The 55606-nt window shown below is 66.0% G+C and carries 54 protein-coding genes and 1 other RNA gene (2 of these 55 cut by a window edge); 23 read left to right on the forward strand and 32 right to left on the reverse strand.

All coding sequences use genetic code 11. The annotated features are described in order from the left end of the window. Together BZF61_RS01335 and BZF61_RS01340 are read left to right on the forward strand one after the other, a co-directional pair. Nucleotides 1-318 carry the final stretch of a proteasome-type protease gene (locus BZF61_RS01335; protein WP_086616815.1) on the forward strand. The gene continues 429 nt to the left of window position 1, outside the view, so only the last 318 of its 747 coding nucleotides appear in the window; its start codon lies beyond the left edge, outside the window; the stop codon is at nucleotides 316-318. A 142-nt stretch (nucleotides 319-460) separates the two neighbouring features. After that, the gene (locus tag BZF61_RS01340; protein WP_086616816.1) at nucleotides 461-1081 is read left to right on the forward strand and encodes a response regulator transcription factor; all 621 of its coding nucleotides are present in this window, start codon (nucleotides 461-463) and stop codon (nucleotides 1079-1081) included. A 217-nt stretch (nucleotides 1082-1298) separates the two neighbouring features. Here the strand turns inward: BZF61_RS01340 and BZF61_RS01345 are convergent, their stop codons facing one another. Beyond that, a complete protein-coding gene (locus BZF61_RS01345) occupies nucleotides 1299-2027 on the reverse strand; it encodes an extensin-like domain-containing protein (protein ID WP_086616817.1) in 729 nt (242 codons plus the stop codon). Here BZF61_RS01345 and BZF61_RS15510 point away from each other — a divergent pair. Then, nucleotides 2026-2421 (forward strand): hypothetical protein, encoded by a 396-nt coding sequence (locus BZF61_RS15510; RefSeq protein WP_143736855.1) that lies wholly within the window; start codon nucleotides 2026-2028, stop codon nucleotides 2419-2421. The genes BZF61_RS01345 and BZF61_RS15510 overlap by 2 nt on opposite strands. Here BZF61_RS15510 and putP read toward each other — a convergent pair. After that, nucleotides 2401-3879, reverse strand: a complete 1479-nt coding sequence (gene putP, locus BZF61_RS01355) for a sodium/proline symporter PutP (protein WP_086616819.1) — start codon at nucleotides 3877-3879, stop codon at nucleotides 2401-2403. The two genes, BZF61_RS15510 and putP, sit on opposite strands and share 21 nt — an antisense overlap. A 70-nt stretch (nucleotides 3880-3949) precedes the next feature. Beyond that, nucleotides 3950-5788, reverse strand: coding sequence for a translational GTPase TypA (gene typA / locus BZF61_RS01360; RefSeq protein ID WP_086616820.1), 1839 nt, complete (start codon nucleotides 5786-5788; stop codon nucleotides 3950-3952). Between the two features lie 416 nt (nucleotides 5789-6204). On the opposite strand from typA, the gene BZF61_RS01365 reads away from it, so the two are divergent. Both BZF61_RS01365 and BZF61_RS01370 read left to right on the forward strand, forming a co-directional pair. Continuing rightward, nucleotides 6205-8775 carry a TonB-dependent receptor gene (locus BZF61_RS01365; RefSeq protein WP_086616821.1) on the forward strand — a complete coding sequence of 857 codons (2571 nt, stop codon included), beginning with the start codon at nucleotides 6205-6207 and terminating at the stop codon, nucleotides 8773-8775. A 123-nt stretch (nucleotides 8776-8898) separates the two neighbouring features. Next, entirely contained in the window at nucleotides 8899-9306 is a 408-nt protein-coding gene (locus BZF61_RS01370) for a DUF805 domain-containing protein (RefSeq protein ID WP_086616822.1), read from the forward strand. Between the two features lie 31 nt (nucleotides 9307-9337). Here BZF61_RS01370 and BZF61_RS01375 read toward each other — a convergent pair whose 3' ends face one another. Continuing rightward, the gene (locus BZF61_RS01375) at nucleotides 9338-11863 is read right to left on the reverse strand and encodes an ABC transporter permease (protein WP_086616823.1); all 2526 of its coding nucleotides are present in this window, start codon (nucleotides 11861-11863) and stop codon (nucleotides 9338-9340) included. Continuing rightward, nucleotides 11860-12558, reverse strand: a complete 699-nt coding sequence (locus tag BZF61_RS01380) for an ABC transporter ATP-binding protein (protein ID WP_086616824.1) — start codon at nucleotides 12556-12558, stop codon at nucleotides 11860-11862. Before BZF61_RS01380 ends, BZF61_RS01375 begins: the two co-directional genes overlap by 4 nt. 59 nt (nucleotides 12559-12617) lie before the next feature. On the opposite strand from BZF61_RS01380, the gene BZF61_RS01385 reads away from it, so the two are divergent. After that, entirely contained in the window at nucleotides 12618-13349 is a 732-nt protein-coding gene (locus BZF61_RS01385; protein WP_245804449.1) for an arylesterase, read from the forward strand. Here the strand turns inward: BZF61_RS01385 and recF are convergent. Continuing rightward, complete coding sequence (gene recF, locus BZF61_RS01390) at nucleotides 13346-14434, reverse strand: DNA replication/repair protein RecF (protein WP_086616826.1); 1089 nt, start codon at nucleotides 14432-14434, stop codon at nucleotides 13346-13348. The genes BZF61_RS01385 and recF overlap by 4 nt on opposite strands. Nucleotides 14435-14675: 241 nt before the next feature. Between recF and BZF61_RS15865 the strand changes: the two genes are divergently transcribed. Both BZF61_RS15865 and BZF61_RS01395 read left to right on the forward strand, forming a co-directional pair. Continuing rightward, nucleotides 14676-14789, forward strand: a complete 114-nt coding sequence (locus BZF61_RS15865; protein WP_211276691.1) for an enoyl-CoA hydratase — start codon at nucleotides 14676-14678, stop codon at nucleotides 14787-14789. Nucleotides 14790-14989: 200 nt separating this feature from the next. Further along, on the forward strand, nucleotides 14990-15205 hold the full coding sequence (locus BZF61_RS01395; RefSeq protein ID WP_086616827.1) for a PspC domain-containing protein: 216 nt from the start codon (nucleotides 14990-14992) through the stop codon (nucleotides 15203-15205). Between the two features lie 94 nt (nucleotides 15206-15299). Here the strand turns inward: BZF61_RS01395 and BZF61_RS01400 are convergent, their stop codons facing one another. The 5 genes from BZF61_RS01400 to BZF61_RS01420 all read right to left on the reverse strand — a co-directional run bounded on the left by BZF61_RS01400 (nucleotide 15300) and on the right by BZF61_RS01420 (nucleotide 18918). Beyond that, nucleotides 15300-16082, reverse strand: coding sequence for an SDR family oxidoreductase (locus tag BZF61_RS01400; RefSeq protein ID WP_086616828.1), 783 nt, complete (start codon nucleotides 16080-16082; stop codon nucleotides 15300-15302). 3 nt (nucleotides 16083-16085) lie between these two features. Continuing rightward, entirely contained in the window at nucleotides 16086-16646 is a 561-nt protein-coding gene (locus BZF61_RS01405) for an NUDIX hydrolase (protein WP_245804450.1), read from the reverse strand. A gap of 72 nt (nucleotides 16647-16718) precedes the next feature. Next, a complete protein-coding gene (locus BZF61_RS01410; protein ID WP_086616829.1) occupies nucleotides 16719-17393 on the reverse strand; it encodes a TPM domain-containing protein in 675 nt (224 codons plus the stop codon). 3 nt (nucleotides 17394-17396) lie between these two features. After that, nucleotides 17397-18287 carry a TPM domain-containing protein gene (locus BZF61_RS01415; protein ID WP_245804451.1) on the reverse strand — a complete coding sequence of 297 codons (891 nt, stop codon included), beginning with the start codon at nucleotides 18285-18287 and terminating at the stop codon, nucleotides 17397-17399. 1 nt (nucleotide 18288) lies between these two features. Further along, nucleotides 18289-18918 carry a LemA family protein gene (locus BZF61_RS01420; RefSeq protein ID WP_086616830.1) on the reverse strand — a complete coding sequence of 210 codons (630 nt, stop codon included), beginning with the start codon at nucleotides 18916-18918 and terminating at the stop codon, nucleotides 18289-18291. A gap of 173 nt (nucleotides 18919-19091) precedes the next feature. On the opposite strand from BZF61_RS01420, the gene mscL reads away from it, so the two are divergent. Next, nucleotides 19092-19502, forward strand: coding sequence for a large conductance mechanosensitive channel protein MscL (gene mscL, locus BZF61_RS01425; protein ID WP_086616925.1), 411 nt, complete (start codon nucleotides 19092-19094; stop codon nucleotides 19500-19502). Between the two features lie 114 nt (nucleotides 19503-19616). After that, nucleotides 19617-19995: a transfer-messenger RNA gene (gene ssrA / locus BZF61_RS01430) on the forward strand. Nucleotides 19996-20069: 74 nt separating this feature from the next. On the opposite strand, the gene BZF61_RS01435 is transcribed toward ssrA, so the two are convergent. The 4 genes from BZF61_RS01435 to BZF61_RS01450 all read right to left on the reverse strand — a co-directional run bounded on the left by BZF61_RS01435 (nucleotide 20070) and on the right by BZF61_RS01450 (nucleotide 23996). After that, nucleotides 20070-20324, reverse strand: coding sequence for a hypothetical protein (locus tag BZF61_RS01435; protein ID WP_086616831.1), 255 nt, complete (start codon nucleotides 20322-20324; stop codon nucleotides 20070-20072). Between the two features lie 93 nt (nucleotides 20325-20417). Further along, the gene (locus BZF61_RS01440) at nucleotides 20418-21665 is read right to left on the reverse strand and encodes an N-succinylarginine dihydrolase (protein ID WP_086616926.1); all 1248 of its coding nucleotides are present in this window, start codon (nucleotides 21663-21665) and stop codon (nucleotides 20418-20420) included. Nucleotides 21666-21795: 130 nt separating this feature from the next. Then, complete coding sequence (locus tag BZF61_RS01445) at nucleotides 21796-22812, reverse strand: arginine N-succinyltransferase (RefSeq protein ID WP_086616832.1); 1017 nt, start codon at nucleotides 22810-22812, stop codon at nucleotides 21796-21798. Beyond that, nucleotides 22809-23996: a hydrolase gene (locus BZF61_RS01450; RefSeq protein ID WP_245804452.1), complete on the reverse strand. Its 1188-nt coding sequence runs from the start codon at nucleotides 23994-23996 to the stop codon at nucleotides 22809-22811. Before BZF61_RS01450 ends, BZF61_RS01445 begins: the two co-directional genes overlap by 4 nt. Nucleotides 23997-24112: 116 nt before the next feature. Between BZF61_RS01450 and BZF61_RS01455 the strand changes: the two genes are divergently transcribed. Then, nucleotides 24113-26209 carry a malate synthase G gene (locus tag BZF61_RS01455; protein WP_086616833.1) on the forward strand — a complete coding sequence of 699 codons (2097 nt, stop codon included), beginning with the start codon at nucleotides 24113-24115 and terminating at the stop codon, nucleotides 26207-26209. Between the two features lie 169 nt (nucleotides 26210-26378). Here the strand turns inward: BZF61_RS01455 and rsmA are convergent, their stop codons facing one another. The 4 genes from rsmA to BZF61_RS01475 all read right to left on the reverse strand — a co-directional run bounded on the left by rsmA (nucleotide 26379) and on the right by BZF61_RS01475 (nucleotide 32046). Then, nucleotides 26379-27203, reverse strand: coding sequence for a 16S rRNA (adenine(1518)-N(6)/adenine(1519)-N(6))-dimethyltransferase RsmA (rsmA, locus tag BZF61_RS01460; RefSeq protein WP_086616834.1), 825 nt, complete (start codon nucleotides 27201-27203; stop codon nucleotides 26379-26381). Further along, nucleotides 27200-28213, reverse strand: a complete 1014-nt coding sequence (gene pdxA, locus BZF61_RS01465) for a 4-hydroxythreonine-4-phosphate dehydrogenase PdxA (protein WP_086616835.1) — start codon at nucleotides 28211-28213, stop codon at nucleotides 27200-27202. Before pdxA ends, rsmA begins: the two co-directional genes overlap by 4 nt. After that, a complete protein-coding gene (locus BZF61_RS01470) occupies nucleotides 28210-29577 on the reverse strand; it encodes a peptidylprolyl isomerase (protein WP_086616928.1) in 1368 nt (455 codons plus the stop codon). Before BZF61_RS01470 ends, pdxA begins: the two co-directional genes overlap by 4 nt. A 180-nt stretch (nucleotides 29578-29757) precedes the next feature. Next, on the reverse strand, nucleotides 29758-32046 hold the full coding sequence (locus BZF61_RS01475; protein ID WP_086616836.1) for an LPS-assembly protein LptD: 2289 nt from the start codon (nucleotides 32044-32046) through the stop codon (nucleotides 29758-29760). A 137-nt stretch (nucleotides 32047-32183) separates the two neighbouring features. On the opposite strand from BZF61_RS01475, the gene BZF61_RS01480 reads away from it, so the two are divergent. The 5 genes from BZF61_RS01480 (at nucleotide 32184) to ndk (ending at nucleotide 35583) form a co-directional block, all read left to right on the forward strand. Then, on the forward strand, nucleotides 32184-33644 hold the full coding sequence (locus BZF61_RS01480) for a leucyl aminopeptidase (RefSeq protein ID WP_086616837.1): 1461 nt from the start codon (nucleotides 32184-32186) through the stop codon (nucleotides 33642-33644). A 181-nt stretch (nucleotides 33645-33825) separates the two neighbouring features. Next, nucleotides 33826-33981, forward strand: a complete 156-nt coding sequence (locus BZF61_RS01485; protein WP_086616838.1) for a DUF2256 domain-containing protein — start codon at nucleotides 33826-33828, stop codon at nucleotides 33979-33981. A 25-nt stretch (nucleotides 33982-34006) separates the two neighbouring features. Then, nucleotides 34007-34441 carry a DNA polymerase III subunit chi gene (locus tag BZF61_RS01490; RefSeq protein WP_086616839.1) on the forward strand — a complete coding sequence of 145 codons (435 nt, stop codon included), beginning with the start codon at nucleotides 34007-34009 and terminating at the stop codon, nucleotides 34439-34441. Nucleotides 34442-34506: 65 nt separating this feature from the next. Beyond that, the gene (locus BZF61_RS01495) at nucleotides 34507-35016 is read left to right on the forward strand and encodes a hypothetical protein (protein ID WP_143736857.1); all 510 of its coding nucleotides are present in this window, start codon (nucleotides 34507-34509) and stop codon (nucleotides 35014-35016) included. Between the two features lie 144 nt (nucleotides 35017-35160). Then, nucleotides 35161-35583 (forward strand): nucleoside-diphosphate kinase, encoded by a 423-nt coding sequence (ndk, locus tag BZF61_RS01500; RefSeq protein WP_086616841.1) that lies wholly within the window; start codon nucleotides 35161-35163, stop codon nucleotides 35581-35583. A 54-nt stretch (nucleotides 35584-35637) separates the two neighbouring features. Here the strand turns inward: ndk and BZF61_RS01505 are convergent, their stop codons facing one another. The 3 genes from BZF61_RS01505 to purM are packed head-to-tail and all read right to left on the reverse strand — an operon-like array spanning nucleotide 35638 to nucleotide 38943. Then, the gene (locus BZF61_RS01505; protein ID WP_245804454.1) at nucleotides 35638-36867 is read right to left on the reverse strand and encodes a sulfotransferase family protein; all 1230 of its coding nucleotides are present in this window, start codon (nucleotides 36865-36867) and stop codon (nucleotides 35638-35640) included. Beyond that, entirely contained in the window at nucleotides 36867-37832 is a 966-nt protein-coding gene (gene purN / locus BZF61_RS01510) for a phosphoribosylglycinamide formyltransferase (RefSeq protein WP_086616842.1), read from the reverse strand. The genes BZF61_RS01505 and purN overlap by 1 nt, the downstream gene beginning before the upstream one ends. Continuing rightward, nucleotides 37825-38943, reverse strand: a complete 1119-nt coding sequence (gene purM / locus BZF61_RS01515) for a phosphoribosylformylglycinamidine cyclo-ligase (protein ID WP_086616843.1) — start codon at nucleotides 38941-38943, stop codon at nucleotides 37825-37827. The genes purN and purM overlap by 8 nt, the downstream gene beginning before the upstream one ends. A gap of 68 nt (nucleotides 38944-39011) precedes the next feature. Between purM and BZF61_RS01520 the strand changes: the two genes are divergently transcribed. Genes BZF61_RS01520 through BZF61_RS01535 form a run of 4 tightly spaced genes read left to right on the forward strand, consistent with a single transcriptional unit; the run spans nucleotide 39012 to nucleotide 42123 of the window. Beyond that, nucleotides 39012-40310 (forward strand): hypothetical protein, encoded by a 1299-nt coding sequence (locus tag BZF61_RS01520; protein WP_086616844.1) that lies wholly within the window; start codon nucleotides 39012-39014, stop codon nucleotides 40308-40310. A gap of 11 nt (nucleotides 40311-40321) precedes the next feature. Beyond that, on the forward strand, nucleotides 40322-40981 hold the full coding sequence (locus BZF61_RS01525) for an HdaA/DnaA family protein (RefSeq protein ID WP_086616845.1): 660 nt from the start codon (nucleotides 40322-40324) through the stop codon (nucleotides 40979-40981). Between the two features lie 45 nt (nucleotides 40982-41026). Continuing rightward, a complete protein-coding gene (gene epsC, locus BZF61_RS01530; RefSeq protein WP_086616846.1) occupies nucleotides 41027-41758 on the forward strand; it encodes a serine O-acetyltransferase EpsC in 732 nt (243 codons plus the stop codon). A gap of 35 nt (nucleotides 41759-41793) precedes the next feature. After that, the gene (locus BZF61_RS01535; RefSeq protein ID WP_086616847.1) at nucleotides 41794-42123 is read left to right on the forward strand and encodes a DUF2794 domain-containing protein; all 330 of its coding nucleotides are present in this window, start codon (nucleotides 41794-41796) and stop codon (nucleotides 42121-42123) included. Nucleotides 42124-42194: 71 nt separating this feature from the next. On the opposite strand, the gene BZF61_RS01540 is transcribed toward BZF61_RS01535, so the two are convergent. Beyond that, the gene (locus BZF61_RS01540) at nucleotides 42195-43124 is read right to left on the reverse strand and encodes an SDR family NAD(P)-dependent oxidoreductase (protein WP_086616848.1); all 930 of its coding nucleotides are present in this window, start codon (nucleotides 43122-43124) and stop codon (nucleotides 42195-42197) included. Nucleotides 43125-43249: 125 nt separating this feature from the next. Continuing rightward, nucleotides 43250-43945 carry an HAD-IA family hydrolase gene (locus BZF61_RS01545; protein WP_086616849.1) on the reverse strand — a complete coding sequence of 232 codons (696 nt, stop codon included), beginning with the start codon at nucleotides 43943-43945 and terminating at the stop codon, nucleotides 43250-43252. Between the two features lie 75 nt (nucleotides 43946-44020). Here BZF61_RS01545 and glmU point away from each other — a divergent pair, with 75 nt between their 5' ends. Both glmU and BZF61_RS01555 read left to right on the forward strand, forming a co-directional pair. Continuing rightward, nucleotides 44021-45391, forward strand: coding sequence for a bifunctional UDP-N-acetylglucosamine diphosphorylase/glucosamine-1-phosphate N-acetyltransferase GlmU (glmU, locus tag BZF61_RS01550; protein WP_086616850.1), 1371 nt, complete (start codon nucleotides 44021-44023; stop codon nucleotides 45389-45391). Next, nucleotides 45388-45663, forward strand: a complete 276-nt coding sequence (locus BZF61_RS01555) for an HNH endonuclease (RefSeq protein ID WP_086616851.1) — start codon at nucleotides 45388-45390, stop codon at nucleotides 45661-45663. Before glmU ends, BZF61_RS01555 begins: the two co-directional genes overlap by 4 nt. A gap of 66 nt (nucleotides 45664-45729) precedes the next feature. On the opposite strand, the gene BZF61_RS01560 is transcribed toward BZF61_RS01555, so the two are convergent. The 8 genes from BZF61_RS01560 to BZF61_RS01595 all read right to left on the reverse strand — a co-directional run bounded on the left by BZF61_RS01560 (nucleotide 45730) and on the right by BZF61_RS01595 (nucleotide 55309). Beyond that, on the reverse strand, nucleotides 45730-45969 hold the full coding sequence (locus BZF61_RS01560; protein WP_086616852.1) for a DUF1153 domain-containing protein: 240 nt from the start codon (nucleotides 45967-45969) through the stop codon (nucleotides 45730-45732). A gap of 243 nt (nucleotides 45970-46212) precedes the next feature. Continuing rightward, on the reverse strand, nucleotides 46213-48321 hold the full coding sequence (locus BZF61_RS01565) for a prolyl oligopeptidase family serine peptidase (protein ID WP_342742770.1): 2109 nt from the start codon (nucleotides 48319-48321) through the stop codon (nucleotides 46213-46215). Between the two features lie 166 nt (nucleotides 48322-48487). Next, nucleotides 48488-48745, reverse strand: a complete 258-nt coding sequence (locus BZF61_RS01570; RefSeq protein WP_086616853.1) for an ATP synthase F1 subunit epsilon — start codon at nucleotides 48743-48745, stop codon at nucleotides 48488-48490. Between the two features lie 6 nt (nucleotides 48746-48751). Next, a complete protein-coding gene (atpD, locus tag BZF61_RS01575) occupies nucleotides 48752-50206 on the reverse strand; it encodes a F0F1 ATP synthase subunit beta (protein WP_086616854.1) in 1455 nt (484 codons plus the stop codon). 54 nt (nucleotides 50207-50260) lie between these two features. Continuing rightward, nucleotides 50261-51130 (reverse strand): F0F1 ATP synthase subunit gamma, encoded by an 870-nt coding sequence (locus BZF61_RS01580; RefSeq protein ID WP_086616855.1) that lies wholly within the window; start codon nucleotides 51128-51130, stop codon nucleotides 50261-50263. A gap of 12 nt (nucleotides 51131-51142) precedes the next feature. Continuing rightward, a complete protein-coding gene (atpA, locus tag BZF61_RS01585) occupies nucleotides 51143-52672 on the reverse strand; it encodes a F0F1 ATP synthase subunit alpha (RefSeq protein ID WP_086616856.1) in 1530 nt (509 codons plus the stop codon). A 12-nt stretch (nucleotides 52673-52684) separates the two neighbouring features. After that, complete coding sequence (locus BZF61_RS01590; RefSeq protein ID WP_086616857.1) at nucleotides 52685-53239, reverse strand: F0F1 ATP synthase subunit delta; 555 nt, start codon at nucleotides 53237-53239, stop codon at nucleotides 52685-52687. A gap of 471 nt (nucleotides 53240-53710) precedes the next feature. Further along, the gene (locus tag BZF61_RS01595) at nucleotides 53711-55309 is read right to left on the reverse strand and encodes a S1 family peptidase (RefSeq protein ID WP_086616858.1); all 1599 of its coding nucleotides are present in this window, start codon (nucleotides 55307-55309) and stop codon (nucleotides 53711-53713) included. A 67-nt stretch (nucleotides 55310-55376) separates the two neighbouring features. Between BZF61_RS01595 and BZF61_RS01600 the strand changes: the two genes are divergently transcribed. Continuing rightward, nucleotides 55377-55606 carry the 5' end (the start) of a bifunctional transcriptional activator/DNA repair enzyme AdaA gene (locus tag BZF61_RS01600; protein WP_211276692.1) on the forward strand. The gene runs 829 nt beyond the window's last position, so 230 of the gene's 1059 nt are visible here — the first part of the coding sequence; it begins with the start codon at nucleotides 55377-55379; its stop codon lies beyond the right edge, outside the window.

Raw genomic sequence — 55606 nt, forward strand, 5'->3', positions numbered from 1 at the left:
TGGGATACGCCGTTTTTCCAGATCGGCGAGACCAAGTATGGTCGCCCCATCCTGATCCGCGGCTATGACCGGGCGATGAGCTTCGAGGATGCGGTGAAGCTGCTCATGGTCAGCTTCGATTCCACCCTCAAGGCAAATCTCTCGGTCGGCCTGCCGCTCGATCTGCTGGTGATCGGCAAGGACGGCTTTGCCCCCACCCACGAACATCGCGTGACCGCCGATGATCCCTATTTCGCCAAGATTTCCTCGGGCTGGGGCGATGCGCTGCGTTCGGCTTTCCAGTCGCTGCCACCCTATAGTTTCGATAGCGCGGATTGAGCGACGGGCCACATCTAGGTTCGTTTTGGAGTAAACAAATTACTTAAAATCAATAGGTTAAGTCAATACGGTAATCATGAATCCTCCGGAACGGCGTGGACCTTGCGTGAATTGTGGAAGGGCCTAGCCCAGTCTTTCGCGCATGACACGCAAAGTCGCTCTTCACTTCATCGATTCGTGCAGCCGCGAGCGCGCCGAACTGGCCCGGATCGGATTTGCCCTGGGCCACCATTGCGAGGTCTATGGCGATCTCTCGGAGCTGGCGGTTCACCCGCCGCGGGAAGGCATCATCATCGCCCGTGACACCGCGGAAGAGGGCGGGGTGGCCATGATCCTCGATCGCCTGAGCCGGCTTGGCATCTGGTTGCCGCTGATCGCGGTGGACGTGCAGCCGCGGCCCAACCGCATCGTCGAGGCGATCAAGGCGGGTGCGCTCGATTATCTCGCTCTGCCGCTCGATCCGGAACGGTTGACCCGCTGCCTCACCCGCATCAGCAAGGAGGCCGAGCAGGTCAGCGCCGCGCGCCGTCGCATGATCGAGGCGCGTGATCGCATCTCCACGCTTTCGGCGCGCGAGCGAGAAGTGCTCGACTGGCTGGCCGAGGGCAGCAGCAACAAGGCGATCGCGCGCGAGCTCGACATCAGCCCGCGCACCGTGGAAATTCACCGCGCCAACATGATGAACAAGCTGGGCGCGCGCCACGCCGCCGAAGCCGTGCGGCTGCGGCTCGAAGCCAAGCTTGAACCGAAATTGCGGCTCTGACCACGGTGAGGGCCAATCGGCCCGGAAGCCTCGTGTCTGGCTGCCACTGCGCTGGCAGGCCACGCGATCGCTAACGGGTCGGTGCCCCCGGGCGGCCCCGGCGCTGCTGTCGCAGTTCAAGGACTCGCCGAACCCCTTGTTCGACAGTGTGACTTTCGGTCGGCTGAAGGCGGCCAGGATCGCAAGAGGCGCGATCCGAGTGGCAGCAGGCCAGGCCTCAGCGGCAGAACTTCGGACCGGTGCCTTCGAGATGGAAATGATCTTCGTGCGCGGCGTTGTATTCCGGGCCGAGCACCGTGCCGAAGCGCTTGCAGGCACTCTTGTGCACCACCCGCAGGAATTCCCGGGTTGCCGCATCACCGCCGTTCCAATCGCGTTTGAGCACGATCCGGCGGCCATCGGCCAGCACGAAGCCGGAAACGTCGATGGCCTCGGCGCGGGCATGGGCCGATAGCCGTTCGGTCCCTGCCACCTTGCGGCAGGCATAGGAACCCATCGTCTCGATCCGGGCGATCGGGCTGCCGAGGATCTCGCGCGCCGCGCGATCAACTCCGTAACGTGCCCAGTCGCCGAAAACCTTGGCCACCGCGCAGCGCACCGGTCCGAGATTGCTCACCCCGAAGGTCGTACGATCGCCCGCCAGCGCCGAAAGCTGCACCGTGCCGAGCTTGTTGCACCCGGGTGCGGCATAGGTATCCGGCAGCCGCTCGAACCGTGCGCCGCTTGCGCCGAGATCGGCGAGGCAGCTGCGCTCTTCCATGCTGGCGGGATAGCTCTGCGGGGCCGAGGTAACGCGGGTGGCAGGCCGGGCCTGTCCGCCGACCGGGGCGCTGGCTTTGCCGGGTGCCGCACCGCTGCTGCCCCCGGGTACCAGCGCGCCGCAGCTTGCCAGCCACAGCGTGCCTGCCAGAAGCGCCCAGCAGCGAAGTGATGCTCTTGGTCTCATGGCTAAGGAATATTGCGCAGAATTGGTTAACGAGCCGGAAACAGGTTTGCCCAAGCAATGCTTGCGGCAGGCATCGGGGATCGCCCTAGGGCTGTTGCGTCGCCAGCCGTTCTCCCCGCGCGATCCTCACCCTGTCGGGTTCGCGCGGCTGGGCGCATTTGCCATGGCCTTTGCCGGCCTGCCTGCCGATGTCGCCATCTGTGGGGGTGAGGCCCGCGCCGAGACCGTCGCGCGCATCACCCTGCCGACCGTTCATACGGCGAAGATGTCCCCAGTCCGCTCAGTCTGGCCCAAGGCCGGCCCCTGCGGCGGACTGTCCATGGCCGTGCCTGCCGGCGGCGCATCCTGCGCCTGGACGAAGGCGGCGCAACGTTCAGGCTTGTGCGGCGGCTGATTTTTGCGGCGCGGTCAGCAGACTTACCACCACGATTGCCGCCATCCCGGCGACAAAGCCGGGGACGATCTCGTACAGCCCGGGGCCGCCCAGAAATGCTGCGTTCCAGCCCAGCGCAATCCAAGCGGCGACCACGCCGGCGCCGGTAACCAGCCCGGCCACCGCGCCCGCCCCGGTCATCCGGTCCCAGGTCAGCGCCAGCAGGATCAGCGGACCGAAGGCCGCGCCGAATCCCGCCCAGGCGTTGGCGACCAGGCCGAGCACTTCGCTTTCCGGATCGGCCGCGATCACCAGCGCGGCGGCGGCGACCAGCGCGACGCTGATCCGTCCGATGTTCACCGCTTCGCGCTCGGAGGCGTCGCGGCGCAGGAACAACCGGTAGAAGTCCTCGGTGAGCGAGGAGGAGGACACCAGCAGCTGGGCCGAAATCGTGCTCATGATCGCGGCCAGCAGCGCAGCATAGAGAAAGCCCGTCACCGCCGGGTGGAACAGCAGATCGGACAGCAGGATGAAGATGGTTTCCGGGTCCTCCACCACCAACCCGTTCGCCTCGGCATAGGCGCGGCCCGAGAGGCCCACCGCCACCGCGCCCAGCAGCGAGATCACCATCCAGCTCATGCCGATAATCCCGGCGCGCGGCACGTTTTCGACCCGGTCGATCGCCATGAAGCGCACGATGATATGCGGCTGGCCGAAATAGCCCAAGCCCCAGGTCGCCGCACTGATGACGCCGACGAAGGTCGCACCTTCGGTCAGGCTGAGAAAGCCCTTTTGCGGGACCGAGGACAGGTTGAGCGGGGCGGCGGCGTCATGGCCTGAAAGGATGACCAGCGGCATGATCACCAGCGCGGTCATCATGATCATGCCCTGCACGAAATCGGTGAGGCTGACAGCAAGAAAGCCGCCGATCATGGTGTAGATCAGCACGATCCCGGCCGTTATGAGAATCCCCAGCATATAGTCGGAAAGGCCGGTATCGGGCAGCAGTCCGGCAAAGGCGGTCGCAAACAGCTTGCCCCCGCCGACCATGCCGGACGCGGTGTAGACCGTGAAGAAGCCGACGATGACCACCGCCGACACCACCCGCAGCGTCGTGCGGCTGTCAGGAAAGCGGTTGGCCAGGAATTGCGGGATCGTCAGCGCATTGCCCAGCCGTTCGGTCTGCTCGCGCAGGCGGGGGGCAACGATGATCCAGTTGAGCGCCGCGCCGACGGTAAGGCCGATCGCGATCCACGCCTCCACCAGCCCGGACGCGAACAGCGCGCCCGGCAGCCCCAGCAGCAGCCACCCCGACATGTCCGACGCGCCCGCGCTCAGCGCTGTCACCGCCGGCCCGAGGTTGCGCCCGGCCAGCAGATAGCCCGCAGCATCCGCCCTGGTCCTCATCCAGGCATAGATCCCGATGGCGATCATCAGCGCGAAATAGGCCGCGAGCGCGGCGAGGGTGTAAGGGTTCATGGCGCGGGTGGGTAACAAGCGTTGCGGCGATTGGCCACTGCGCCCCTCGTGTTATCCCGCGCTCGCAGCCTCAATCCTCCTTTCTGCGCCGCGCCTTCTTGCGCTCGTGCGGGCACAGGATCGCCTTGCGCAGGCGGATCGATTGCGGGGTGACTTCGACCATTTCGTCGTCGTCGATATAGGCGATGGCCTGTTCCAGGCTCATCCGGCGCGGCGGGGTGAGGCGGATTGCGTCGTCCTTGCCGCTCGAGCGGATATTGGTGAGCTGCTTCGCCTTGAGCGGGTTCACCTCGAGGTCTTCGGGCTTGGCATTCTCGCCGATGATCATGCCCTCGTAAACCTTCATCTGGGGCGAGATGAACAGCTCGCCGCGTTCTTCAAGCGAATTGAGCGCATAGGCCACGGCCTCGCCGTCGCCGTTGGAGATCAGCACACCGTTGATGCGGCCTTCGATCGGGCCCTTGTAGGGGCCGTACTTTTCGAACAGGCGGTTCATGATGCCGGTGCCGCGCGTGTCGGACAGGAATTCGCCATGATAACCGATCAGCCCGCGCGAGGGGGCGGAAAAGGTGATGCGGGTCTTGCCTTGCCCCGAGGGACGCATTTCGGTGAGATCGGCCTTGCGGCGCTGCATCTTCTCGACCACCGTGCCTGCATATTCGTCATCAACGTCGATAACCACGGTTTCATAAGGCTCCAGGCGCTGGCCGTTTTCTTCGCGGAACAGCACGCGCGGACGGGAAATGCCAAGCTCGAAGCCCTCGCGGCGCATCGTCTCGATCAGCACGCCCAATTGCAGTTCCCCGCGACCGGCAACTTCGAAGCTGTCCTTGTCTTCGGATTCCGTCACCCGGATTGCCACATTGGTTTCCGCCTCGCGCAGCAGGCGGTCGCGGATCATGCGGCTGGTGACCTTGGTGCCCTCGCGTCCGGCGAGCGGGCTGTCGTTGACCGCAAAGCGCATCGCCAGCGTCGGCGGGTCGATCGGCTGGGCGGCGATCGGTTCGGTGATGCTGGGATCACAGATGGTGTTGGCGACGGTCGCCTTTTCAAGGCCGGCAATCGCGATGATGTCCCCCGCCTGCGCGCTCTCCACCGGCACGCGCTCCAGCCCGCGGAAGCTCAACAGCTTGGTCGCCCGGCCCGCTTCAATCACCTTGCCGTCGCGGTCGATGGCGTGGATCGGATCATTGACACGGATGGTGCCAGACTGCACGCGGCCTGTGAGCACGCGGCCCATGAAGTTGTCGCGATCAAGCAGGGTGGCAAGGAAACTGAACTTGGCCGAGGCATCGAGTCCCGGGGGCGGGACATGCGCGACGATCTTGGCGAACAGCGGAGCAAGCGTGCCCGAACGCGCCTCCGGATCCTCGCTGGCATAGCCTTCGCGGCCCGAGGCATAGAGCACGGGGAAATCGAGCTGCTCGTCATTGGCATCGAGGCTGACGAACAGATCGAACACCTCGTCGAGCACTTCCTGCGGGCGGCCATCGGGACGGTCGATCTTGTTGACGACGACGATCGGCCTGAGGCCGAGCGCGAGTGCCTTGCCGGTGACGAACTTGGTCTGCGGCATCGCGCCTTCGGCACTGTCGACCAGCAGGATCACGCCATCGACCATGGTGAGGATGCGTTCCACCTCGGCACCGAAGTCGGCGTGGCCGGGGGTGTCGACGATGTTGATGCGGATGGTCTCGCCGCCGCCCTGCGCAGTCCATTCGACGCTGGTGCACTTGGCGAGAATGGTGATCCCGCGTTCCTTTTCGAGATCGCCCGAATCCATCGCGCGTTCTTCGACGCGCTGGTTTTCGCGGAAGGTGCCGGACTGGCGGAACAGCTGGTCGACCAGGGTGGTCTTGCCATGATCGACGTGGGCGATGATCGCGATATTTCTCAGCGAGGAGGACATTTTTCGTTTTCCACTAGGCAATCCCGACACCAGACGCGCCGGGCAGGTCAGAAGCGTGGCGCACGGCCGGGCGCGCGGGGTTAGGCCGGGATTGTGGCGGGTTGGCGACAGGCCGCGACGCTACGGCATGGTGCCGCGGGCGCGCTGCTTGTTGCGTTGCAGCATCGCCGCGCCGCCTAGCGCAAGAGCGTGCTGCGGGCAAGCGTCGGGGCGCTGACGCGCCATTCCAAGGGCTTGGCCACTGTTGCTGGCGCGCCACACAGGCCTGCTTTGCCCTGAAAATGCGCGGGCTTTGCGCTTGTCGTGCAATCGTCGCTGGCCTATCACTTCGGCCAGGATCACGGGAGAGAGCGCAACGGGGGTTGCGTGCCGTACGCCGGCGCCGTGGTCCGAGGGATTTTAGGAGAGGAGCTTCCATGCGTTCGACCTACACCGGCACGGCCGGCTCATACCGATTCATCCTGCTCGCCGGTGCCGCTGCCGTTGTCGCGGCCATGCCGGGCGTCGCACATGCCCAGGACGAAGAGCCGGAAGCCGGTCAGGGCAGCAATGTCATCATCGTCACCGCGTCCAAGCGTGAGCAGACCCTCCAGGAAACCCCGATTGCCGTGTCGGTGACCAGCGGCGAGGTGATCGAGCAGGCGCAGATCCGTGACGTGCTCGATCTCCAGACCGTCACGCCCTCGCTGCGCGTCAGCCAGCTGCAGAGCGCGTCGAGCACCACCTTCATCATCCGCGGCTTTGGCAACGGCGACAACAACTTCGGGATTGAGCCTTCGGTCGGCGTGTTCATCGACGGCGTGTTCCGTTCGCGTTCGGCTTCCGCCCTGTCCGACCTCAACATGGTCCAGCGCATCGAAGTGCTCAACGGGCCGCAATCGACCCTGTTCGGCAAGAACGCGTCGGCCGGGGTGATCTCGGTTGTCACCAAGGAACCGCAATATGAATTCGGCGGCCTTCTCGAAGCGAGCTACGGCAACTTCGATGCCTTCGTGCTGCGCGGCGAAATCACCGGGCCGATCAGCGAGAACATCGCCTTTTCGCTCGACGGCAGCTACAACCGTCGCGACGGCTATGCCAAGATCGTCAACCTCGACGAGAAAATCTCCGAGCGCAACCGCTGGTCCGCCCGCGGCCAGCTGCTGATCGAGCCGACCCCGGATCTCAAGATCCGCGCGATTGCCGATTATTCCAAGATCGATGAGGCTTGCTGCCAGGTCTCGACCCTCGTTGCAGGCCCGACCGCGGCGGCGATCTTTGCGGTTGGTGGTGCGCTCGACACCGACTTCTTCAGCTACAACACCTTCCTCAATCAGGTTCCCGAGAATGTCGTCGAAAACTACGGCGGCTCGGTCCAGGTCGATTGGAACGTCGGCAAGCTGACGGTGACTTCGATCACGGCCTACCGCGAGCTGAAGAATTTCCAGAACCAGGATGTCGACTTCACCAGCGCGCGGATCGTCAGCGAACTGCGCGATCAGGAGGTCGATACCTTCACCCAGGAACTGCGCATTGCCTCGGACTTCGACGGCCCGCTCAACTTCCTGCTCGGGGGCTTCTATTTCGACGAGTCGATCACCCAGAACAGCAGCCTCACCACCGGTCCGGACGCGCGGCCCTTCTTTGCCCTGCTGGCCGGCAATCCGCTGGTGTTCAACGCCGTCGAACAGGGTCTCGGCCTGCCGCAGGGCTCGATCTTTTCGGCCGGCCCGCTGACCGCCGAACGCTTCGCGATGGACAACCGCGCGATCTCGGTGTTCGGCACCCTCGACTTCGAGCCGGTTGACGGCCTCGTCTTCACCGCCGGGTTCAACTACACCGAAGACAAGAAGGACTTCGCCCTGTCGCAGCAGGCCTTCGACGAGCTGGCCAACATCAACCTCGTCGATGCCTTCATCGTGCAGGCGACCGGCGGAGCGGTGACCAACCGCGCCGCGTTCCAGGCGCTGCCACTGGCCAACCAGCAGGCCCTGATCGCGGCGGCGACCAACCCCGCGATCAACCCGTTGATCGGCCTCGCACCGTTCCAGTTCCAGCCGCCGTTCCTCAACCTGCCCAACGCGGTCGAGCCGGGCCGCACGAGGGACGACAAGTTGACCTACCTGTTGCGGGCGGCCTACCAGATCTCGAACGAAGTCAACATCTATGCGAGCTACGCGACGGGCTTCAAGGCAAGCTCGGTCAACCTCTCGCGCGACAGCCGTCCGGTGTTCGGCGACTACATCCCCGGTCCGGGGCGCTCGTTCTTCGCCGCGCCTGCCTCGCCGATCACCAATGCGGGCCTCGCGGTGCCAAATCTTGCCACAGGCTCACGTTTTGCCGGGCCGGAAGAGGCGGAAGTCTACGAACTGGGGATGAAGGCGCAGTGGCCGGGCTTCGGCTTCAACCTCGCGCTGTTCGATCAGAACATCAAGGGCTTCCAGAGCTTCCTGTTCACCGGCACCGGCTTCCAGCTGAACAATGCGGGCGAGCAGTCGGTGCGCGGTTTTGAGTTCGACAGCACCATCAATCCTGCCGATGGTCTCGTCTTCACCTTCGCGATGACCTATCTCGATGCCAAGTATGACAGTTTCACCGCCAGCCCGGTGGGCGATCTGTCGGGCCTTCGTCCGGGAGGCATCCCCGAATTCAACATCGCCACTTCGGCGACCTACACGCATGAATTCGGTGACAGCGGCAACAAGCTGGTGACCCGCCTCGACTATGCCCACGAAAGCAATGTCGACATCAACAATGGCCTGCCGACCTTCAACGGCCCGGTGAACGCCCGCCGCGATCCGCGGATCTTCCAGCGCGAAGTCAATCTGGTGAACGCCTCGATGATCTTCCAGATGGAGAACGGCCTCGAAATTGGCGCATGGGCGCGCAACCTGCTCGACGACGAATACATCATCACGGTGTTCGACGGTGTGGCGCAGGCCGGCACGGTCTCGGGCTATCCGAGCCAGCCGCGCACCTACGGCGGTCTGGTGCGCTTCCGCTTCTAGGCGGACGCTCCGGCAAACGGGAAAGGGGCCTCGTGCGAGCGCGCGCGGGGCCTTTTTCGTTTGCGCAGATGCAGGGATTGTGTTGGACTGCCCCGGCTGAACCAGCACCAAGGGGGAAAAGCGATGGAATACATGATCATGCCGCTCAAGCGCTACGCCGATTTCTCGGGGCGTTTGCGGCGCAAGGAATACTGGATGTTCGTGCTGTTCCAGATGCTGCTCTTGGTGCCGATCTTGTTGCTGGCCGTCTTGCTTGGCGGTCCGAACGAGGAATCCGGCGATCCTTTCGGCAACACTCTCGTGCTGTTCGTCTTGGGGGCGTATTTTCTCGTTTTCCTGATCCCCGGCATCGCGGTGCAGGTGCGCCGCTTCCACGATCAGGACAAGTCGGGCTGGTTCATCCTGCTCGGCTTCATTCCCTACATCGGCGGGATCATCCTGCTCGTGTTCATGTGCCTCGAAGGCACGCGCGGGCCGAACCGTTTCGGCCCGGATCCGAAGGACCCTTACTCCGAAAACGTCTTCGCCTGATCTGACGCGCGCCGGGCGCTCCGGTGGGGGGTTACAGCTCGCGCAGTGCCCGCGCTGGTTTCGCGCGCAGCAGCGGCAGCGCGCCGGCCAGCGCGACGCCCAGCACCAGCGCGATGCCTAGCCCGAGCACGGCCAGCACCTCGCCCCAGTCGGGTAGCCAGTCGAATGCGAACAGGCGGGTGATCACCACCCATGCGAGGCCTCCGCCCAGCGCCAGCGCGACCAGCGCCAGCACACCCGCCAGCAGGGTGTATTCCGCCAGTTGCAGCAGCAGGATTTGTCGCCGACTCGCGCCCAGGACCCGCAGTATCACCGTGTCATAGGTGCGTGCCGCAAGGGCGGCGGCAATCGCGCCCATCAGCACTGCAAGCCCTGCCAGCACCGTCACCGCCGCCGCGGCGAGCGTGGCTAGGCTAACCTGCCCGAGCAGCTTGCGCGCCTCGACCAGAATGCCGCCGACCTCGATTACCGAGCTTGATGGCAGTTCCTTCACCAACCCGCGCAGCAGCCTGCCGCGTGCGGCGGAATCGGCGTTTTCGGGCAGATCGATGGTGGCAGCGAGGTTGTGTGGCGCATCGCTGATGGCATTGCGGCTGAACACCAGCGCGAAGTTGAAGCCCATGCTCTCCCAGTCGATTTCGCGCAGATTGGCGACGCGCGCGGTGCGCTCCACCCCCAGAATGCCGATGGTGAGATAATCGCCCACTTCCAGCCCAACGGCGCGGGCGAAATCGGCATCGACTGAGACCAGCGGCTCGCCATTGTGGACCGGGCTCCACCACTGTCCCGCAACGATGCGGTTGCCCGGTGGCAGGGTGTCGGCATAGGTCAGCCCACGTTCGCCGCGCAGCGCCCAGGCACCTTCCGGGATTTGCTTGAGATCGGCGACGCGGACCATCTTGTCCCTTGGCCCATAGGCCAGCACCGCGCCGCGCATGGTCGGCACGGTGCGGATGCCTGCCTTGGGGAACTGCTCCTGGATCAGTTCGAAGAATCGCGGCTCCTTATCGCGCGGCACATCGAGCACGAAATAGTCGGGGGCCTCGCGCGGCACGCGGCTCTGGATATTGCCGTCGATCGCGCTCTGCACTGCGGCCAGCAGCACGAAGGCGGCAAGCCCGAAGCCGAGCGCGGTGATCAACGCGCCAGTGGGCGCGCCGGGGCGATGAAGATTGGCAAGCGCACTGCGCAGGAGCGGATTTGCGGGGCGCGGCAGGCGGCGGGCGAGCCGCTGGATAATCCAGCCAAGTCCCGCCAGCAGCACCAGCGCGCCGCCTGCGCCGAGCAGGAATCCGCCCGACAGCATCGGCTGCGCGGTGGTCAACAGCGCCAGCGCGCAGATTGCCGCCAGCCCGATGGCGGTGGCGATCAACGCCCGCCGATCACGCGCCAGCGGCACGATCCCCGATCGCATCAACGCCATCGCCGGGAAGGTGCGCGCGCGCAGCAGCGGCGCGGCGGCGAAGGCGAAGGCCACCAGCAGGCCGTATGCCGCTGCCAGCGCGAGCGGAGCAGGGGCGATGATCAGGCCGCCTTGAACCGGTAGCAGCCCTTGCAGAGCGCCCGCCAGCAGCGGGGTGACGGCAACCCCCGCCGCCAGCCCGGCCAGACTGCCCACCAGCGCCGCCACGCCGATCTGCATCGTATAGATGCGCAAGATGTCGCCCGAGGTCGCACCCAGCACCTTCAGCGTCGCGATGCTGGCGCGGCGCTGATCGAGATAGGAGGACACGCCGCCCGCAATCCCGATCCCGGCGATCACCAGCGCGGCGAGGCCCACCAGCGTGAGGAAATCGCTCATCTGCCGGACGAAACGGTCAGCGCCGGGCGAGGCACGCTCGCGGGTGCGGATGTCGAACCCGGAATCGGGGAAGGCCTTGGTCAGAGCCTCTTTCACCGCCTCGGGATCGCGCGCCGGATCGGCGAAGGCGAGGCGGTGCTTGCTCTGGTAAAGCGCGCCGGGTTGCAGCAATCCGGCCTCGGCGGGCACGGCTTCGGCAACGATCACCGTCGGACCAAGCTGGAAGCCTTCGGACAGGCGATCGGGTTCGTCCTTGATCACGCCTGCGGCCTTGAGCCTCACCGCGCCGACCGTAAAGCTGTCGCCCACCCTGATACCGAGCCGTTCGAGCGCGGTCTCAGCGATCCAGGCATCCTTGCCCGTCGGTGCGCCGACAGCGCGCCCGTCGGCCAGCACCAGCCGTCCGAACATCGGCCACTTGGCGTCCACGGCCTTGAGTTCGATCGGCGCGGCGGCTTCCGGCGTGCTGGCCATGGCCTGCAGGCGGAATCCGCCTGATACTTCACCATATTTCTCCAGCGCCGCCAGTTCATCGGGCCGCAGGTTCCGCTGCCACACCTCGACTTCGAGATCGCCACCGAGCAGCTCCTGCCCGGAGGAGGCAAGTTCGCGCGCGATCGCGGCCGTCAGCGTGCCGATCGCCGCGAGCGCTCCGGTGCCGAGGAAGATGCACAGCAAGAGCAGCCGCAGCCCCTTGAAGCGCGTGTTGAGATCGCGCCGGGCGATGCGCCACGCGGTCTTGAGCGGCAGGCTCATGCCGCCCTGGCCGCCGTATCCGAGACGATCTGGCCATCGGCCATGGTCAGCACTCGCTCGCAGCGCGCGGCCAGCGCAGCGTCATGGGTGATGATCAGCAGCGTCGCACCCGTCTCGGCGCGGCGGGCGAACAGGAGGTTGATGATTTCCTCGCCGGTCGCCGCGTCGAGATTGCCGGTGGGTTCGTCAGCGAAGATCAGCTCCGGGCGCGGCGCGATCGCACGGGCGATGGCGACGCGCTGCTGCTCGCCGCCCGAAAGCTGGGTGGGGTAGTGCCCGGCGCGGTGGCCGAGACCGACCGCTTCCAGCTCCGCCAGCGCGCGCTGCGCGGCCTCGTCGATCCCGGCGAGTTCCATCGGGGTGGCGACATTCTCTGCCGCGGTCATGGTCGGCAAGAGGTGAAAGGCCTGCAGCACGATCCCGATCCGTCCGCGGCGCGCGGCGGCAAGGCCGTCTTCGTCGAGCGCGCTGAAATCGGCCCCCGCAACCGTCAGGCGTCCACCGCTCGCGCGTTCGAGGCCCGAGAGCACCGCCATGAGCGAGCTCTTGCCCGAACCCGAAGGGCCGAGCAAAGCCACGGTTTGGCCGTGGGGGATGTCGAGATCGATGCCGCGCAGGATCCTGACCGGGGCAGCATTGCTACCGAGCGTCAGCGTGAGATTGCGGGCGCTGATGGCGAGAGAGGGGCTTGTCACGAAGTTCCGATGGCATAGGTGAGAGGTTGCAACAAGCTACAGGTATGGAAGGCTGGCGGATGCGCAAGCGCACTTGGTCGAATATCGTCGTGATCGGGGCCAGCCTGCTGGCACTGGCGGCGTGCAGCGATGCCTCGGACGAGGGTGCGAAAGAGGAAGCGCCCGTGCCCGCGACGGCGCAGGCCGGTGGCGAGGTGCTCCCGCGGATCCCGGTGATGGGGCCGGAGCGCCGCATCCTCGCCTTCGGTGACAGCCTGTTTGCCGGCTACGGCCTCGATCCGGCGCAAAGCTATCCGGCGCGGCTTGAAGCGGCGCTGCGAGCCAAGGGCGTGAACGCGAAAATCGCCAATGCCGGCGTTTCGGGCGATACCAGCGCAGCCGGACTGCAGCGGCTTGCCTTCACGCTCGATGCGCAGGAGTCCAAGCCCGATCTGTTCATCCTCGAACTGGGCGGCAATGATCTGCTGCGCGGGATTGCGCCGGCAGAGACCAAGGCCAATCTCGGCAAGATGCTCGCACAGCTCAAGCAGCGCGGCATTCCGGTGCTGCTGATGGGGATGCGTGCGCCGCCCAATTATGGCCCCGAATACCAGAAGCAGTTCGATGCGCTCTATGCCGAGCTGGCCAGAGAATATGGTGCAGCGCTGATCCCGTTCTGGCTGGAGGATATCTACCGCGAGCCGGAGCTGTTCCAGGCCGACAGGATCCACCCCACCGCCGAAGGGATCGAGCGGCTGGTCGCCTCGACGCTTGCCGAGGTCGAAGGCGCGCTGCCGCCGCGCGCCTCCTAGAGCCGCTCAACCTTCCCACCGCTGACCCGCCACACCGCCGCCTCGCCAAGGATCGCGTCGAATGGGGCGAGTTCGGTGCCGGTCATCCACACCTGCGCCCGGCCCTCGCGCAGGCGCCGGAACAGTTCGGTGCGGCGTAGAGGATCGAGATGCGCGGCAACCTCGTCGAGCAGAACCACGCTCGGGCGTCCCGCGGCGGCAAGGATGCCGTGGGCAAGGGTGATGGCGATCAGCATCGCCTTCTGCTCGCCGGTCGAACAGGATGCGGCGGGCTGGCGGGTGGAGGCCATGACGACTTCCAGCTCGTCGCGCTGCGGGCCGGTCAGCGCGCGGCCTGCCGCCCGGTCGCGCGCGCGCCCACGGGCGAGTTCGGCGCGCAGGGCGCCCTCGTCCAGCGGGCCGCCGGGACAATAGGTGAGAGCAGGGCGGGCGAACGGCTCGGGCGGCAGGGCTGACAGCTCGTCCGCCAGCCGGGCCACCAGCGCGGCGCGGGTTGCGCCCACCGCTGCGCCATGCTCGGCCGCCTGCGCTTCGAGCGCATCGATCCAGCGCGGATCGCCGCCCTTTTCCAACAGCCGCCCGCGTTCGCGCAGCGCGGTTTCGAGCGCGCTGACCCGGCGTGCGTGATCGGGCGCGATGGCCAGCGCCATACGGTCCATGAACCGCCGCCGCGCGCCGGCGCTGTCGGTGAACAGCCCGTCCATCGCCGGGGTCAGCCATGACAGCGCCAACCACTCGGCCAGGCTTGCCGCGCTGGCGGGCGCACCATTGACCCGCACCAGCCGCCGCCCCGGCTGTCCGGCCTCGGTATAGGTGCCGAGCCGGGCGGAGACCGTACCCGCCTCGGTCAGGCTCGCACCTATGGCAAAAGGCAGGGGAGCATCGCCGGGCGCCGGCCTACGGGCGAGATCGCCGAGATTGGCGCGCCTGAGGCCGCGTCCCGGTCCGAGCAGCGAGAGCGCTTCGAGCAGATTGGTCTTGCCCGCGCCGTTCTCGCCCACCAGCAGGTTGAAATGCGCGGTTTCGCCGAGGCTGGTCGCCGCGTGGTTGCGGAAGTTTTCGAGGCTGATGCGGCTGAGGCCCATGGCTCAAGCGCGGCTAGCGAAAGGGGCGGGATTTGGCCAGAGCGCAAGGCGTGGGTGCAGATATACCAAACATTGGGAAAAATTACCAAGCTTTCGACGAGGTGAACGTCCCGTTTGCAGGCTGAAAGCTTGGGAATGGCGGAATTCTGCGGTTTTTCGAGTTTGGCACGACCCCTGCAAAGTTTCTTGCGTCCCCGGGATGGTCCCGCGGGACAGCGAAAAACACCAAGGAGACTTGCCAATGTTTGCCCTCGATGCCTCGAACCGCCTGTTCGCCGCCGCCTTTTCGGTCGTCATCTCGGCCGCTTTCCTGGCCACCGCGATCGTTCCCGCCAGCCCGAGCCTGATGGCCTGACGCTGACCGACCCCGACCATTCTGACGCAAAGGACCCATTTTCCATGTTTGGCCCCGAAACCACAGCCCGCTTCGCTTCCGCCACCTTCGCGGTGATCCTGACGGTTGCCAGCTTCGCCTATGCGATCCTGCCCGCCAGCCCCGGCATGGCGGCGTAACCGCCTCGCCACCCGCCCATTCGCAACAGGAGTGATATCGCAATGAACGACGTTGCCCGCCATTCCGGTAGCAAGCCGCCCAAGGCTGGCTTCCGCCTCGACAAGACCAACGGCAAGGTCTTTGGCGTCTGCGCCGGGATAGGCAACTATTTCGGGATCGACCCGCTGCTCGTCCGCATCGGCTTTGTCGCCGGCACGCTGATCGGCTTTGGCAGTTTCATCCTGATCTACCTGGCGATTGCGCTGATCGCGGATTGAGTGCAGCGACCATGGAAAAGCGGTTCCCGGTTTATCGGGCCGCTGCACCTGATCGGACGAAACCGGGAAGGGGCCTTTGCCGGCCCCTTTCTCTTTACATCGCGCTGATACCGCCATCCAGCTTGAGCTCGGCCCCGGTCATGAAGCGGCTTTCCTCGCTCGCCAGATAGACCACGGCATTGGCAATGTCGTTGGGCTCGCCGACGAACTTCAAGGGGATCTGCCGCGCCAGTTTTTCCATCAGCACGTCCTTGTCGAGCGCGTGGGCCTTGGCCGTCCCGTCGAGGATTGGGGTGTCGACAAAGGTCGGGTGGACCGAATTGCAGCGGATGTTCATCCCCTGCTTGGCGCAGTGCAGCGCGATCGACTTCGTCAGCATCCACACCGCCGCCTTGCTGGCATTGTAGGCGGGCATGGTGTCGCTCGCGATCAGCCCCGCGATGCTGGAGATGTTGATGATCGCGCCGGGCGCATGTTCGCGCATCAGCGGCAGGGCCTTCTGGCAGCCGTGGAAGATCGAATTGACGTTGACATCGAAGCAGCGCTGCCAGTCCTCGAACCTGCAGGTCTCGATATTGCCGGGCACGCCGATCCCGGCATTGTTGACCAGCACATTCAGCCCGCCAAGATGCTCGCGCGCGGCGGCGATCACGGCGTCCCACTGCGCCGGATCGGTCACGTCATGCGCCATGGCAAAGGCGGTGCCTTCGCCCATCTCGGCGTTGATGATCGCCGCGGTCTCTGCCGCGCCAGCGCCGTTGATGTCGGTCGCCAGAACCCTTGCGCCTTCCTGCGCCAAGCGGATGCAATGCGCCCGGCCGAGGCCCTGCGCACCGCCGGTTACCAGCGCCATCTTGCCCGCTACACGTCCGGTCATAACTCAATCCTCTCGCAGATATTCCGGTGTCAAAAGCATCGCGATGCGCACGTCGAGAGCATGGCCCGCGCGCCGCCACTCGGCCACGAAGCGCATTAGGTCGCACAGCGCAACCCGGTGGACGGTGATATTCTCGCCTGCGGTGCCGCCCCCTTCGCTCACCCGTTCAAGCCCGGTCGCCTTGAGCAGGGTGAAACATTCCGAGACCATGCCGGGCGAGGAATAGAACTCGCCCAGAACTTCCAGCCGTGCGGCGCGGTAGCCGGTTTCCTCCTCCAGCTCGCGCGCGGCGGCGTTGATCGCATCCTCGCCCTCCTTGCCTTCATCGTCGCCAATCAGGCCGGCGGGGATTTCGAGGCTGAAGCGCCCGAGCGGCACGCGGTATTGGCTGACGAGGATAACATGGCGGGTGCCGTCCGGATCCCTATCGAGCGCGATGATCGCCGCCGCGCGGATTCCGCGCGCGCGCCCGACATATTCCCAGCGTCCGCGTTTCTTGGCGGTGATGAAGCGGCCTTCCCACATCACCTGTTCGGGCAGGTCGGCGTCGCGGTCTCGTTCCAAGCTGTGCTCCGTCGGGCAGGAATGGCCCGCCCTTCGACAGGTTCGATGCACCAGGGTCAAGGGGATAATTCGTCAAACCTCGATCAGCCGGTCGGGCAGCTCGTTCACATCCTCGCTGCCGCGCGGGAAATGTTCGGCGAGCACGAAGCCGACATCGCGGATGCCGGCCGCCAGCCCCTCGGCGATGCGGCCCTTGCGGATTTCGGCGAGCATATCGGCCATTGCCTCGCCCCACACCTCGGCGGGAACCAGCGCGGCGATGCTTTCGTCGGCGACGATCTCGGCGCGGTGTTCGCGCATCGAGAGATAGATCAGCACCCCGGTGCGCCCGGTGGTGCGCCGTTCCGCGCCGACCTTGAACTGGCGCACCGCCTGGTTGTGGACGCGGATCGTCTTGGTGGGGCCGGGGATGAGGAAAAATTTCAGCGGCTCCCACTGCTGCACCAGCATCACCGCGAGAAACGTCACCAACCCAAGCGCGATCACCATGCTGGCGAGCTCGCCGGCGGTCCATTGGTGACCCCAGCCGCCCAGCAGCGCATCCCATGCTTCGAGAAAGGGCAGGGGGAAGGCGGCAAACACGCTCATCGCGGTAAAGGCCGCGCCTGTCGCCCACAGCAGGGCAACATCGGTGTAGCCGTCCGAACGATCCGTCAGCACGGTGACGATCTCGCCCGAGGTGCGGCTTTCAGCGGCGGTCACCGCTTCGGCGACGCGCCTGCGTCCTGCATCATCAAGCCAGGCCATGTCTTACCAACCTCCCGAGGCGCCGCCGCCCCCGGAACTCCCGCCGCCGAAGCCGCCGAAGCCGCCGCCGCCGAAACCGCCGTCCCCACCACCCCAGCCGCCATTGCCGCGATCGGAGAGCGCGCCGCGCAGGATCGCGCTGCCGACCTCCCACAGGATGATGTCGCGCGCGGTATCGGCAGCGTCGCGGCCGCGACCACCCCATGGGCCGGCGCCGCTGGCGCGATACTTGCGTCGCCGCCTGCGTCCCGAAAGGATCGGCAGAACGAAGAAGAAGAACACGAAGGCCAGCCAGATCAGCACGCCGAAGGGAAAGCCGCCCTCGGCCCGGCTCTCCTTTGCGGCTGCCGCCTGTGCGGCCTCCTCGATCGCGATCGCGTCCTCCGGGCTCTTGGCCAGATGCGCGAGGATCGCGGCGACCCCTTCCGTCACGCCGGCATCGAAATTGCCTTCCTTGAAGCGCGGGGTGATGACATCGTTGATCACCCGTCCGGCCATGATCCCGCCGAAATAGCCGTGCAGGCCATAGCCGACCTCGATCCTGAGCTTGCGCTCGTTAGGTGCGATCAGCAGCAGCAGGCCGGCATCGCGCTTGGCGCCGCCGATGCCCCACTTGTCGGTGAACAAGGTCGTCGCATAGGTTTCGATGCTGGCCCCGCCGAGGCTCGGCACCGTGGCGACGATGATCGCGCGGCCGGTCTGCTTGTTATAGGCGCGCAAGGTCGCATCGAGCTGCGCCTCGGTTGCGGGCGAGAGGATATCTGCCCCGTCATAGACCGGGCCGTCCGGGCGCGGTGGGTAGTCCTGCGCCTGCGATATGCCGGGCAAGACGAGCCAGAGCAGGCCCGCCAACAGCAACAGCACCCGGCGCAGCGGGGCGAAGGGGGCAATCACCTCAGTTCGCGGCCGCCGGCGCCGCAGAGCCGGTGATGGCGCTCATGTCGACCTTGGGGTTGGCCTTGGCGCCTTCATCGGCCTCGAAATATTCGAGCGGCTTGGCGCCATAGATGATGTTGGCCGCGATATTCGAGGGGAAGGTGCGGATCTCGGTATTGTAGTCGCGCGCCAGATCATTGTAGCGCACCCGCTCGGTGTTGATCTGGTTGTTGGCCTCGTCGATCGCCACCATCAGATCGGCGAAGCGTGGCTGGCTGGCGAGCTGCGGATAGTTTTCGACCACGGTGCGCAGCTGGCCCAAAGCCTGCGTCAGCTGATTCTGCGCTTCGTTGAACTTCTTGAATTCTTCGGGGTTCGAAAGGTCATCGGTGGTGATGTTGATCGAAGTGGCGCGGGCGCGCGCGTCGATCACGCCCTGGAGGATGTCCTTTTCCGAGATCGCTGCGGCCTGCACCACGGCGACGAGGTTGGGGATCTTGTCCGAACGGTTCTGGAGCGCACTTTCGACATTGCCCCACTGCGCCTTGGCGGCTTCTTCCTTGGTCGGCACCGAATTGATACCGCAGGCCGCAAGGCTGAGCGCAGCGAGTGCGGCAAGGGCGCCGCGCAGCATGGTGGTGAACGTCATTGATCGATCCCTCCTGATCGCCCGGACAAAATGGCACCCGGGCAGCAAACTCCTGTATTGTGGATATAGCACACCACTTTGCCCGTTCAAGCGAGAGCATGGTGCGAGAATGGCTTGGCACCGCGCAGCCAGAGTGCCACAGCATGGTTCACCACAAACCAAAGGGGGTTTTCATGCTGTCGGAATTCAAGGCCTTCATTGCGCGCGGCAATGTCCTCGACCTCGCGGTCGGGGTGATCATCGGCGGCGCCTTCGGTGCTATCGTCAGCTCGCTGACCGATGATGTGCTCATGCCACTGATTGGTCTTCTTACCGGCGGCGGAGTTGATTTTTCCAACAAATACATCGTTCTGTCGGGCGAAGCGCCCGCCGGAGCGTCGCTCGCCGCCGCACGTGAGGCCGGGGCCAATGTGCTTGCTCTGGGCAGCTTCATCACGGCCATCATCAACTTCCTCATCCTGGCTTTTGTCATCTTCCTCATCGTACGTCAGGCGAACAAGCTCATGCCGCCCGCCGAGGCAGCGCCGGCCGGGCCGACCGAGGTGGAACTGCTCGCCGAAATCCGCGACGCACTAAAGAAGTGATGACAGGTCGCCTTGCCCGGTGTTCTGCATGGAACATCGGGCAGGGCGGATCTGGCGGGGTCAAAATGGAAGCCTGGCGCTTTATGCTCCCTGGCTGCTCCGGCCCGGTTTCATCCCCTTCACATTCAGGAATGCCGCGCTATATCTGCCTTTGCCGGTTTCGGCCGGCTATGGCGATAAATTGCGCTGTGCAATAGACGCAACGGACCCGGGGGCAGTACCCGGCGGCTCCACCACTTGGGCCGGGCCTCATGGTCAGCGCGCGTGAAGCGTGCCGGCCGCGCGGCCCAGCTGATGGGGCCGAACCAGGATCGACGTGTGTTGAAAAGCAGTGTTTTCGCCCGGGCTGAGTAACCCGTCAAAGGCTCAAAACCCATAAGTGCCAACGACAACGAAGCACTTGCTCTCGCTGCGTAATGTGACGGCCTGACGGCCTGAATTTACGACGCTTTGAGCACGGTTCGGACCGAACCGGGTAACAGAATCGGAAACCGGGGGCCCGGGGGAGCCTAGCAACAGAATCCCCCACCTTCTGCGGTCAGCGGCGCGGCGCAGCCAGCCCGATGATCATTGCGCCGCTTGGTTCACCTGGGCGCGCAACTCGGCCACTTCCTTTTCCAGCCTCAGGCAGTCGAGCATCTTCGCGCCTGCTAGAAACACCGCGCCGCTGGTGGCGAGGAACAAGAGCTGGCCACCGAAGCCCGGAAACTTGTGGAGATATTCGGTGCCGCGCGCGGTCGAACCCAAGGCAAGGGCATAGATAATCATAAACGCCTCGAAGCGCGTCTTGATCACGAATAGCCGACCGATCTTGCGCAGCATGGGCTCTCCCGGGGCATGTGGGGCACCGTGCATTGGTGCCTTCCTTAACACGGCCGTAACCCTAAACCCGTCGCACCCGAGTCGGCAAACGCGTTAACCAAGCTCGGTGAGGTCGAGCGCCTCTAGCAAGGCGAGCCGTGCCGCAATCACGCTGTTCGCCAATGCCATTGTGCCAAGATCGGACGGGTCGATCTGCTCAGGCCAATGGGCGGCGATGATGCTTTCGATGAGGTCTGCCTTCGCCGCGTCGAGCAGGAAGCGTGAGTCGACGGTGGCCGGATCGCAAACCACCCGCAGCCGCAGGCAGGCGGGGCCGCCGCCATTGGCCATCGACTGGCGCACATCGACCGGGATCACCTGACGGATTGGGCCATTGGATGCGAGCATCGCCTCGACCCAGCTCCACACGGCAGCGCTCTCGCGGCACTCCTCGGGGACGATCAGCGCCATCTCGCCGCTCGGCAGTGTCAGCAGCTGGGCATTGAACAGATAGGTGCGGATTGCTTCCTCCAGCGACACGGCGGATGATGGCACCTCGATCACCTCGAGCCCAGGGAAGGCCGCGCGGATTGCGGCATAGGCGCCCTGCTGGTCGGCGAAGGCCATGTCGTGGGTGAACAGCACGCGGCCATTGGCCACCGCGACCACGTCATTGTGGAAGGCGCCTGCGGCAATTGCTGCGGGGTTCTGCTCGATGAACACGGTGCGCGCCGGATCCAGGCCGTGCGCGCGGGCGACAAGGCGGCTGGCCTGTTCGTGCTGGCGTGCGGGGAAGCGCCCGCCGGTCTTGCCATAGACGAACACTTCGACACCGGGGGCATCGTGGCTTTCGCACAGCCGCATGTGGTTGGCCGCGCCTTCATCGCCGAAGGTCGGCGGGACGGCGTCGTGGATCGCAAAGTGACGCCTATCGCCGAAGGCGATTTCCAGCTGACGCTTGGTATCGGGCCATTCCTGGGCGCGGTGGAGCATGGTGACGAGGTTGGCAGGTGTGAGGTGGCAACGGCCATCGGCGGTGTCGGGCGCGGGCGAGACCGTCGCGGCATTGGCGGTCCACATCGATGAGGCCGACCACGGCGCGGCGCGCAGCTGCGGCGCTTCGGTGCCGTCGAGCGCGAGCGCCCGCGTCAGCGCGTGGTTCGGGCGGGGCAGCGGCAGCAGGAAGCCCTGCACGCCGAGCCGCGCAAGGTTGCCGCGCATCTTGGCCAAGCCCTGCAAGGCCGCGGCGCGCGGATAGGACGGATCGCCCGCATGGCTTGCGCTGGCGATATTGCCGAGGCTGAGGCCGGCGTAGTTGTGCGAGGGGCCGACGATCCCGTCGAAATTGATCTCGGTAAGCATATTTCCCATCCCATTCGTCAGCGCGTCGGGCCCTTCGGCCGCGCGGCCATCCATGTCGGTTCTGTCGTCGCGCGCGGGCGGGCCATGGATTACCGCGTCGCTGCGCCCCTGGTGATGAGCCGGCCCTGCTCTAACGCGCCACGCTCCACACCGTGTCGCCCTCGCACACATCGAGCAGGTCGGCGCTGGCCGAATCGATCGCGATTCCGCCCTCCCCGTCGAGCACCCGCGCGCCGAAGCAGGCCCGGAAGGTGCCGAGCCGCCCGGTAGCCAGGATTGCCTTCTCACCCTCGCTCACGGCGAGCGAAGTGACCTTCGCAGGCGCGCTGTTCTTGACGCTGGCGACATCGTCGGTGCGCGCCACCATCGTCGGCCCGCCGTCAAAGATGTCGACATAGCCCTCGGCACGGAAGCCCTCGTCCTCCAGCATCCGCATCGCCGCGCGGCCGGTGGGATGGGGCACGCCGATCACGCTCCTTGCATCCTCGCTCAGCATCGCGACATAGACCGGGTGCTTGGGCATCAGATCGGCGATGAACTGGTTGCCGTTGATCGCGTTGAAATAGTCCGCCTCCTGAAAGCTCATCCCGAAGAAGCGCCCGGCGACGCCGTCCCAGAAGGGCGATGCGCCGCGCTCGTCGATGATCCCGCGCAGTTCCGCGATGATGCGGTCGGCGAAGCGGGGGCGATGCATGGCGATGAACAGGTAGCGCGAACGGGCGAGCAGCAGACCGAGGCCCCCGGCGCGTTCGTTGGGGTGGAGGAACAGCCCGCCGACCTCGCTCGAGCCTTCAAGATCGGTCACGAGGCTGAGCAGTTCAGCGCGCACCGTGCGGTCGAGCTCCTGCGAATACTGGGTCAGCGTGTTGAGGCGGTACGAATAGAACGGCCAGCGCTGGCCGACCTGGCTCATCAACTGGCAGGTGCCGCGCACTGCCCCGGTGCGGGCATTCTCCAGCACGAGCACGAACAGCTCGTCGGCCAGCGAATCGCACCCGCGCGCGAAGGCTGCCTCGGCGCGTTCGAGCTTGGCCTTGAGCGCCGCGCGATCGGGTGGGAGGTTGGTGAACCCGCCGCCTGTCAGCTTGGCCATTTCGTAGAGTGCCTCAAGATCGGTGGTGCGCGCGGCGCGCAGGCGGAAGGTCACGATATTGCTCCTAAGGCCAGGCGCTCGATGACGCGGGCGGACAGCGCCGCGCGCTCGGCGAGGCTCGGGATGATGAGATATTCGTCGGGGGAGTGGATCGCCCCGCCGCGCACGCCCATGGTGTCGACCACGGGCACCCCGCAGGCGGCAATGTTATTGCCATCGCACACCCCGCCGGTGGATTGCCAGCCGATCTCCTGGCCCAGCTCGGCACCGCATTCGCGCACCAGATCGAACAGGCGCTGGGTCTTGGCATCGACGGGCTTGGGCGGGCGGGTGACGCCGCCGTGCCGCGCGGTCGAAACTTCGTGAACAGCCTGAATATCGATCAGCAAGTGATTGAGAGCATGATCGAAGGCAGCCCCTGCCTCGACAGTCTTCGGGCGGATGTTGAAGCGCAGGACGGCATGATCGGGCACGACATTATTGGCCGCACCGCCTTCAAGCCTGGCCGGGTTGATGGTGATGTCCGGGGTCTCCAGCGCCTTCAGCCGCAGGATCAGGTCAGCCGCGGCGACGATCGCATTGCGCCCCTCGTGCGGGTTGCGTCCGGCATGGGCGCTGCGGCCGGTGAAGATGATCGAATAGTTTCCGGTGCCCCCGCGCGTATGCGCGAGCGTGCCGTCGGGCAGGGCGGCAGGCTCATAGGTCAGCGCGGCCAGCTTGCCTGCGGCCAGCTCGGCAATCAGCGCGGCGCTGGCGAGCGAACCGGTTTCCTCGTCGGAATTGATCAGCACGTCATAGCCCAGGCTGGAGGCGGCCGCGGTCTGCTCGAAGGCCAGCAGCGCGTGGAGCATCACCGCGATACCCCCCTTCATGTCGGCAACCCCCGGACCGTTCAGCGTCTGCGCGTCGAGCCAGCGCTGGTGCTGGAAGGGGTGATCGGCAGGGAACACCGTGTCCATGTGGCCGGTGAGCAGGATGCGCCGGTTCGCCTGCGGGCGCACACGCACCACCAGATGCTGACCGTGCGGCTTGTCGCAGGTGCTGCCGTCGGCGGCAATTGCGGTGACCGGGGCCGGATCGACCAGTTCGACGCTCCCGGGCAGGGCCGCAAAGGCCTCGGCCAGCGCGGCGGCTTGGCTTGCCAAGCCGGCGAGATTCGCCGTGCCGGTGTTGATCGCGCTCCACGCGCGCACCTGCGCCAGCATCGCGGCGGAGTCGATCGTCCGGGTTGCGTCCATGCCCTCCCTCTAGCCGCCCGCGCGCACCAGTCCAACCCGTTGCAATCCAATCTCCCCTGCGCCATAGGGCGGCCCGTCCTCTCCTCCCCGGGCCCTGACAACCCACGAGGACCAAGATGACTGAAATGATCACCCGCGCCGGCATCGCCATCGATTCCCGCCTGGCGAATTTCCTTGAAACGCAGGTTCTCGGCCCTCTTGGGCGCGATGTCGAGGCTTTCTGGCAGGGCTTTGCCGCGCTGCTCGCCGACTTCGTGCCGCGTAATCGTGCGCTGCTGGCCAAGCGCGAGGAATTGCAGGCGCAGATCGATGCGTGGCACAGCGAACGTGCCGGAAAGCCGCATGACGCAGCGGCCTACAAGGCCTTCCTGACGCAGATCGGCTACCTTGTTCCCGAGCCGGGTGACTTCATCATCGGCACGCAGAACGTCGATCCCGAAATCGCCACCATGGCCGGCCCGCAGCTGGTCGTGCCGATTCTCAATGCGCGCTTCCTGCTGAACGCGGCGAATGCCCGGTGGGGAAGCCTCTACGATGCCTTCTACGGCACCGACGCGCTCGACGCGGCCCCGGCGCGCCCTGGCGGCTATGACCCCGAACGCGGCGCAGCGGTGATCGCGCGCGGGCGGCAGTTTTTGGATGATACCTTTCCGCTCGCGAACGGAAGCTGGGCCGATCTGACGGGGCGTGAGGGCATCTCGCTCGCGAGGGCGGACCAATATATCGGCGAAACGGAGAAGGGGATTCTTCTCAGGAACAACGGGCTGCACGTTGAAGTTGTGTTCGATTCGAGCACGCCTGTCGGCGCGACCGACAAGGCCGGGATTGCCGACATCATCGTCGAGGCCGCGCTCACGACCATCGCCGATTGCGAGGATTCGGTCGCCGCGGTCGATGCCGAGGACAAGCTGCTCGCCTACACCAACTGGCTCGGCATCATCCGCGGCGATCTCTCGGAGAGCTTCGAGAAGGGCGGCCGCATGCTGACCCGCACGCTGGCAGGCGACAAGGCCTACACCGCCGCTGATGGCAGCACCCAAACTCTGCCGGGCCGCAGCCTGATGTTCGTACGCAATGTCGGCCACCTGATGACCAACCCCGCGATCCACCTCGCCGATGGCAGCGAGGTGCCCGAGGGCATCATGGACGCGGTCTTCACCAGCGCGATCTCGACCCTCGATATCGAGGGCCACGGGCGGTTCGGCAATTCGCGTACCGGCAGTATCTACATCGTCAAGCCGAAGATGCATGGGCCGGAAGAATGCTCTTTTACTAACGACTTGTTCGACGCAGTTGAGGATCTGCTTCAACTCCCGCGCCACACCATCAAGGTCGGCGTGATGGATGAAGAACGCCGCACCAGCGCCAATCTTGCCGCCTGCATCCATGCGGTGCGTGACCGGATCGTCTTCATCAACACCGGCTTCCTCGACCGGACGGGCGATGAAATCCACACCTCGATGCGCGCCGGGCCGATGCTCCGCAAGGGCGCGATGAAGGGCAGCGCGTGGCTCAAGGCCTACGAGGCCCGCAACGTTGCTATCGGCCTTGCCCACGGGCTTTCGGGCAAGGCCCAGATTGGCAAGGGCATGTGGGCCGCACCCGATCTGATGGGGCAGATGATGATCGAGAAGCTGGGCCATCTCAAGGCGGGCGCCAACACCGCGTGGGTGCCGTCCCCCACTGCCGCGACGCTCCACGCGCTGCATTATCACCAGATCGACGTGTTCGCGGTGCAAAAGCACCTGCCTGAACCGCCGGGCCTCGACGATCTGCTTGCGATTCCGCTGGCCGACGGGGCGAACTGGTCGGAGGCGGAAATCCGCGAGGAGCTCGACAATAATTGCCAGGGCTTGCTCGGCTATGTGGTGCGCTGGATCGATCAGGGCGTGGGCTGCTCCAAGGTGCCCGACATCAACGATGTGGGCCTGATGGAAGACCGCGCGACGCTGCGCATCTCCTCGCAGCACATCGCCAACTGGCTGCTGCACGGGGTGATTACCGAGGCACAAGTGATGGACAGCCTCACGCGCATGGCCGCCAAGGTCGATGCGCAGAACGCAGGCGATCCGCTCTATGTGCCGCTGACGGGCAACGAGGATGGCCCGGCGTTCAGAGCCGCCAAGGATCTGATCTTCAAGGGGGTGGAACAGCCGAGCGGCTATACCGAACCGCTGCTGCACCACTGGCGAAAGATCAGGAAGGCGGGTTAGACGCGCGGTTTCCTACAGGCGCGCGGATTGGCAGGCTTTCCCCATGGCCTGTCTCTCCCGCGCCTCGCTGCCACCGGACTCGCCTTGTGAAGGGGCAGGTTTTTGCGTTCAGGACAGTGTCTCATGTGTCTCCAACAAGCGCGAAGCTGAACGCCAACCGGCCGATCGATCACCCATGCATGGCGCGGGCTATGGCGACGAACTCTGCCACGCTGATCGTTTCGGCGCGGCGGGTTTCGTCGATGCCGAGGCTTTCGAGCGCCTCCAGCGCCCCCGGAACACCTTTGAGGCTCTGACGCAGCATCTTGCGGCGCTGGCCGAAGGCGGCCTCGGTCAGGCGTTCGAGGGTGTGCGCCGAGACGCCCTCGGGCATCGCGGTGGGGGTGACATGGACGATCGCGCTCATCACCTTGGGCGGCGGGGTGAAGGCGCTGCGGTGGACTTTCATCGCAAGGCGGGCCTCGGCGCGCCACTGGGCGAGCACCGCGAGGCGGCCATAGGCGTCATCGCCTGCCGATGCGACGATCCGGTCGGCGACCTCGCGCTGGAACATCAGCGTGAGCGAGTGCCACAGCGGCGGCCAGGCCTCACCGCCGAGCCAGCGCACGAACAGCGCGGTGCCGACATTATAAGGCAGGTTCGAGAGCACGTGGAAGGGCGCGTCGTCCATCAGCGCATTGTGATCGAGAGCAAGCGCGTCACCCTCGATCACGGTGAGCTGCCCCGGAAATGCCTCGCCCAGTTCGGCAAGCGCGGGCAGGCAGCGGCGGTCCATCTCGATGGCGGTAACCTTCGCGCCGGCGCGCAGCAGGGCGCGGGTAAGACCTCCGGGGCCGGGGCCGACTTCGAGCACCCGTGCGCCCGCCAGATCGCCCGGCAGCGCGGCGATGCGGGCAAGCAGCTGCTCGTCGAGCAGGAAGTTCTGCCCCAGCGCCTTGGAGGCGGCCAGGCCGTGACGGGCGATCACCTCGCGGATGGGGGGAAGAGTGGTCATGCGCGCGCCCGCGCCGCCGCCATCTCCGCCGCCATCACGATCGCCGCGGTCATCGCACCGGGATCGGCGATTCCCTGGCCGGCGATGTCGAAGGCGGTGCCGTGATCGGGCGAGGTGCGGATGATGGGCAGGCCGAGCGTGACGTTGACGCCCTCGTCCACTTCCAGTGCCTTGATCGGGATCAGCGCCTGATCGTGATACATCGCGAGCGCCGCGTCATAGGTTTCCCGCGCCCGGGGCGTGAACAGCGCATCGCCCGGCACCGGGCCGAAGGCTTCGATGCCTTCGGCCCGCAAGGCGGCAATGGCCGGCGCGATGATGCGCGCTTCCTCGTCGCCGAACTGCCCGCCTTCCCCCGCATGGGGATTGAGCGCGGCAATCGCGAGGCGGGGCTGGGCAATGCCGAAGTCGCGGCTGAGAGCGGCGGCGACGATCCGCGCCTTGTGGCTGACAAGCTCGGCCGAGAGCAGCGCGGGCACCTCGGCGAGCGCGACATGGACGGTGAGCGGGACGGTGCGCAAGCTCGGCCCGGCCAGCATCATCACCGCGTCGCGATAGGGTTTGCCGCAGGCGTCGGCGAGATATTCGGTCTGGCCCGGATAGTCCCAGCCAATCGCCGCCAGCGCGCTCTTGGCGACAGGCGCGGTGACGATCGCGCACGACGCGCCGGCCAGCGCGCACTTGGTTGCCCATTGCAGCGAGGCCAGCGCGAGGCGGGCGCCATCCGGCGAGGGGGCGGCGGGCTGGTAGGGGCCGTCGAGCAAGGCCAGCACCGGCAGGCCGGCGGCACTGGCGTAGAGCGCCTCGGACGGGTCGGCGATCGGCACGATCGGGCAGTCGATCCCGAGCCGCTCGGCACAGGCGGCGAGCAGACCCGGCCCGCCAACCACGAATACAGGCGGGGCGCGGCACCCGGCCCGCAGCCTGGCCCAGGCGCCGAGGATGACTTCGGGGCCGATCCCCGCCGGATCGCCCAAAGCGATCGCAAGAGGTGCCGCGCTTGCCGTCAATTGTATTCGATATAGGCGTCGTTGCGCAGGTCGCGCAGGTAACGCTGGGCGCGCTTGTTGACCCGCTCCTGTTCGAGCTGGTCCATCACCGATGCGAAGCTCGGCGCGCCGGCATCCTTGGGATCGTCACGTCCGCACAGCATCAGCACGCGCACGCCCTCCCTGATTCCGCCAAACAACGGGGTGGTCTGGCCGATCTGCAGGTTGAGCACGATCGCGCGCAGCTGATCGGGCAGGTTGGCGGCCTTGATCTGGTCATTCGCCACAACCTGCGCGCCGAATGCCGCCGCCGCTGCCTCGACCTCGCCGCAGCCGCGCAGGGACTCGATGAAGCGGCCGAATTGCTCGACCTTCGCGGTCGCCGCCGCCTCGGTCACACCTTCGGGGAAGGAGATCGAGATTTGCTTGAGGTTCAGCACCGCCTCGTTCGGATCAGCCATCAGCACCTGACGCTTGTTGATCAGGTAAAGGATCGAGAAGCCGCCGGGAATCTCGATCGGCCCGTTGAGCTGGCCCGGCTGCATCTGCCGCGCGGCGGCGGCGAGCTGCGGAGGCAGCTGGCCGAGCCGCACCCAGCCCAGATCGCCGCCCACCACCGCCGTGGTCGCTTCGGAGAACTGACGCGCATAGGCGACGAAGCTGCCGCCCTGGCGGAGCTGCTCCATGATCGCCTCGATATTCTTGAGCACCGCCGCGCGGTTCTCGCTGGTGGCCGAAAGATAGATCTCGCCAAGGCGGTATTCTTCGGTGCCCTTGGCCTCGTTCAGACGCTTGAGCACGTCATTGACCTCTTCGGCCGAAACGTTGACGAAAGGCATGATGTTGCGGCGCAGGAGTTTCTCCCACGCCATCTCGCCTTCGATCTGACGCTTGAGCGATGCGGGCGAGGATCCGATCTGGAGCAGATATTCGTCCATCTTCTTCGGCTCGTTGCCGAAGTTCTGCGCGGCGAGCTGCTGGTAGGTCTCCTCCACCTCCTGGGGGGTGACCTTCATTTCGGCGGCTTCGGCCGCCTGGATTTTCAAGGTCTCGTCGATTAGGTTGCGCAGCACCTGGACCCGCAGGCGCAGAAGCTCGTCGTCGGACACCGGAACATCCGAGGATGCGGTGACGAGCGCGACGCGCTGATCGATATCGGTGCCGGTGATGACATAGCCGTTGACCACCGCCGTCGCTGCGCGGCGATTGGGATCGGTCTTGCCGAAAATCGTGATGTCCTCGGGCAGGCCGAAGGGATTGTCGGCTGTCGGCACCGCCACGGTCTGCGCCGGCGCCGCAGCCGGAACCAGCGCGAGCGCAGCCAGCGAGGCCAGCATCGCCCTGGCTCGCAGCGGCATTCCGGCCTTGTTCGAAAACAGCTTCATTCTCACGCGTTCATTCCCGCCTTCGCTCATTTGTGCGCGACCCCTCACGCAATCTGGTGCAGCCCTTGCTTCAGCGCGGCTGAATGGAAGCTGAGTCCCGCCTTAGACCCGGCCCGCGGCGCTGGCCACTGCGACAGGCCCTTACCCCCAATTATCCGCGCTGCCAATTCGCTGACCGCATCAGCGAAAGCCGAGATTGCGCAGCGCGAAGAACAGCTGGAACGTGTTTCCGCGCCGGGCATCGCCCGCGTCGATGAAATCGCGTCGCCAGGTTGCGCCGAATTCGATGCAGTCATCGGCATAGGCAATGCCAAACCGGGTGCGGATCGGTTCGAAGCCATCGGGCTGGAACACCGGGTCCTCGTCGGTATTGGTGAGGTTGAACACGCCCGATCCGAACACCGACCACGTTCGCCCCAGCGCGATGCGCGCTGCGGCGCGCAGTTCTTCGCGGTCACGCAGATCCTCGACCGTCTGGATGTCGCGATTGAGCCGCAGGTAGCCAAATTCGACATAATTGCGGCGCGATCCGATGGTCGCGTCGATCTCGTTGCGGCGCACCGCGAGGTTGTCCTTGTCGAGCCGGAATCGATGCGTGAGGTTGATGAAATCGCGCAAGCGCACTTGCGTGCGTCCGACGAAATCGGACACCCGCTCGGACAGGCCGGTGCCGGTGGGAAAGATCTGTTCAGCCGGATCATCGAACCGATAGGACTGGCCGATGGTGGTCGAGACTCTCCAGCCCGGTCGCTGGAGTTCCCAGTCCACACCCCAGGTCACGCGCGTGCCGTCCTCGACCCGGTCGTAGCCGGGGAAGCGGTTGAGCGCGAAGAGGTTGGAATCCTCCAGGTCGATCGCCCGGGCATCTTCGTTGGACACATCGAGATTGCGCAAGCGCGGGCTGGCGACGATCTGCACCCGGGGTTTGAGGACCTGCGTGCCGCCAAGGGCCTCACCCACGAACGGCCATTCGATGTCGATCGCGGCGGTCGCGATTCCACGCGCGGTCCAGCCTTCGTTGCCGCGATAGCTCGGGGTCGCGGTCGCCAGGATGTTGTCGGTGTTGTAAATGTCACCGCGCACCAGCGCGGTCAGCGTGACCACCTGCCCCAGCGCGGTCAGTCGCCGCAGATCCCACTTCGCTCCAGCAAAGGCGCGCTGGGTGTCTTGCCCGTCGTTGCGCAACAGCGCAAGGCTGTTCACCTGGAACTCGATCTGGCCGCCAAGCAGCGGATCGGAGACGATCTGGCGATAGTCGAGCGCGGGCAGGGCGAGCGGCACCTGTCCCTGATCGGCATTGATCCTGAGCGTTTGGGTCGCCCAGCCGGCGAGCGAGAAATAGGATTTCCCGGTAATGCGTTCGAGGTTGATGGTCGAACGCAGGCGGTCGTCGCGGCTGAGATCGTAACGGCGCAGGAAGGTGCGGTCGGATGCGATGCGAATCGAACCGGTCAGGCTCCATTCGGGCGAGAACTGGAAGCGCCCGTTGCTTTCGATGTAGCCGCGCGGGCGGTTCTGGAAGCTTTGCCCGCCGGTGAAATCGGTCAGTCGGTCGCTGGCGGTGAGGTAGCCACTGATCTGGTAGGCGCCCTTGTCGGTCAGGTGTCGCCACTTGGCGCTCGCCATCGGCGCGACGTCGGAGAACACATAGGCCCCGAGCGTGAGGTCGCGGTTGTCGGCGAGGCGCCAGTAATATTCGCCGCTGACTTCCAGACCGTTGACCTGGCTGATCCGGAAATCAGGGACGAGAAAGCCGCTTTCTGCCTTGCCGTCGGTGCGCAGCGCGAGGCCGGGCAGGGGCAGGATGCGCGCGCCGAACAATTCCAGCATAGCGCCTTCGAAGCGCACCCGCTGGGCCTTCTGGTCGAACGTCACCTTGTCGGCGGTGATCCGCCAGCTGGGGTTCCGGGCGCAGCCGTCCTCGCCCGTCACCGCGCAGGCCGAATAGGCCGCATCGGTGAGCAGCGCGATGCCGTCCTCGCCGCGTTCGGCCGATCGCGCGGCGAGCCGGCCCCCAGCCCTGAGCGCGATCAGCAGCTCGGCCATGGCCCCGGCTTCGAAAGTCTCGGTCAGCTCGACCTGATCGGTGAACAGCTGGTTGCCGGCATCGTCAACCAGCCGGATATTGCCGGTGGCGATGATCTTGCCGGTGGCGCGGTCCCAGGTGATCTCGTCGGCGCGGACCGAGCGATCTTCCGAGCGCAGGATGACATTGCCACGCGCAATGACGATCTCGCGCTCGCTGTCATAGGCGATCTCGCGCGCTTCGAAAGCGATGACTTGAGCGGCCTGCTGCGGGTCTACCGCGGGAGCGGCGGCCCGATCCTGCGCGTCATCCTGCGCCGCGAGTGTGGCGGGCATCGCCAGCAGGATCAGCGCGAGGGCCAGACGCAAGGAAGCGCCCCGCGCCGGGGAGCGCTGGTCATGGTACGCGGCCTCGCGCGATCCGTACGACAAGCCTCCCGACATGGCCTTGCCTATTGCACCGCTCGCGCTTAATCGCAATCGCCATTGCACCCCCGACGCGTGCGGCTTGTCGCAGGTGCGCGGCACTCTGCCAGCGCAAGTCCCCGACCGGCAAACACGCGCTTCCTTTCGGAGAACCCATGCAGATTCATTTCACCGCCGCTCCGCCCGCCGACATTCGCCTGCACGCGCAGGTCGTGAACCAGGGGGCGAGTCTCGCCGCGCTCGATGCCGCGCTGGCCGAAGGTGCCGCTGCGGCGCGCTTTGCGGGCCGGGCCGGGCAGGTTTTCGATGGTTTCGTCGGCAGCGGCGCGGGTCTGCGCTGGATCGCGCTGGCCGGTGCGGGCGAGCCCGGCGCCGCCGAACGCCGCCTCAACTGCGAACGCGCCGGTGCGGCGCTGACCGCGAAATATCTCGTTTCGGGCGAGGCGGCGATGGTGCTCGATCTCGGCCAGGCGGCGCTTTCGGCGACCGATGCCGCCGCAGTCCTGCTCGGCCTGCGCCTGCGCGGCTGGCGGCATGACAAGTATCGCACCCGCCTTGCTGCCGACAAGCGCCCCTCGTTGACCACGGTTCACGTGATCAACGCGCCCGCCGGCACCGAAGCGGAATGGGAGCGCGAAGCGGCGCTGGCCAGGGGGGTCGAATTCACCCGAATGCTGGTGACCGAGCCGGCCAACATCATCTATCCGGCGAGTTTCGTGGCCGCCTGCGAGGAAGCCTTTTCCGGCACCGGTGTCAGCATCACCGTGCTCGGCGAGGCCGAGATGGAAAAGCTCGGCATGGGCGCGCTGCTCGGTGTGGGCAAGGGCTCCGAGCGCGAATCCAAGCTGCTCGCGATCCGTTGGGACGGCGCCGCGGCTGAAGACAAGCCGACCGTGTTCGTGGGCAAGGGCGTCACCTTCGATACCGGCGGCATCTCGCTCAAGCCGCCGCCGGGCATGGAAGACATGAAGTGGGACATGGGCGGTGCGGGCGCGGTGGCCGGCGCGATGCTGGCGCTCGCCGGTCGCAAGGCCAAGGCCAATGTGATCGGGGTGATGGGCCTCGTCGAGAACATGCCCGACGGCAAGGCCCAGCGCCCCGGCGACATCGTCACCACCATGAGCGGCCAGACGGTCGAGGTGCTCAACACCGATGCCGAAGGCCGGCTGGTGCTGTGCGACGCGCTGCACTGGGCGCAGGAGCAATTCAACCCCGTGCGGATCATTGATCTTGCGACGCTGACCGGGGCGATGATCATCAGCCTCGGCAACGAATATGGCGGGCTGTTCGCCAATGACGACACGCTCGCCGCGCAGCTGACCGCAGCAGGCCAGGCCAGCGGCGACAAGCTGTGGCGGATGCCGCTTGGCCCCAATTACGACAAGTTGATCGATTCGCCGGTGGCCGATATCAAGAATGTCGGCCCGCGCGAGGCCGGCTCGATCACCGCCGCGCAGTTCCTTCAGCGCTTCGTCAAGGACGGCACCCCGTGGGCGCATCTCGACATCGCCGGGATGGTGTGGGCCGCCAAGCCCGGCCACACCTGGGACAAGGGCGCGACCGGCTATGGCGTGCGCCTGCTCGACCAGTTCGTGCGGGATGTCGTGGAAGGCTGATCCGCAATTGGGGCCACAATAAGCGAAGCGGTAGGCCGGATCACTGGCCTCAAGCAGCGAAGCGGTGGGCCGGATCACTGGCCTCAAGCAGCGAAGCGGTAGGCTGGATTACTGGCCTCAAGCAGCGAAGCGGTAGGCCGGATCACTGGCCTCAAGTAGCGAAGCGGTAGGCCAACAAAGAATGCCGAAGATGAGGCGCAAGTCCGACCTGCCGACCAAGACCTGTCTCGCCTGCGGGCTGCCGTTCGCGTGGCGCAAGAAATGGGCGCGTGACTGGGACAATGTGAAGTATTGTTCCGAGCGATGCAGGCGGTCTAAGCCTCTGGCCCTTAAGTAGCGCAGCGGTAGGGCGACAAGGCAAGATGAAGCTCGACTTCTGGCAGGTCACCGAAGATCCGGTCGAGAAGGTGGTCAGTCTGATCGCCAAGCGTGCGCTCGGACTGGGTGAGCGGGTGCTCGTCGTCGCCGCCGACGCGAAGCAGCGCGCAGCCATCGCGCGCGAGTTGTGGCAGGCCGGCCCCGAAAGCTTCCTTGCCAATGGCGAGGGCGATGCGCCCGGGGCCGAACGCCAGCCCATCGTCCTGTCGGCCGCGTGCACTGCGCCCAACGGGGCAAGCCACCTGATCCTGGCTGACGGAATTTTCCGCGAGACCGAAGGGTTTGCCCGCGTGTTCCTGTTGTTCCCGCCGGCTGCGGCCCCCGCCGCGCGGGCCGCGTGGCGCGCACAGGACGGCCGCGCCGATATCGAGCGCGCCTATTTCGCGCAGGAAGGCGGGCGCTGGGTCAAGAAGGGCTGAGGGCTTGCGCTCAGGCCAGTGATAGGGGAATGCTGCCGTTCGGCAGTGATTGGGGGGAGACGGCAATGCGCAAGGTGGCTCTGGCGATGGCAGGGGGTGCGGCACTGACGCTCGCGGCTTGCGGTTCGGAAAGCTCTGGTGAATTCACCACCGCGAACGGCGAGCAGGCTGAATACACCATCGACAAGGGCTCGGGTGAGACCGCGATGACGATCAAGAGCAAGGACGGCACGGCCACCATGCGCTCGGGTGCGGATGTGCCGGTCAGCTTGCCTGCCGGGTTCAGCCTCTATCCCGGATCCAAGGTGGTCACCAACACCGTGGTCAAGCAGCCCGACGGGCAGGGGACTATGGTGATGTTCGAGACCGGGGCGGCGGCTGACGAGGTGATCGCCCACTTCCGGGAACAGGCCAAGGCGGCGGGGTTCGACATCCAGCTGGAGATGAACACCAACGGCACGCAGATGATCGGCGGCGAGCGCAAGGACGGATCGACCCTGTCGGTCACCGCCAGCCCCGGCGGCGATAGCGGCACCACCGGCCAGCTGATCATCGGCAGCAGCAAGGGCGGCTGAACGCGGTTTCAGGGGGCGTTCCGCCCACGCTCTGCGCGGGCCTTTCCCGGCGCCTGCGCAGGCTTGCCATTTTGCAGCGCAGCATCTAGTGGCGCGGCCACGATCTCCCCCCCGACAACAAAAGACGTTCACAGGAGCACTATCATGGCGGTCACCCGCACCTTCTCGATCATCAAGCCCGATGCCACCCGCCGCAACCTGACCGGCGCGGTCACCAAGATGCTGGAAGAGGCCGGCCTGCGCGTCGTTGCTTCCAAGCGCATCCGCATGACCCGCGAGCAGGCCGAGGGCTTCTACGCGGTGCACAAGGACCGCCCGTTCTTCGGTGAACTCGTCGAATTCATGACGAGCGAGCCGGTGGTGGTTCAGGTGCTCGAAGGCGAAGACGCCGTGGCCCGCAACCGCGAGATCATGGGCGCGACCAACCCGGCCGAGGCAGCGCCGGGCACGATCCGCAAGGAATTTGCGCTGTCGATCGGTGAGAACAGCGTCCACGGTTCGGACAGCGATGAAAACGCCGCGATCGAGATCGCCTTTTTCTTCAAGCCGGAAGAAATCGTCGGCTGATTTCGTCAAGCCAGACGATTTGCCAAGGGCCGTCCCGTTGGGGCGGCCCTTTTGCTACGCGCCGCGCCGTTCCGCCTCGGCAAACCGAGCGAGCTGGCCGGCGTGGGCGTGGTGTTGGCCGCCTTCGCTTGCCGCCATGGTTCGGCGCATCGCCGCCAGCGCCTGCGGCGTGAGGGTGAGGCCGAGTTCGGCGTAGACCCGGGCGATCGCGCTTTGCCAGTCGGCATTGAGATCGTCGAAAGACGCCCGGGCAACCGGGCCCCGCCAGCCTTGGAGCGCCGCCGCGATACGTTCCTCGCGCAGGGCAATCTTGTGCCGCCAGCGCGCTTCGATGGCGGCAAGGTCGCAAGCATCCGACTGCACCGCCATCTGGTTCGCCGCAAGGCTCACCGCGCTGCGCAGCACCGCCTCGTGTGCGCGCTCTGCCAGCACCAGCCGGGCATCGGGGAAGAGCCCAAGGATCGTGTCGAGATCCTCGGCGAAGGCCGGAACCTTCATCACCCTCGGGCGGTCGGCGATTGCGCGGGTGGCGGCATCGGTCTGGAGGATGCGACGGAATTCGCGGTAAATCGCCGCGGGATCGCGCGCTTCGCTCCACGCCGAATAGGACGGGATATGCCACTGGCTCTCGTATATCGAATGGTGGAGCGCGGCGGAGATCCACGCCAGTTCCTCCTCGACCGCGGTGGGCGCCATGGGGTGGATCGACTGCATCCAGGGATTGAGCAGGCCCAGCAGGCGCAGTTCGAAGGCGCTCACCAGCCGCTTGACGCCCAAGCGTGTCCGCAGGCCCTGAGGCACCGGATGGTAGGCATCGCAGTAACGCGTATGCGAGAAGGCCGGATCGGCGGCGAGCAGCTTGTGGAGGCGCGTGGTGCCGGAACGCATATGGCCGACGACGATGATCGGCGCCGGCAGCGGCGTTTCCAGCAGTCGCGGCTGCGCCTCCCACAGCGCACCGAGCGCCAGCCGGTTCTTCACCACACGCGCGAGTTGCCCCCAAGCCATTGCCCGCCCGAGCGGGTTGAGGTCGGCCTCGGCCGCGACACTGGCGATGATCCGGGTGAACCGCTCGCGGAAGTCGGCCACGTCCTCGCCCGTGCGCCCGCCGTGCTCTGCCGCTGCGGCGCGCGCGCCATAGGGCTTGGCCGCGAGCGCCCAAAGCGCGTCCGGATCAAGTTCGGGCGGCGGCAACCAGCCCTTGGCCCATGCCTTGCCGAGGAAATCGCTGGTCCGCTGCGCCAGCGCCCCGCGCGCCAGCGGGTGGGTGCGCACCGGTGCCATCAGAATTGATCCGCGATATTCATCAAGCGGGTCAGGCGCTTTGGCGCAACGCTGCGCCAGCTGCGCTGGAGCCACGTCTCGATGTCGCCCCAGTCGAGATCGGGCCGGTCGAGCACGATCCCGACCCAGCCACTCGCCCCATAGAAGGCGGGCTTGAAATAGATGTCCGGCTGATCTTCGATGAGAGCGTGAAGTTCGTCCATGCCGCTGGTCTTGACCAGAAGGGCGATGCGTTCGTGCCCGTGCGGACGTTCGGAGAAATAGGCGAAATACTTGCCCGACTTGCTCCCGCCGACCCGGAAGCCAGCGGAACCAAAGCTTTTCTGTTCGGATGTTTCGGGCAGGGCCAGCGCACGCGCGCGCAACTGCGCCAGCAGCCATGAGGGATTGCGCCAGCGCGACACGTAATCGGCCACGGCGCGCGGGTAGAGCTGGTGCTCGGCATGCTTCACCCGTTCGGCAAGGGTTGCGGGCGTATCGCCCGGAACAATCGGCACCGCGATCTGCGCCAGCACCTCGCCTGCGTCCAATTCCGGCGTCACCAGATGGACGCTCGTGCCCCCATGGCTTTCACCCGCAGCAATCGCGCGCGCATGGGTGTCGAGCCCCTTGTAGAGTGGCAGGAGTGAGGGATGGATATTGAGCATCCGCCCCGCCCAGCGCTGCACGAAGCCGTCCGACAGGATGCGCATATAACCCGCCAGCACGATATGATCCGCGCCTGCCGCAAGCACGGCGGCTTCCATCGCCGCGTCATGCGCCTCGCGGGTCATTCCCTTGTGCGGCAGGGCGAAGGTGGGGATGCCTTCGGCCTGCGCCAGCGCAAGGCCGCCGGCGGCAGGATCATTCGCGGCGACCAGCACCACTTCATAGGGGCAATCCGCGATCCGGCTGGCATAGACCAGCGCGGCCATGTTTGTCCCTGCGCCGGAAATGAGGATGGCGATGCGGGCCTTGTCAGCCAAGGTGGGTGGCGCTCCAATCGCTTTTGGCCGACCAGGTCTCGACGCTGCCGCGCACGGTGCAGCCCCTTTCGCCTGCTTCGATGCGGCCGACCGGGAAGACGGTCTCGCCGGCTGCATCGAGCCTTTCGGTCACCTGCGCAACCTTGTCCGGATGAACCGCCAGCACCATGCCCACTCCGCAATTGAAGGTGCGGGCCATTTCTTGCGGCTCGATATTTCCCTGCGCCTGAAGGAAGGCCATGAGCCGCGGCTGGGGCCACAGGTCGGCATCGACATGGGCATGGGCACCGTGCGGCAGGATGCGCGGGATGTTTTCGAGCAGTCCGCCGCCGGTGATATGCGCGAGGGCATTGATCAGGCCTGCACGGATCAGCGGCAACAGGCTTGCGACATAGATGCGGGTCGGGGCGATCAGCGCATCGATCAGCAACCGCTCCTGATCGAACAGGGCCGGACGATTGAGTTTCCAGCCCTTGTCCGCCGCCAGCCTGCGCACCAGCGAATATCCGTTGGAATGGACCCCGCTCGAAGCGAGGCCCAGCAGCACATCGCCGGGCGCAACCTTGTCGCCCGTCAGCTGCTCGCCGCGCTCGACCGCGCCGACACAAAAGCCGGCAAGGTCGTAGTCGCCGGGGGCATACATCCCTGGCATTTCCGCCGTCTCGCCGCCGATCAGCGCGCAGCCGGCCTGCTTGCAGCCCTCGGCAATTCCCGCGATCACCCTTTCGGCGACCCCGTTCTCCAGCTTCCCGGTGGCAAAATAATCGAGGAAGAAGAGCGGCTCTGCCCCCTGCACGATCAGATCGTTGACGCACATCGCAACCAGATCGATCCCGACGCTGTCATGCCGGTCATGCGCGATTGCGAGCTTGAGCTTGGTGCCGACGCCGTCATTGGCCGCAACCAGCAGCGGATCATTGTAGCCCGCCGCCTTGGGGTCGAAGAACCCGCCGAACCCACCCAGCTCGCTGGTCGCGCCCGGGCGCGCGGTGGCCTTGGCGAGCGGGGCGATGGCTTTCACCAGCGCGTTACCCGCAGCGATCGACACGCCCGCATCGGCATAGGTGTAGCCCGAGCCTTGCGGCTTGCTCTCGTTTGTCCCCGAAGTCATGCATAGGCCCATAGCCATTCGTGCTTGGAATTCCACCCGCCTTTGGGCAAAGGAAGCGGGCTTTCCCCATGCGTGCGACGCTTTACCTGTCCGGCCCCACGACGGCCCCTTCGCAAGCGCTCAAGCGCTCGCTTGGCGGCGCGGCGCTCGCGCTCGCGCTGCTCGGCGGTAGCTATGCGCTGCTGGCGCAGGTCGCGGGCGAGCGCGGGATTGCGCCCACCGCCGCGAGCGCGGATATCGAGGTCAAGGGCATCAGCGTCGATGTGACCGCCGATAGCGCCGAGGAAGCTCGCACCAAGGGCTGGCGCGAGGCGCAGCGCAAGGCCTGGGCGAAAGTGGGCGGCCCGAAGCTCGCCGACGGCCAGCTCGACGGCCTCGTCTCGGCCATCGTGATCGAGCGTGAGCAGCTTGGCCCCAGGCGCTACATCGCCACGCTCGGCGTGGTGTTCGATCGCCAGCGGGCCAGCGGCTATCTCGGCGGGGCGCAGCAGGCCGCGCGTTCGGCCCCGATGCTGCTTATCCCGGTCGAGGTGAGCGGCGGGGCCTATACCACCTTCGAACAGCGCAACGCCTGGCAGCGCGCCTGGGCCGAGTTCAACCCCGGCACCAGCCGCATCAACTATGTTCGCCCGAGCGGGGCGGGGGGCGATTCGCTGCTGATCAACTTCGGCCAGACCGCAAGGCATAGCCGGGTGTGGTGGCGCTCGACGCTTGATCAGTATGGTGCATCGGATGCGCTGATGGCCTTCGCGCGGCTCGATCACCAGTTTCCCGGTGGGCCGGTGAGCGGCACCTTCACGGCACGCTACGGCCCTGACAGCCGCCCGCTCGGACGTTTCACCCTCAAGGCTGCCGGCCCGGACGAACTGCCCGCCATGCTCGCCAAAGCGGTCGAGCGGATGGATGCAATCTTCACCGCTGCCCTCGAAAGCGGCAAGCTCAGACCCGATCCGACATTGCGGCTCGGCGGCAGCGGCGAGATCGATCCGGCCATCGCCCGCCTGATCGAGATTGGCCGTGCGGTGCGGGCGCGCTCGGCGGCGGCGGCAGCAGCAGCAGCAGCAGCGGCGGCTACGGCGCCGGGGATCGCGGTCCAGCCGGTGACCGGGGGTGCGCCGGGCGAGGTCGCGGTGCGCAACATCGTGGTCCAGTTCGCCACGCCCGACGCCGGCGCCTTCGACAGTGCGCTCGGCGCAGTGCGGGGGACTGCCGGCGTGCGCGGCGTGGGCGTCACCAGCACCGCAATCGGCGGCACCTCGGTCATGAGCGTGAGCTTTGCCGGATCCCTCGAAGAACTCGCCGCCGCGCTCGAAGCGCGCGGATTTGCGGTGCGGCGGGGGGCTAACGCGCTAGCCATCAGCCGTTGAGGGCCGCGCGCATGAGCCGCCCGTCGCCGTCCCAGATCGCCCTGCCGCTTGCGGTCCGCAGAACGTCTCAGGCGCAGCGGATCATCGTTGGCGCGGCCAATGCTCACGTGATCGAAGCCTTGCGGGATCCCTTGGGCTGGCCTTTCCATGTCGCCGTGCTTACCGGTCCGCCGCGTTCGGGCAAGTCGCTGCTGGGGCGCTGGGCGCAGGGTCTGGCCGGCGAGGACGCGCTGGAGGTGATCGACGATGCCGAGACGATCGATGAAACCGAACTGTTCCACCGCTGGAACGCGGTGCAGCAGGGCGGATCGCGGGAGGGCGCGGCCCTGCTGATCGTCGCCAATGCCGCCGAGGAGAGCGGCGGCTGGCGAATCGCGCTGCCCGATCTCGCCTCGCGCATCGGCGCTTCGCTCCATGTCGAAGTCGGCACGCCCGATGATTCCTTTGCCGCCGACCTGCTCCGCGCCCATGCCGAGGCGCGCGGCCTCAGTCTGCCCGAGGGGGCGGCCGAATATCTCATCCCCCGCACCACCCGCAGCTTTGCCGCGATCGAGACGCTGGTGGCGACAATCGACCGGATCTCCCTTGAACGTCAGACCCCTGCCACCATGTCAGTGTGGCGCGCCGCGCTCGAGGCCCTGCACGGGCCGGAGCAGAGCCGACTGTTCTGATTATCGTGAGTTGCATCGCGCAGGGTTTGGTGGGAATTTGAAGCCATGTTCGAGCGCCTGATCAGCTACCTTGACTCGGTTCGGGCGCGTGACCCCGCGCCGCGTTCGCGCTGGGAAATCCTGCTCTATCCGGGCGTGTGGGCGCTGGGCTTCCACCGCGTGGCGCACTGGCTGTTCGAGGCGAAGCTCTATTTCCTTGCGCGTTTCGTGAACCACTTCTCGCGGCTGCTGACCGCGATCGACATCCATCCCGGCGCAAGGATCGGGAAGAACTTCTTCATCGATCACGGCTTCACCGTGATCGGCGAGACTGCTGAGATCGGCGACAACGTGACGATCTACCAATGCGTCACGCTGGGCGGCGCCAATCCGACCAACGGCAAGGGCGGCAAGCGCCACCCGACGCTGAAGGACAATGTCATCATCGGTTCGGGCGCGCAGATCATCGGGCCGATTGTGGTGGGCGAGCGGGCGCGGGTCGGGGCCAATGCGGTTGTGACCGAGGACGTGCCGGCGGGGGCGACCATGATCGGGCTCAAGGCGCGCTCGACGCTGATGCCGGCGGAGCAGTGGCTGCGCGAATTCATCCCTTACGGAACGCCGTGCGACGATCCGCCCTGCGATGATCAGGGCCGTCCGCGCCGCGACTGCGTCGAAAAGCTCGAAGGCGAAGTGGCGGCCCTGCGCGAGGAACTGGAGGCGATGAAGGCGCTGCTGGCCGAGCGCGCGCCGCCGGTGCCCGCGGTGCGGCGGCGCAAGAGCGGAACCGAAGATTGAAGAATCCGGGACAAATCCCCGGAATTGCCGGACAGGTGGTGGCATTCCCTGGGCGCGGCGCAGATCAGGTCGGGTTCGAACGCGCCGAGCTGATGCGCATTCTCGACCTCTATGGCCGCATGGTCGCCGCCGGCGAATGGCGTGACTATGCGATGGATTTCACCCGCCACGCGGCCAGCTTCGCCGCTTTCCGGCGCACCGCCGAACGCCCGCAGGCGCGGCTGGAAAAACGCCCGGCGCTACGCGGCAAGCAGGGCATGTGGACACTTTTCGGTGAACACGGCCAGGTCTTGAAGCGCGGCCATGATCTCGCCGCGGTGCTCGCCCCGATGGAGCGGCGGCTGCTCAAGGCGGTGGAGGACTAGCGCGCTTGCCAAAGCAAGCGGCCCGCCCCCTTGCGGGGACGGGCCTTGCTCAAACCGCGCGCTAGGCGCGATTACCCGCGCGCGCTCGACGGGCCGGTGCCGGTGACCTTCTGCATCGCCTTGAGGATATTGGCCGACTGCTCGCTGCCCGATTGCGGGGCGAGGAGGTTGGTGAAGGAGCTGATTTCCTCCCAGTGCGCCGCGAAGCCTTCGACGGTGCGTTCGCTTTCCGGCAGCCATACGGCCTCGTTCATCACCGTCCAAGCGGAGTGGAACCCGCCCGCGCCCGCGCCCACGATCGCATTGGTCGGGGCGTCGTCGCTGACGAGGAACAGCGCGGCCGGCACGACGTTTTCCGGCGCGAAGAGCTTAAAGGCCTCTTCAGGGAAGAGGTCTTCGGTCATGCGGGTGCCCGCGACCGGCGAGAGGGTGTTGACGCGCACATTGTACTTTGCACCTTCGAGCGCCAGCGTCTTGGTGAGGCCGGCCAGACCCAGCTTGGCCGCGCCATAGTTGGCCTGGCCGAAATTGCCGAACAGCCCGGTCGACGATGCGGTCATCAGGACGCGGCCATAGCCCTGCTCGCGGAAGGTTTCCCAGGCAGCCTTGGTGGCAAAGGCCGAGCCGGTGAGATGCACCTTGACGACGAACTCAAAGTCAGCCGGCTCCATCTTGGCGAAGGTCTTGTCGCGCAGCACGCCGGCATTGTTGATCAGGATGTGCACGCCGCCCCATTTCTGCTTGGCATCGGCGACCATCTTTTCCATCTGTTCGAATTCGGTGACCGAAGCGCCGTTGGCCATCGCCTCGCCGCCCATCGCCTCGATTTCGGCGACAACCTGAGCGGCGGCATCCGATGTGCCCGTCCCGTCGCGCGCGCCGCCGAGGTCGTTGACCACGACCTTCGCCCCGCGGCGGGCGAGTTCGAGAGCGTAGGCCTTGCCGAGTCCGCCGCCGGCACCGGTGACGATGGCGACCTTGTCCTTGAAGCTGATGCTCATGCGTGTTCTCCTGTGGTTGCGACGCGGCGCGGTTTACGCCTGCGTAAAGCGGAATTGCGGGCGCTGCGTGGCACTTTCGCGCGGCCCATGCAACAGCCGAACTGACAGGGGCGCTTGCCGTAGGGTCAGACGGCGCGAGAAAGGCCTGCCAGCGCGGGAATGAGGGCATCGAACGAATCGATCTCGGCATCCGCGCCCAGATCATGGGCTGGAAGGTCGCAATAGCCATAGGCCGCTGCCACCACCGGAACCCCGGCGGCCCTGGCAGCGCGCACGTCATAGCTCGAATCGCCGACGAACACGAATCGCCCTGCTTCGGTTGCCTCGCGCGCCTTGAGCAAGGGGGCAGGGTGGGGCTTGGCGAGGAATTGCCCGTCCTCGCCCTTGCCCAGCGAATCCCCGCCGATCACGGTCTCGAAGGCATCGATCAGATCGAGCTGGGTAAGAACGGCGCGCGCGAAGGCTTCGAACTTGTTGGTGACCACCGCCATGCGCACACCCTGTGAGGCAAGCTCCGCCAAGGCCTCGCGCACGCCGGGGTAGGGGACGGTGTGAACCGCATTGTTCGCCTCGTAATAGCCGAGCATCGCCTTGTAGAGCCGCTTGAACTCGTCCTCCGGCAGACCCCCTTGTGCCTCGATCGCCCGGGCGAGCATGATCTTGGCCCCGCCGCCGATCAGGTCCTTGCTCGTTTCCACTGGCACCTCGGCAAAGCCGCCGAGCCGGAGGGCATGGTTCACCGCCGCCCCAAGATCGCGGAAGGTATCGAGCAAGGTGCCGTCGAGGTCGAAGCCGATAGCGTCGAATGGAATCTTGATCATGCTGGCGCGGTGGCGGAAGCTTCTTCAATCCGCAAGCATTTGCTGGCAGATGCGGCATCGCATAGAGGGTCCGATATGAACGACACCAGCCATCCCTTTGCCGCCATCATTCTTGCCGCCGGCAAGGGCACCCGCATGAAGAGCGACACCCATAAGGTGCTCCACAAGATTGCCGGCCGTCCGATGCTCGAACATCTGATGGCGAGCGTCGCGCAGCTCGGGCCGGAACGGCTCGCGGTCGTGGTCGGTGCGGGGCGTGAGCAGATCGAAGCCGCGGTGGCGACCCGCGCCGCCATCTGCCTGCAGGAACCCCAGCTCGGCACCGGCCATGCGGTGCAGCAGGCCGAGGCCGCGCTGGCAGAGTTCTCGGGCGATGTGCTCGTTCTCTACGGCGATGTGCCCTTCGTGAAGGCTTCGACCATGCGTGCGATGCTCGAACGGCTCCATGCACCCGATCGCCCCGCGGTCGTGGTGCTCGGTTTCGAGCCGACCGATCCGCTCGCCTATGGCCGCATCATCGCCGATGACGCGGGCACGATCATCAAGATGGTCGAATACAAGGATGCCGACCAGGGCGAGCGCGCCTGCCGCCTGTGCAATTCCGGCCTGCTGGCCGCACGCGCCGAGGATCTGTTCGCGCTGCTGCGCCGCGTCGGCAACGACAATGCCCAGGGCGAATACTATCTGCCCGACATCGTCAACATCGCGGTCGCCGATGGCTGCCCCTGCGCGGTGATCGTGGCGGACAGCGCGGACGAGGTGGCAGGCATCAACTCCCGTGCCGAGCTTGCCGCCGCGGAAGCCCGCTGGCAGGCGGCGCGACGGCTTCAGGCGATGGATGAAGGCGCAACCCTGATTGCCCCCGACACGGTGTTTTTCGCCTATGACACGGTGCTGGGCCGCGATGTCACGATCGAGCCCAACGTGTTCTTCGGCCCCGGTGTGATCGTCGCGGACAAGGTGCTGATCCGCGCCAACAGCCACATCGAGGGCGCAACCATCGGCACCGGCGTCAAGGTTGGCCCGTTTGCGCGCCTGCGCCCCGGCACGGTGCTGGAGGAAGGCAGCTTCATCGGCAATTTCGTTGAAGTGAAGAACGCGGTGATGGCGCCGGGAGCCAAGGCCAGCCACCTGACCTATCTGGGCGATGCCACCATCGGTGCCGGCGCGAATATCGGCGCGGGTACGATCACCTGCAATTACGATGGCTACTTCAAGTACAAGACCGTGATCGGCGAGCGCGCCTTCATCGGCTCGAACTCGGCGCTGGTCGCGCCGGTCACGATCGGTGCGGATGCGATCGTCGCGGCGGGCTCCACGGTCAGCCGCGATGTCGCCCCCGGAGAGCTGCGCATGGTGCGCGCCGAGCAGCTGGTGAAACCCGGCTGGGCCGACCGCTTCCACGACGCGATGAAGAAGAAGAAGGCGGCGGAGAAGAAGGGGTGAGCGAGGATCTCGCCCCGCTCACTTGCTGGCTGTGCGGCCGCACGCTGGGCAATATCGTCCAGTGGCATCACCCGGTTCCGAAATCCAAGAAAGGCAAGATCAAGGTGCCGGTGCACCCGATCTGTCACAAGACCATCCACGCCAACTTCACCAATAATGAACTGGCCCGGATCGGCGATGATGCGGGGGTGATCCGGGGCCACCCGGCGATCGCCAGATTCGTCAGCTGGATCGCGAACAAGCCCGCCGATTTCGATGCGCCGACGCGCTAGCACGCATCATGCGGAAAAGTGGGCACCGGTTTTCGGATCGACGTGATGCGGTAGCAGAAAGCGCGCTCAAGCCTCCTGTCGCGCCGCCTCGCCGCCGCCGGCGATGTAGTCGGCTTCCCACTGCTCAAACTCGCTGCGGCTCAGCAGGTAGCGTTTGCGCGCCTCGTGGAAGCTGATCGCCTGGTCGTGCACGGCGCGCACCACTTCGTCCTTGCGCGCCTTCGACCAGTGCACCCGATGATTGCGCGGCAGGTCATAGTAGCTCTTGATCGCATCGGCGATCGAAACATCTTTGGGATAAGCCATCGCTCGTGCTCCTCGTCATTCGTCACCGCCCCGATGAGCCAAGTCTTGACGGGCAGGCTTAACGAGTGGCTGCCGGGCGTGGTTAACCCGACGTTGACACCCTGCTGCGTGCCCCGCTTGCGACGAGCCGAGGGCAAAATGTCGGGATAATTGACACATGCCCGCGGTTACCTTTGTTATCTGACAAAAAAGGGCGACTCTCTTGTCGGAGCCGCCCCTTTCCTGCGCCTTGCGAGCGGCGGTCTATTCGCCGCCGCGCGCGTCCATCAGCCGCTGCATCAGATAAACGAACTGCAGCGCCTGGAGCTTGGCGCGCTGATCATTGTCGACCCCGCCCGAATGGCCGCCGGTGGTGTCCTCGAAGTAGTAATAGGGCTGACCAAGCTCCTTGAGCCGCGCCGCACCCTTGCGCGCGTGCGCCGGATGGGTGCGGTCGTCGGCGGTGGAGGCCCACAGGAAGGGCGCGGGGTAATCCACCCCCGGCACGATCTTCTGATAGGGCGAATAGCCCTCGATCCACTTGCGCTGTTCGGGGATGCGCGGATCGCCATATTCACCGATCCACGAGGCCCCGCGCCCGATCAGGTGATAGCGCAGCATGTCGAACAACGGGATCTGCACGATCGCCGCGCCGAACAGTTCGGGCCGCTGGGTGAAGGCCGTGCCGACCAGCAGCCCGCCTTGCGAGCCGCCCTGGATGCCGAGACGCCGGGGCGAAGTGAAGCCGCGCTTCACCAGATCCTCGGCCACGGCGATAAAGTCGTCCCAGGTGCGCTGCTTGTTCTCGCGGATCGCGCTCTGGTGCCACATCGGCCCGAATTCGCCGCCGCCGCGCAGGTTGGCGAGCACATAGGCGCCGCCCTTCTCGACCCACAGCTTGCCGGTCGAACCGAGATAGGCGGGCAGGCGCGGCACCTGAAAGCCGCCATAGCCGGTCAGCAGCGTGGCGGTGGAACCATCAGACTTCATCCCCTTGGGCTTGACGATGAAATAGGGGATCTTCGTCCCGTCCTTGCTTACCGCCTCGTGCTGTTCGACCACCATGCCGGCGGGATCGAAATAGGCCGGGCTGGTCTTGAGCACGGCAGGCGGGGCGGTGCCATCGGTGTAGTAGAGCATCGTTGGCTCAAGGAAGCCGGAGACGGTGAACATGATCTGATCGGTCTCGCTCGATGCGGCCGCGATGCCGAGTGTCGCCTTGCCGGGCAGCGGCACTTCACGGCTGCGCCACGCGCCATCCTCGAAGTTGAACTGGAGCACCTTGCCCACGACATTGTCGAGCAGCGCCACGTAAAGCGCGTTGGCCGTCACCGCGCCGCCCTGCTTGGTCTGGCGCGGGCCGGGGGCCCACACCAGCGTCTTTTTCGCGCCGTTGGGATCGGCCTTCCATTCTTCGAGATTGACGGCGATCAGGCTGTCGGCGGGGAAGGTCTGGCCGCCGGTGGTCCAGTCCTCGTCGATCGAGATCAGCAGGTGATCATCGACGATGCCGTACAGCCCGGCCTTCTTCGGAATGTCGAGCTGGAGCCACTTGCCATCCTTCCACACGTAATTGAGGCTCTCATGGAAGCTGATGCCCCGGAAGGCGGTGCGGGCGTGGATCGTGCCGGCATTGTCGCGCAGCAGGGTCGCCCCGGCCCACACGTCGTCCGGTTCGCCGCGGAAGATTTCTTCGGCATCCTCGATCCGCGTGCCGCGCTTCCAGACGCGGCTGGTGAAGGGATATTCGCTTTCGGTGAGCGTGCCTTCGCCGAAATCGCGGCCGACCAGCAGCGTATCCTCGTCGATCCACTGGATGCCGCCCTGGCTCTTCTGCTCGAGCACAAAGCCGCCTTCGACGAATTGCCTTGTCGCGGTGTCGAATTCGCGCATGATCGTGGCATCCTCGCCCCCGTCCGAGAGCGCGATCATGCACTTGTTCATCGCCGGGGGCAGGCAGGTCGAGCCCTGATAGACCCATTCCCTGCCTTCCGCCCTGGCCAGCGCATCGATGTCGAGAATGATCTCCCATTCGGGCTGGTCGGTGCGGTAGCTTTCCAGCGTGGTGCGCCGCAGCACACCCTTGGGGTTCGCCTTGTCCTGCCAGAAATTATAGAGGCCATCCGGGCGGAAGCTGACGAAGGGGATGCGATCATTGCTGTCGAAGATCGCCAGGGCTTCGGCCTTGAGCTGGGCATAGCGCGGATCGGCCTCGAAGGCGGCGAGCGTGCGTTCGTTCTCCTTGGCGACCCATTCGAGCGCCGCGGGGCTGCGGGCTTCCTCCAGCCAGATATAGGGATCCTGTTCGGGGCCGGGGACAGCGTCCGCCGGGGTTTCCTGCGCGGCTGCGCCGGTGGTGGAAGCCATGGTCATTGCGAGCGCCAGTGCGAAAGTGGAGACAAGTTTCAAGCGTCCTCTCCTTGGGGAAGTGCTGCGGCGTGTTGTGCCCAGCCAGCGGGGCAAAGGGAAGGGGATAGACGCAAAAAGGGGCGAGCCATCGGCCCGCCCCCGTTGTTCGTTCGTCGAATGAAGCGCCAGGCTATCCCTCGACGTGCTCCGCGAGCACGGTCAGACCCTTCTCGTTCACTTCGGCAAAGCCGCCGCGCACTTCGATCACCTCGGGCGCGGAGTTGGCTGTGGCATAGACCTGCACCGCGCCGTCGCGGATCGTGCTCATGAAGGGCGCGTGGCCCTCGAGCACGCCGAATTCGCCCTCGGTGCCGGGGACGACCACCATGTGGACGTCTTCCGAACGGACGAGCTTGGCCGGGGTGACGAGTTCGAAGTGGAGGGCCATGGTGCCTTACGCCTCTTCGGCCATCTTCTTGGCCTTCTCGACCGCCTGATCGATCCCGCCGACCATGTAGAAGGCCTGTTCGGGCAGGTGGTCGTATTCGCCGTCAACCAACGCCTTGAAGCTCTTCACCGTGTCTTCGATCTGCACGAACACGCCCGGGATGCCGGTGAAGACCTCGGCGACGTGGAAGGGCTGCGACAGGAACTTCTGGATCTTGCGCGCTCGGGCGACGGTGAGCTTGTCCTCTTCCGACAGCTCGTCCATCCCGAGGATCGCGATGATATCCTGCAGGCTCTTGTACTTCTGCAGGATCGCCTGAACGCGGCGGGCGGTGTCGTAGTGCTCCTGGCCGACGACGCGCGGTTCGAGCACGCGCGAGGTGGAATCCAGCGGGTCGACCGCCGGGTAGATGCCCAGCTCCGAAATCGCGCGCGAAAGCGTGGTGGTCGCGTCGAGGTGGGCGAAGCTGGTGGCGGGCGCGGGGTCGGTCAGGTCGTCCGCAGGCACGTAGATCGCCTGCACCGAGGTGATCGAGCCCTTGGTGGTCGAGGTGATGCGCTCTTGCAGCTTGCCCATGTCGGTCGCCAGGGTCGGCTGGTAGCCCACCGCCGAGGGAATGCGGCCGAGCAGCGCCGACACTTCCGAACCGGCCTGGGTGAAGCGGAAGATGTTATCGACGAAGAACAGCACGTCCTGACCTTCGACGTCGCGGAAATATTCCGCCATGGTCAGGCCCGACAGAGCGACGCGCGCGCGGGCGCCCGGGGGCTCGTTCATCTGGCCGAACACCAGCGCCACCTTGGAACCTTCCGAGATCGCATTGCCATCGGCGTCCTTGGCGATGACGCCCGCTTCGAGGAATTCGTGGTAGAGGTCGTTGCCCTCGCGGGTGCGTTCCCCCACGCCGGCGAAGACCGACACGCCGCCGTGGCCCTTGGCGATGTTGTTGATGAGCTCCTGGATCAGGACTGTCTTGCCGACGCCTGCGCCGCCGAACAGGCCGATCTTGCCACCCTTGGCGTAGGGGGCGAGCAGGTCGATCACCTTGATGCCGGTGACGAGGATGCTGGCCTCGGTCGACTGGTCGACGAAGGCCGGGGCCTCGGCGTGGATCGGGGCGGTCTGTTCGGCACCGATCGGTCCGCGTTCGTCGATCGCTTCACCGACGACGTTCATGATGCGCCCCAACACCTTGGGGCCGACCGGAACCGAGATCTGCGCGCCGGTGTTGATCACTTCGGCGCCGCGCACCAGGCCTTCGGTCGCGTCCATCGCGATGGTGCGCACGGTGTTTTCGCCAAGATGCTGGGCGACTTCGAGCACCAGCGTCTTGTCGCCGTTCTTGGTTTCGAGCGCGGTGAGAATTGGCGGCAGCTCGCCTTCGAACTGCACGTCGACGACGGCGCCGATCACTTGGCTGATGGTGCCGTTGGTGGTCTGGTTGAGAGCGGCGGTGGCCATTTTTCGTTCCTAGCCTTCGGTTAGAGCGCTTCTGCGCCCGCGTTTAAGTTGTTGCTACAGCGCTTCCGCGCCAGCAATGATTTCGATGAGTTCGGTGGTGATCGCGGCCTGGCGGCTGCGGTTGTACTGGATGGTGAGCTTCTGGATCAGCTCGCCCGCGTTGCGCGTGGCGTTGTCCATCGCGGTCATCGACGCGCCTTGTTCGGAGGCCTCACGCTCGAGCAGTGCGCCGAACAGCTGCGTGCGCACGTAACGCGGCAGCAACTCCTGAAGGATTTCCTCCTCGCCCGGCTCGTATTCGACCAAGGCCTCGCTCGCCGCGGCGTCGGCGGGCGAGGGGACGGGGATCAGCTGGGTGATGGTCGGTTCCTGCGCCAGCGCTGTCTTGAAGGTCGGGAAGATCAGATGCGCGACATCGAACTTGCCGGCGTCGAACAGCGCGATCAGCTCATCGGCCATGGCCTCGGCCTCGGCAAAGCCCGGGGCCTTGACCGTGCTGGTGTCGAAGCCAGCACCGATCAGCTTCGGGAACTCGCGCCTGAGCGGCGCGCGGCCCTTTTTGCCGACGAGGTAGAACTCGACGGCCTTGCCTTGCGCCAGCAGCGCGTGCGCCTTGGCCTTGGCGGCCTTGACGAGGTTCGCGTTCAAGCCGCCGCACAGGCCCTTGTCGGTGTTGACCACGACAAGCAGATGGCGCTGATCCGAGCCGGTGCCGGCCAGCAGCTTGGGTGCGTTATCGCCGGCGACCTTGCTCGCGAGGCTGGCCATCACCGCCGCAAGGCGCGTGGCATAGGGCCGCGCTGCTTCCGCCGCGCTCTGCGCGCGGCGCAGCTTGGCCGCCGCGACCATCTGCTTGGCCTTGGTGATCTTCTGGGTCGATTTGACCGAGTTGATCCGGCCTTTGAGTTCCTTGAGTGAGGCCACGTCGGGGTGTCCTTACGCGAACTGCTTGGCGAAAGCTTCGAGCGCAGCCTTGGTCTTCTCCGCGACTTCGCCCTCGAACTTCTTCGAGGTGCGGATCTCGGCCAGCACGTCAGCGTGTTCGCGGCGCATGTAGTCAAGCATCTGGCTCTCGTAATCGTTGACGCGCTCGACCGGGATCGGATCGAGGAAGCCGTTGGTGCCGGCGAAGATCGACACGGTCTGCTCTTCGAAGGGCATCGGGCTGAACTGTTTCTGCTTCAGCAGCTCGGTCAGACGCGCACCGCGGTTGAGCAGCTTTTGCGTCGCGGCGTCGAGGTCCGAGCCGAACTGGGCGAAGGCCGCCATTTCGCGGTATTGCGCAAGGTCGAGCTTCATCGAGCCAGAAACCTTCTTCATCGCCTTGGTCTGGGCGGCACCACCGACGCGGCTCACCGACAGGCCGACGTTGATGGCCGGACGGATACCCTGGTAGAACAGGCCGGTTTCGAGGAAGATCTGGCCATCGGTGATCGAGATCACGTTGGTCGGAATATAGGCCGACACGTCGCCGGCCTGGGTCTCGATGATCGGCAGCGCGGTGAGCGAACCATGCCCGTTTTCCGCGTTCATCTTGGCCGCGCGCTCGAGCAGGCGGCTGTGGAGATAGAACACGTCGCCGGGATAGGCTTCGCGGCCCGGAGGACGACGCAGCAGCAGCGACATCTGGCGATAGGCCACGGCCTGCTTGGACAGGTCGTCATAGACGATCAGCGCGTGCATGCCATTGTCGCGGAAATACTCGCCCATCGCGCAACCCGTGTAGGGTGCGAGGTACTGGAGCGGCGCAGGCTCCGACGCGGTCGCGGCAACCACGATCGAATATTCCATCGCGCCGTTTTCTTCGAGCTGCTTGACGATCTGGGCGACGGTCGAGCGCTTCTGACCGACCGCGACATAGACGCAGTAGAGCTTCTTCGTCTCGTCGTCCCCCGCGTTGGCTTCCTTCTGGTTGATGAAGGTGTCGATCGCGACCGCGGTCTTGCCGGTCTGGCGGTCACCGATGATCAGCTCGCGCTGGCCGCGTCCGATGGGCACGAGGGCGTCGATCGCCTTGAGCCCGGTCTGGACCGGCTCGGAGACGGATTCGCGCGGGATGATGCCCGGCGCCTTCACTTCGACGCGGCTGCGCTTTTCGGCGACGATCGGACCCTTGCCGTCGATCGGGTTGCCGAGCGCATCGACCACGCGGCCGAGCAGGCCCTTGCCGACCGGCACGTCCACGATCGTGCCGGTGCGCTTGACCACGTCACCTTCCCTGATCTCGTTATCCGAGCCGAAGATCACGACACCCACATTGTCGGCTTCGAGGTTCAAGGCCATGCCTTGCACCCCGTTGGCGAATTCCACCATCTCGCCGGCCTGCACCTTGTCGAGCCCGTGGATGCGGGCGATCCCGTCACCCACCGACAGCACGGTGCCGGTTTCGCTGATTTCGGCATCGGTGCCGAAATTGGCGATCTGGTCCTTGATGACCTTCGAGATTTCTGCGGCGCGGATTTCCATTTTTCGTGTCCTTTAAGCCTGCATGGCTTTGGCGAGCGAGTTGAGACGGGTGCGGATCGAGGCATCGATGCGCTGCGATCCGATGGTGACAACGAGGCCGCCCAGCAGTTCGGGGTCGACCGCGGCGGTAAGCATGACGGTGCGGCCTTCGCGCGCGGTCAGCTTCTTCTTGAGCGCGGCCAGCTGGGTGGCCGACAGCGGGTGGGCGCTGGTGACCGTGGCCGAAACCTCGCCGCGCTGGGCAGCAGCGATGGCCCTGAAGGCGGAAATGATCGCCGGTAGCCGCGCCAGACGGCGATTGGCCGCGAGCACGCCGAGGAAATTGGCGGTGAGCGGGGAAAGTTTGAGCGTCTTGGCGAGGGCGGCCATCGCCTTGCCCTGCGCGTCGCGCGAAAGCTCGGGATTGGTGGTGAGCGCCACCAGATCGGCCGATTCGTCGAGGGCAGCCGCGAGCGTTTCGAGATCGCTCTCGACCGCGGTCACCGTGCCGTTCTCGCTGGCGAGTTCGAACAGGGCCGAAGCATAGCGTCCAGCAAGGCTGGCCTTGATACCGGCGGAGATATCCACGCGCGTGCAGTCCTCTTGCGAAGCTTCGATAAAAAGTTGCTTGGGCCTCGGGAATGGGGGATGCGTGAGGAGCACCCCGCAAGGCTGGCGCGCGCCTAGCAACAGATTCGCGTTCCTGCAACCCGGCGCGCGGGATTCTCTGGACTGGGCCTCGCTTGATTGGCCAAAGGGAGGAGGCGGGCCTGCCATTGATGCCGATGTCTGTGCGCTGCGGGGTCGGGATCGCGAGGCCAATCGCTGGCGTCCTGCGGCCATGCCGCGCTGGCGGCGATCGGGCTGGCGCTCTGCGAATACGCGGTGGCGATGTTGCGCCAGCAGGACTTGGCGCCTGAGGAGCACATCGCCTTCGCGCAGGATTGGGGCGGGATTGATTTCGACAACGACTTCCCGCGCAATCCGCGTTGGCCGGAAGTCGCGGAGGTTGCCAAGGCGCCCAACCGACCGCCAAGTTCGGCGGGCCTGGCATACCGATCATTCCTGCGGCCTGATCCCGGCGATCGGCTCGTTTCCGGTCGCCCGCGTGATGCCGCTCTTGGCCCGGCAATCATAGACCAGCCGCTCGTTCGGAGCCTCGGGCAGCAGCGCGATGATCGCGGATTGCTGCTCGTCGAGCCTGCGCCCGGCATCGCTCACTCCGCACGCCGGCGGGGAATATTGCCCGCGAGCCTCCAGCACCTTGCCCATCGCCTCCTGGCCCAGCAGGTAGCGGTCGGTTCGGAAGGTGCGGGTGGCGGGATCATAGTGGTTGACCGCGACCGCTGCCTCGTCCTCCAGTACCAGCACCCGGCTCCATTCACCTCCAGCGGAGAGTCCGTATTGGGTGCGGGTGTTGACGCAGCCATCTGCGGCCCAGTCGAAGGCGACATCATCGGTGCGCGCGGTGGTGACGCGGCTGCGCTCCGGCACGAGCGTGCAGATCAGCGGCCCTTCGACGGCCGTGTCGCTGCCCGGCACGGCGTTGCCAAGGCTGTCGTGTCGGCCGAGCGCGGCGGCGAGCTTTTCCTCGATCGCCGCGAGACCGGGGCGGGTGAACCACAGGCTCAGCGCTCCGATCAGGGCGAGCACCGCGCAGCCGGCGGCCACGGCGGCGCGCTTGCGGGTGTCGGGATGGCGCTGCCATGCCAGCGCCGCATAGCCGCTGCCGATCGCCGCCAGCAGCGCAAGGAGCGCTAGCGCCATCGCGTTCTCGCGGCGCTCGATCACCTCCATCTGCGCGGCCAGCCGCGCCTGTTCGCGTGCCTCGCCATCGGCCCGCGCGCGAATCGCCAGCCGCTCGCGCGCGGCGGCCTGTTCGGCCTCGAGCCTCTGGCGCTCCGCGGCGTTCAATTCGGCGATCGAGCGGCAGGGCAGGGCGTTGACCACCGGTTCCACCCCGTTCGCCTTCAGGAACGGCAGCAATTCGCGCAAGCTGACCGCGAAGTAGAACTCGCCGTCACCGCTTTCGGCATCGGCGCTGAAGGAATTGACCCCGATCACCCGCCCGCACGGATCGAGCAGCGGCCCGCCCGAATTGCCGCGCGCGATGGGGGCGGTGTGAAGGATCGTGTCGAACTGCCGCGAGGGCCGCTCGCCCGACAGGAAGCCGCGTGATTTGACCGTCGGCTGTGGCTGGAAAATATCTTCTATATCAAGGCCCTGCGCCAGATCGACATTCATCGGATAGCCCACCGCAGAAACCTCGCTGCCGGTGCCGCCCGCGCCGGACGCGAGCGCCAGCGGCGGCAGGCGCAGCGAGCCCTTGGCGATTTCGAGCAGCGCCAGATCGTTGCGCGGGGAGATCGCGATCACCCGGGCAAAGGCCCCGCTTTTGCCTTCGGACGGGACAATGCCGATTCGCAGCGTATCGTCCTGGCTCGCCTCGCTCACCACATGCGCATTGGTGACGATCCGCGTGGGGCTGACGGCAAAGCCGGTGCCATGGCTGACGGGGACGGGCTGGCCGCCCTCCTCGCCGATCAGCAATACCCGCACCACGCCGCGCGCGGCGGCGTCGATATCGGCCGGGTCGGCCGCCGCGGGCGAGGCGAGGAGGGCAAGAAGCAGGGCAAGCGCACCGAAAAGCCGGGTCATTGGGCGCTTATAGCCGCTTTTGCGCCCGGCGCGAGATTGAACGCAAGACTTGGGGGTGCGGCAGAGGATGGGCTGTGGCACAGTGTTTCACGTGAAACATTTGGAGAACATATCTGACGAGGCGCGCTGGCAGGCGGTGCAGGACAAGGACCGCAGGTTCGACGGGGCCTTCGTTACCGGCGTCCATTCGACCGGAATCTATTGCCGCCCGTCCTGTCCGGCACGACTGCCGCTGCGGAAGAACGTGCGCTTTTATTCCAGCCCGGCCGAGGCCGAAGCGGCAGGGTTAAGGCCTTG

The sequence above is a fragment of the Erythrobacter tepidarius genome, assembly GCF_002155695.1.
Taxonomy (GTDB): domain Bacteria; phylum Pseudomonadota; class Alphaproteobacteria; order Sphingomonadales; family Sphingomonadaceae; genus Erythrobacter; species Erythrobacter tepidarius.

Coding starts and splice junctions, on each gene's coding strand:
- BZF61_RS01340 (WP_086616816.1), top strand. CDS start 461: ATGACACGCAAAGTCGCTCTTCACTTCATCGATTCGTGCAGCCGCGAG.
- BZF61_RS15510 (WP_143736855.1), top strand. CDS start 2,026: ATGGCTAAGGAATATTGCGCAGAATTGGTTAACGAGCCGGAAACAGGT.
- BZF61_RS01345 (WP_086616817.1), bottom strand. CDS start 2,027: ATGAGACCAAGAGCATCACTTCGCTGCTGGGCGCTTCTGGCAGGCACG.
- putP (WP_086616819.1), bottom strand. CDS start 3,879: ATGAACCCTTACACCCTCGCCGCGCTCGCGGCCTATTTCGCGCTGATG.
- typA (WP_086616820.1), bottom strand. CDS start 5,788: ATGTCCTCCTCGCTGAGAAATATCGCGATCATCGCCCACGTCGATCAT.
- BZF61_RS01365 (WP_086616821.1), top strand. CDS start 6,205: ATGCGTTCGACCTACACCGGCACGGCCGGCTCATACCGATTCATCCTG.
- BZF61_RS01370 (WP_086616822.1), top strand. CDS start 8,899: ATGGAATACATGATCATGCCGCTCAAGCGCTACGCCGATTTCTCGGGG.
- BZF61_RS01375 (WP_086616823.1), bottom strand. CDS start 11,863: ATGAGCCTGCCGCTCAAGACCGCGTGGCGCATCGCCCGGCGCGATCTC.
- BZF61_RS01385 (WP_245804449.1), top strand. CDS start 12,618: ATGCGCAAGCGCACTTGGTCGAATATCGTCGTGATCGGGGCCAGCCTG.
- recF (WP_086616826.1), bottom strand. CDS start 14,434: ATGGGCCTCAGCCGCATCAGCCTCGAAAACTTCCGCAACCACGCGGCG.
- BZF61_RS15865 (WP_211276691.1), top strand. CDS start 14,676: ATGTTTGCCCTCGATGCCTCGAACCGCCTGTTCGCCGCCGCCTTTTCG.
- BZF61_RS01395 (WP_086616827.1), top strand. CDS start 14,990: ATGAACGACGTTGCCCGCCATTCCGGTAGCAAGCCGCCCAAGGCTGGC.
- BZF61_RS01400 (WP_086616828.1), bottom strand. CDS start 16,082: ATGACCGGACGTGTAGCGGGCAAGATGGCGCTGGTAACCGGCGGTGCG.
- BZF61_RS01410 (WP_086616829.1), bottom strand. CDS start 17,393: ATGGCCTGGCTTGATGATGCAGGACGCAGGCGCGTCGCCGAAGCGGTG.
- BZF61_RS01420 (WP_086616830.1), bottom strand. CDS start 18,918: ATGACGTTCACCACCATGCTGCGCGGCGCCCTTGCCGCACTCGCTGCG.
- mscL (WP_086616925.1), top strand. CDS start 19,092: ATGCTGTCGGAATTCAAGGCCTTCATTGCGCGCGGCAATGTCCTCGAC.
- BZF61_RS01435 (WP_086616831.1), bottom strand. CDS start 20,324: ATGCTGCGCAAGATCGGTCGGCTATTCGTGATCAAGACGCGCTTCGAG.
- BZF61_RS01440 (WP_086616926.1), bottom strand. CDS start 21,665: ATGCTTACCGAGATCAATTTCGACGGGATCGTCGGCCCCTCGCACAAC.
- BZF61_RS01450 (WP_245804452.1), bottom strand. CDS start 23,996: ATGGACGCAACCCGGACGATCGACTCCGCCGCGATGCTGGCGCAGGTG.
- BZF61_RS01455 (WP_086616833.1), top strand. CDS start 24,113: ATGACTGAAATGATCACCCGCGCCGGCATCGCCATCGATTCCCGCCTG.
- rsmA (WP_086616834.1), bottom strand. CDS start 27,203: ATGACCACTCTTCCCCCCATCCGCGAGGTGATCGCCCGTCACGGCCTG.
- BZF61_RS01470 (WP_086616928.1), bottom strand. CDS start 29,577: ATGAAGCTGTTTTCGAACAAGGCCGGAATGCCGCTGCGAGCCAGGGCG.
- BZF61_RS01475 (WP_086616836.1), bottom strand. CDS start 32,046: ATGTCGGGAGGCTTGTCGTACGGATCGCGCGAGGCCGCGTACCATGAC.
- BZF61_RS01480 (WP_086616837.1), top strand. CDS start 32,184: ATGCAGATTCATTTCACCGCCGCTCCGCCCGCCGACATTCGCCTGCAC.
- BZF61_RS01485 (WP_086616838.1), top strand. CDS start 33,826: ATGCCGAAGATGAGGCGCAAGTCCGACCTGCCGACCAAGACCTGTCTC.
- BZF61_RS01490 (WP_086616839.1), top strand. CDS start 34,007: ATGAAGCTCGACTTCTGGCAGGTCACCGAAGATCCGGTCGAGAAGGTG.
- BZF61_RS01495 (WP_143736857.1), top strand. CDS start 34,507: ATGCGCAAGGTGGCTCTGGCGATGGCAGGGGGTGCGGCACTGACGCTC.
- ndk (WP_086616841.1), top strand. CDS start 35,161: ATGGCGGTCACCCGCACCTTCTCGATCATCAAGCCCGATGCCACCCGC.
- BZF61_RS01505 (WP_245804454.1), bottom strand. CDS start 36,867: ATGGCACCGGTGCGCACCCACCCGCTGGCGCGCGGGGCGCTGGCGCAG.
- purM (WP_086616843.1), bottom strand. CDS start 38,943: ATGACTTCGGGGACAAACGAGAGCAAGCCGCAAGGCTCGGGCTACACC.
- BZF61_RS01520 (WP_086616844.1), top strand. CDS start 39,012: ATGCGTGCGACGCTTTACCTGTCCGGCCCCACGACGGCCCCTTCGCAA.
- BZF61_RS01525 (WP_086616845.1), top strand. CDS start 40,322: ATGAGCCGCCCGTCGCCGTCCCAGATCGCCCTGCCGCTTGCGGTCCGC.
- epsC (WP_086616846.1), top strand. CDS start 41,027: ATGTTCGAGCGCCTGATCAGCTACCTTGACTCGGTTCGGGCGCGTGAC.
- BZF61_RS01540 (WP_086616848.1), bottom strand. CDS start 43,124: ATGAGCATCAGCTTCAAGGACAAGGTCGCCATCGTCACCGGTGCCGGC.
- BZF61_RS01545 (WP_086616849.1), bottom strand. CDS start 43,945: ATGATCAAGATTCCATTCGACGCTATCGGCTTCGACCTCGACGGCACC.
- glmU (WP_086616850.1), top strand. CDS start 44,021: ATGAACGACACCAGCCATCCCTTTGCCGCCATCATTCTTGCCGCCGGC.
- BZF61_RS01560 (WP_086616852.1), bottom strand. CDS start 45,969: ATGGCTTATCCCAAAGATGTTTCGATCGCCGATGCGATCAAGAGCTAC.
- BZF61_RS01565 (WP_342742770.1), bottom strand. CDS start 48,321: ATGACCATGGCTTCCACCACCGGCGCAGCCGCGCAGGAAACCCCGGCG.
- BZF61_RS01570 (WP_086616853.1), bottom strand. CDS start 48,745: ATGGCCCTCCACTTCGAACTCGTCACCCCGGCCAAGCTCGTCCGTTCG.
- atpD (WP_086616854.1), bottom strand. CDS start 50,206: ATGGCCACCGCCGCTCTCAACCAGACCACCAACGGCACCATCAGCCAA.
- atpA (WP_086616856.1), bottom strand. CDS start 52,672: ATGGAAATCCGCGCCGCAGAAATCTCGAAGGTCATCAAGGACCAGATC.
- BZF61_RS01595 (WP_086616858.1), bottom strand. CDS start 55,309: ATGACCCGGCTTTTCGGTGCGCTTGCCCTGCTTCTTGCCCTCCTCGCC.